Source organism: Bacteroides caecigallinarum (assembly GCF_016902295.1).
Taxonomy (GTDB): domain Bacteria; phylum Bacteroidota; class Bacteroidia; order Bacteroidales; family Bacteroidaceae; genus Phocaeicola; species Phocaeicola caecigallinarum_A.
This window is the reverse complement of the sequence record NZ_JACJLQ010000015.1, coordinates 1-57,671: the sequence shown is the minus strand read 5'-3', so window position 1 is coordinate 57,671 and position 57,671 is coordinate 1. Positions and strand designations below refer to the sequence as shown.

General features: G+C 39.9%; 47 protein-coding genes and 1 rRNA gene (1 of these 48 running past the window's edge). 12 read left to right on the top strand and 36 right to left on the bottom strand.

From position 1 onward, the window contains the following. The 14 genes from H6A27_RS06955 to H6A27_RS06890 all read right to left on the bottom strand — a co-directional run. Positions 1-237, bottom strand: the start of a protein-coding gene (locus tag H6A27_RS06955) for a putative transporter (RefSeq protein WP_204508111.1). The gene continues 1,449 nt to the left of window position 1, outside the view; only the first 237 of its 1,686 coding nucleotides appear in the window; it begins with the start codon at positions 235-237; its stop codon lies beyond the left edge, outside the window. Positions 238-347: 110 nt separating this feature from the next. Further along, positions 348-1,592: an ATP-binding protein gene (locus H6A27_RS06950; protein ID WP_204508110.1), complete on the bottom strand. Its 1,245-nt coding sequence runs from the start codon at positions 1,590-1,592 to the stop codon at positions 348-350. Positions 1,593-1,769: 177 nt separating this feature from the next. Beyond that, positions 1,770-2,303, bottom strand: a complete 534-nt coding sequence (locus H6A27_RS06945; protein ID WP_204508109.1) for a 3'-5' exonuclease — start codon at positions 2,301-2,303, stop codon at positions 1,770-1,772. Positions 2,304-2,473: 170 nt separating this feature from the next. Continuing rightward, positions 2,474-2,959 (bottom strand): ferritin, encoded by a 486-nt coding sequence (locus H6A27_RS06940; protein ID WP_204403635.1) that lies wholly within the window; start codon positions 2,957-2,959, stop codon positions 2,474-2,476. A 32-nt stretch (positions 2,960-2,991) separates the two neighbouring features. Further along, positions 2,992-5,196, bottom strand: coding sequence for a sodium-translocating pyrophosphatase (locus tag H6A27_RS06935; RefSeq protein WP_204403637.1), 2,205 nt, complete (start codon positions 5,194-5,196; stop codon positions 2,992-2,994). A 586-nt stretch (positions 5,197-5,782) separates the two neighbouring features. After that, the gene (locus H6A27_RS06930) at positions 5,783-6,256 is read right to left on the bottom strand and encodes a DUF456 domain-containing protein (RefSeq protein WP_204508108.1); all 474 of its coding nucleotides are present in this window, start codon (positions 6,254-6,256) and stop codon (positions 5,783-5,785) included. Between the two features lie 196 nt (positions 6,257-6,452). After that, entirely contained in the window at positions 6,453-7,487 is a 1,035-nt protein-coding gene (gene galE, locus H6A27_RS06925) for a UDP-glucose 4-epimerase GalE (protein WP_204403642.1), read from the bottom strand. 250 nt (positions 7,488-7,737) lie between these two features. Beyond that, positions 7,738-8,337: an electron transport complex subunit RsxA gene (gene rsxA, locus H6A27_RS06920; protein ID WP_204403644.1), complete on the bottom strand. Its 600-nt coding sequence runs from the start codon at positions 8,335-8,337 to the stop codon at positions 7,738-7,740. A gap of 19 nt (positions 8,338-8,356) precedes the next feature. After that, positions 8,357-8,941, bottom strand: coding sequence for an electron transport complex subunit RsxE (gene rsxE / locus H6A27_RS06915; RefSeq protein WP_204508107.1), 585 nt, complete (start codon positions 8,939-8,941; stop codon positions 8,357-8,359). Between the two features lie 19 nt (positions 8,942-8,960). Beyond that, entirely contained in the window at positions 8,961-9,602 is a 642-nt protein-coding gene (locus H6A27_RS06910; protein ID WP_154044788.1) for an RnfABCDGE type electron transport complex subunit G, read from the bottom strand. After that, positions 9,599-10,588, bottom strand: coding sequence for an RnfABCDGE type electron transport complex subunit D (locus H6A27_RS06905; protein ID WP_154044787.1), 990 nt, complete (start codon positions 10,586-10,588; stop codon positions 9,599-9,601). The genes H6A27_RS06910 and H6A27_RS06905 overlap by 4 nt, the downstream gene beginning before the upstream one ends. Positions 10,589-10,612: 24 nt before the next feature. Then, complete coding sequence (rsxC, locus tag H6A27_RS06900) at positions 10,613-11,950, bottom strand: electron transport complex subunit RsxC (protein WP_204508106.1); 1,338 nt, start codon at positions 11,948-11,950, stop codon at positions 10,613-10,615. Positions 11,951-11,986: 36 nt separating this feature from the next. Continuing rightward, on the bottom strand, positions 11,987-12,922 hold the full coding sequence (locus tag H6A27_RS06895; RefSeq protein WP_204508105.1) for a Fe-S cluster domain-containing protein: 936 nt from the start codon (positions 12,920-12,922) through the stop codon (positions 11,987-11,989). Between the two features lie 17 nt (positions 12,923-12,939). Beyond that, entirely contained in the window at positions 12,940-13,368 is a 429-nt protein-coding gene (locus H6A27_RS06890; protein ID WP_204508104.1) for a SoxR reducing system RseC family protein, read from the bottom strand. A 552-nt stretch (positions 13,369-13,920) separates the two neighbouring features. On the opposite strand from H6A27_RS06890, the gene H6A27_RS06885 reads away from it, so the two are divergent. From H6A27_RS06885 to H6A27_RS06875, 4 genes are read left to right on the top strand one after another with little or no spacing between them, the layout of a single operon-like run. After that, on the top strand, positions 13,921-16,668 hold the full coding sequence (locus tag H6A27_RS06885) for a DEAD/DEAH box helicase family protein (RefSeq protein WP_239469591.1): 2,748 nt from the start codon (positions 13,921-13,923) through the stop codon (positions 16,666-16,668). 10 nt (positions 16,669-16,678) lie between these two features. Beyond that, on the top strand, positions 16,679-16,954 hold the full coding sequence (locus tag H6A27_RS06880; RefSeq protein ID WP_420867846.1) for a KilA-N domain-containing protein: 276 nt from the start codon (positions 16,679-16,681) through the stop codon (positions 16,952-16,954). Then, the gene (locus H6A27_RS15570; protein WP_420867845.1) at positions 16,942-17,079 is read left to right on the top strand and encodes a hypothetical protein; all 138 of its coding nucleotides are present in this window, start codon (positions 16,942-16,944) and stop codon (positions 17,077-17,079) included. Before H6A27_RS06880 ends, H6A27_RS15570 begins: the two co-directional genes overlap by 13 nt. Positions 17,080-17,096: 17 nt before the next feature. Continuing rightward, a complete protein-coding gene (locus tag H6A27_RS06875; protein WP_204508103.1) occupies positions 17,097-19,136 on the top strand; it encodes a site-specific DNA-methyltransferase in 2,040 nt (679 codons plus the stop codon). A gap of 3 nt (positions 19,137-19,139) precedes the next feature. On the opposite strand, the gene H6A27_RS06870 is transcribed toward H6A27_RS06875, so the two are convergent. The 3 genes from H6A27_RS06870 to H6A27_RS06860 form a co-directional block, all read right to left on the bottom strand. After that, positions 19,140-19,313: a hypothetical protein gene (locus H6A27_RS06870; protein ID WP_204508102.1), complete on the bottom strand. Its 174-nt coding sequence runs from the start codon at positions 19,311-19,313 to the stop codon at positions 19,140-19,142. 118 nt (positions 19,314-19,431) lie between these two features. After that, entirely contained in the window at positions 19,432-20,061 is a 630-nt protein-coding gene (locus tag H6A27_RS06865; protein ID WP_204508101.1) for a hypothetical protein, read from the bottom strand. A 192-nt stretch (positions 20,062-20,253) separates the two neighbouring features. After that, positions 20,254-21,333: a phosphotransferase enzyme family protein gene (locus H6A27_RS06860; protein ID WP_204508100.1), complete on the bottom strand. Its 1,080-nt coding sequence runs from the start codon at positions 21,331-21,333 to the stop codon at positions 20,254-20,256. A gap of 211 nt (positions 21,334-21,544) precedes the next feature. Here H6A27_RS06860 and H6A27_RS06855 point away from each other — a divergent pair, with 211 nt between their 5' ends. From H6A27_RS06855 to H6A27_RS06830, 6 genes are all read left to right on the top strand, one after another. After that, positions 21,545-22,153, top strand: coding sequence for a tetratricopeptide repeat protein (locus H6A27_RS06855; RefSeq protein WP_204508099.1), 609 nt, complete (start codon positions 21,545-21,547; stop codon positions 22,151-22,153). A gap of 374 nt (positions 22,154-22,527) precedes the next feature. Further along, entirely contained in the window at positions 22,528-25,725 is a 3,198-nt protein-coding gene (locus tag H6A27_RS06850; protein ID WP_239469593.1) for a SusC/RagA family TonB-linked outer membrane protein, read from the top strand. 13 nt (positions 25,726-25,738) lie between these two features. Beyond that, positions 25,739-27,556, top strand: coding sequence for a RagB/SusD family nutrient uptake outer membrane protein (locus H6A27_RS06845; RefSeq protein ID WP_204508098.1), 1,818 nt, complete (start codon positions 25,739-25,741; stop codon positions 27,554-27,556). Between the two features lie 112 nt (positions 27,557-27,668). After that, positions 27,669-30,011, top strand: a complete 2,343-nt coding sequence (locus tag H6A27_RS06840) for a glycoside hydrolase family 20 protein (protein WP_204508097.1) — start codon at positions 27,669-27,671, stop codon at positions 30,009-30,011. A gap of 308 nt (positions 30,012-30,319) precedes the next feature. After that, on the top strand, positions 30,320-31,981 hold the full coding sequence (locus H6A27_RS06835; RefSeq protein ID WP_204508096.1) for a putative transporter: 1,662 nt from the start codon (positions 30,320-30,322) through the stop codon (positions 31,979-31,981). A 34-nt stretch (positions 31,982-32,015) separates the two neighbouring features. Continuing rightward, on the top strand, positions 32,016-34,007 hold the full coding sequence (locus H6A27_RS06830; protein ID WP_204508095.1) for a fructose-1,6-bisphosphatase: 1,992 nt from the start codon (positions 32,016-32,018) through the stop codon (positions 34,005-34,007). 91 nt (positions 34,008-34,098) lie between these two features. On the opposite strand, the gene panD is transcribed toward H6A27_RS06830, so the two are convergent. After that, complete coding sequence (gene panD, locus H6A27_RS06825; RefSeq protein ID WP_204403676.1) at positions 34,099-34,449, bottom strand: aspartate 1-decarboxylase; 351 nt, start codon at positions 34,447-34,449, stop codon at positions 34,099-34,101. A 14-nt stretch (positions 34,450-34,463) separates the two neighbouring features. Then, positions 34,464-35,309, bottom strand: coding sequence for a pantoate--beta-alanine ligase (gene panC / locus H6A27_RS06820; protein ID WP_204403678.1), 846 nt, complete (start codon positions 35,307-35,309; stop codon positions 34,464-34,466). Positions 35,310-35,591: 282 nt separating this feature from the next. Here panC and H6A27_RS06815 point away from each other — a divergent pair, with 282 nt between their 5' ends. Beyond that, positions 35,592-36,413, top strand: coding sequence for a glycogen/starch synthase (locus H6A27_RS06815; protein ID WP_204403680.1), 822 nt, complete (start codon positions 35,592-35,594; stop codon positions 36,411-36,413). Positions 36,414-36,484: 71 nt separating this feature from the next. Next, entirely contained in the window at positions 36,485-37,888 is a 1,404-nt protein-coding gene (locus H6A27_RS06810) for a DUF4270 domain-containing protein (protein ID WP_204403682.1), read from the top strand. A 131-nt stretch (positions 37,889-38,019) separates the two neighbouring features. Here the strand turns inward: H6A27_RS06810 and H6A27_RS06805 are convergent, their stop codons facing one another. The 17 genes from H6A27_RS06805 to rrf all read right to left on the bottom strand — a co-directional run. Then, complete coding sequence (locus H6A27_RS06805; protein ID WP_204508094.1) at positions 38,020-39,405, bottom strand: glycoside hydrolase family 57 protein; 1,386 nt, start codon at positions 39,403-39,405, stop codon at positions 38,020-38,022. 20 nt (positions 39,406-39,425) lie between these two features. Then, positions 39,426-40,694: a glycosyltransferase family 4 protein gene (locus tag H6A27_RS06800; RefSeq protein ID WP_204508093.1), complete on the bottom strand. Its 1,269-nt coding sequence runs from the start codon at positions 40,692-40,694 to the stop codon at positions 39,426-39,428. A gap of 15 nt (positions 40,695-40,709) precedes the next feature. Continuing rightward, positions 40,710-42,653 carry a glycogen debranching enzyme N-terminal domain-containing protein gene (locus H6A27_RS06795; RefSeq protein WP_204508092.1) on the bottom strand — a complete coding sequence of 648 codons (1,944 nt, stop codon included), beginning with the start codon at positions 42,651-42,653 and terminating at the stop codon, positions 40,710-40,712. 244 nt (positions 42,654-42,897) lie between these two features. Next, a complete protein-coding gene (gene serS, locus H6A27_RS06790; RefSeq protein ID WP_204508091.1) occupies positions 42,898-44,172 on the bottom strand; it encodes a serine--tRNA ligase in 1,275 nt (424 codons plus the stop codon). Positions 44,173-44,260: 88 nt separating this feature from the next. Next, positions 44,261-45,466: an OprO/OprP family phosphate-selective porin gene (locus tag H6A27_RS06785; protein ID WP_204508090.1), complete on the bottom strand. Its 1,206-nt coding sequence runs from the start codon at positions 45,464-45,466 to the stop codon at positions 44,261-44,263. A gap of 65 nt (positions 45,467-45,531) precedes the next feature. Continuing rightward, positions 45,532-46,464, bottom strand: coding sequence for a diacylglycerol/lipid kinase family protein (locus H6A27_RS06780; RefSeq protein WP_204403693.1), 933 nt, complete (start codon positions 46,462-46,464; stop codon positions 45,532-45,534). Between the two features lie 49 nt (positions 46,465-46,513). Further along, positions 46,514-47,437, bottom strand: coding sequence for a tRNA (adenosine(37)-N6)-dimethylallyltransferase MiaA (gene miaA / locus H6A27_RS06775; protein WP_204403695.1), 924 nt, complete (start codon positions 47,435-47,437; stop codon positions 46,514-46,516). A 205-nt stretch (positions 47,438-47,642) separates the two neighbouring features. After that, entirely contained in the window at positions 47,643-48,653 is a 1,011-nt protein-coding gene (gene gap / locus H6A27_RS06770; protein ID WP_204403698.1) for a type I glyceraldehyde-3-phosphate dehydrogenase, read from the bottom strand. A gap of 258 nt (positions 48,654-48,911) precedes the next feature. Continuing rightward, complete coding sequence (locus H6A27_RS06765; RefSeq protein ID WP_204403700.1) at positions 48,912-49,679, bottom strand: DnaJ domain-containing protein; 768 nt, start codon at positions 49,677-49,679, stop codon at positions 48,912-48,914. A 132-nt stretch (positions 49,680-49,811) separates the two neighbouring features. After that, complete coding sequence (locus H6A27_RS06760) at positions 49,812-50,276, bottom strand: V-type ATP synthase subunit K (RefSeq protein ID WP_204403702.1); 465 nt, start codon at positions 50,274-50,276, stop codon at positions 49,812-49,814. 51 nt (positions 50,277-50,327) lie between these two features. After that, on the bottom strand, positions 50,328-52,127 hold the full coding sequence (locus H6A27_RS06755) for a V-type ATP synthase subunit I (protein WP_204508089.1): 1,800 nt from the start codon (positions 52,125-52,127) through the stop codon (positions 50,328-50,330). After that, complete coding sequence (locus tag H6A27_RS06750; RefSeq protein WP_204403705.1) at positions 52,124-52,729, bottom strand: V-type ATP synthase subunit D; 606 nt, start codon at positions 52,727-52,729, stop codon at positions 52,124-52,126. The genes H6A27_RS06755 and H6A27_RS06750 overlap by 4 nt, the downstream gene beginning before the upstream one ends. A gap of 25 nt (positions 52,730-52,754) precedes the next feature. Further along, positions 52,755-54,074 carry a V-type ATP synthase subunit B gene (locus H6A27_RS06745; protein WP_204403707.1) on the bottom strand — a complete coding sequence of 440 codons (1,320 nt, stop codon included), beginning with the start codon at positions 54,072-54,074 and terminating at the stop codon, positions 52,755-52,757. A 24-nt stretch (positions 54,075-54,098) separates the two neighbouring features. Next, a complete protein-coding gene (locus H6A27_RS06740; RefSeq protein ID WP_204403709.1) occupies positions 54,099-55,856 on the bottom strand; it encodes a V-type ATP synthase subunit A in 1,758 nt (585 codons plus the stop codon). A gap of 15 nt (positions 55,857-55,871) precedes the next feature. Continuing rightward, a complete protein-coding gene (locus tag H6A27_RS06735; RefSeq protein ID WP_204403711.1) occupies positions 55,872-56,711 on the bottom strand; it encodes a DUF2764 family protein in 840 nt (279 codons plus the stop codon). 9 nt (positions 56,712-56,720) lie between these two features. After that, complete coding sequence (locus H6A27_RS06730) at positions 56,721-57,311, bottom strand: hypothetical protein (protein ID WP_204508088.1); 591 nt, start codon at positions 57,309-57,311, stop codon at positions 56,721-56,723. Between the two features lie 260 nt (positions 57,312-57,571). After that, positions 57,572-57,671 (bottom strand): 5S ribosomal RNA (rrf, locus tag H6A27_RS06725); the annotation flags it as partial.

Sequence of the window (57,671 nt, the reverse complement as noted above, 5' to 3'; positions counted from 1 at the left end):
TATAAGTCCAAACTCCTTAAGGAAATGAAGCAGATGTTCATCAAGGTTCATATTGAAATGTCCGAAGATAATTCCTACGAAAAGTATCCATGTGATACCCAAAGAAACACCAGCCACCTTTACCTTACCAAGCGCAATACCTATCGTTATCACCAGCGACAAAATAAGTACGGAGTGCGCCACTCCCCCTCCCCATAAATTGGGATAACCCATAAACAGGTTTTCAATCAATTCCATAATTTTAGTTTTTATATTGTATTAAATTTCCATAGATTCTAAATTACGGGGGGCAAAGGTAGTAACAATATCTATATAAAGAGAATATTTGTGGAATAGAATTATTTAATTTAAAACTCTGTTATTGGAACTACATCTATTTTATATCCGTCCTTCTCTATTGTGCGTTTATCACTATAAGTCACTATAACAAGATTATCACACTTCAATTCTCCGGCACACTCAATAATACCATCCACTTCCCGCTTTTCCGTTTTAGGACTGCTCATGTCATAACATACCTGGACAAGACGTAATATGCGAGTACCCTCACGAAGTACAAAATCGACTTCCTTATCATTCCGTGAACGATAATAAAAGATTGTTTTCTCCACATCATAACCTCGACGAACAAGTTCTATGAAAACCTGATTTTCAAGCAATCGTCCCAAATTGTCACTTAAAGAAAAAGCCTTTGATGCCACAAAACCATTGTCAACTACATATACTTTTCTTGGAGCCTTTTTCATCAACCTAAGTTTATTATTATAACGTGACAAATAATAGAAAAGGTATGGTTCATGAAGGTAGTCCATATATTTCTTGGTAGTATTGACACTTGAGAAGTCAAGTTCATAAGTCAATTCATTAGCACTGACAGGATTACAGAAATTAGAGACAAGATACATGGCCAAATTGTTTAAATCTGCCACATTACGGACATTATGACGTTTAGCCACATCTTTCCATATGATGGAATCAAATAACGTGTCAAGATAATTGCGAATCAATTGACGTGAAGCAACTACTTCCGGATAACCTCCATTCCTCAAATAGTCATCTGTCAGAACAAGGGACTCTGTTTTGTGTTCTGATTTCAGATTATGCAAATCAAGATTGTTCCAATTGAAAAACTCTTCAAGACTGAAAGGCAACATCTCTATCTGGAGATACTTACCTGTCAATACTGTAGCCATCTCACTGCTGAGCATTCTGGCATTACTGCCCGTTATTACGAGATTTTTTCCCATTCTATATAGTTCACTGACCCACAAATCCCACCCATCAAGGTTCTGAACTTCATCCAACAAAATATATTCATAGCCGGGATAAACATCATCCAACATCCGCATAACCAAATCCGAATCCCAGGCTTCCAGTAATTGATAACTATCGAAGTTCAAGTATGCAAAATTCTTGTCACGCAGCATTAATAATGCCTGAGTTGATTTTCCCACACGTCTTGGCCCTGTTATCAACTTAATCAGATGACTGCCCAATAACGATTCTGTATCTTGGAGGGTCTTGCGAATCAAATACGGACGAGACATTAGCTCATCACGCTCTTTGCGTTGGTTCAGAATGATTGTTTTCATCTTCCAGATTTTTATTCGAATTCGAATACAATATTAATACTTTTTACTCAAAAATCATTGCTTATTGCACAAAATATATACTATTTTATGCAGTATAAAAATATTATTGAACAAAATCAAATCAGAAAGCCCGAATAATATCAGTTTAGATACAAAATCCGACCTAATAATAAATGATTAGTAACTGAATGTTTCTGTACTCTCCAGCTCCCTTAGAAACAGTCTGGCACACATTTCCGCATCATTACCTGCTCGGTGGTGCATACCCTGCTCAATACCAAGCTGCGCACAAAGATAATCCAGTGAATTACATCCAAAGGAGTAAATCTTACGGGCCATCTGCAAAGAACATATCCATTTCAGTTCGGGCAGATGAATGCGGTAAAGCTCAGCAGAATGCTGCAAACAGCTTCTGTCGAAAGGTACATTATGTGCCACAAAAGTGTCGAACTCATCAAGATAGGTCCGTTCTATCTCTTCCCATACCTGACGGAAATCCGGGGCATTCTCTGTATCCTGCGGACGTATGCCATGTACCTTTATATTCCAATACTGATAATAGTTGTCTTCCGGACGTACCAGCCACGAGCGAGTCTCTGCTATTTCTCCATTTCTTACCACACAGATACCAACCTCGCATATTGAAGCACGTTTGGAAGTAGCGGTCTCAAAGTCTATTGCTATGAAATTTATATCTGACTTGTCGTACATGATTATCCTTGATTAAATAGTCATTATTAAATTGTATCTCAAAAATACATTATAGGCATGAAATTAACAAATATAAAATATGTAGTTCAATATATAAAAAACAAAAAAGTGCTGCAACTTTGTCACTCTGACAAAATTGCAGCACTAAAATTATCTGCGTAGTCTATAGATTACTTGCGCTGTCCCAATTTATCATCCAGATAAAGGATACCTGAGTGGTCGCCGCAACGTTTCAACTTGTCAACGATACCCTGGGCTGTAGCTTCTTCTTCAACCTGTTCGCGGACATATCCCCACAAGAAATCCTGTGAAGCTTTATCTTTAACTTCTGAAGCGATGTTTACGAGTTCGTCAATAAGCTGTGATACATGGCATTCGTGTTTGTAAACATGTTCGAATACTTCAAGCGGGCTGCCCCATCCTTGAGGAACAACATCAATCTTGTCAACCTTAGCCTCACCACCACGTTTCATCAGGTAGTCAGCCAGATTGTATGCATGGTCAAGTTCTTCCTGTGACTGCTTTTTCATCCATGTAGCAAATCCGTCGTAACCTTCTTTCTGAAGATAGAAAGACATTGAAAGATAAAGATTAGCCGACCACATTTCGGCAGTAATCTGCGCATTGATTGCGTTCTGTAGTTTTTCTGAAATCATAGTTTATAAATTTAATATATAAGTTGACTATCTCATAGCAAACTCCATGCCACCGTCAATCCTGCCATTACTATTGCTACCATACTCATAAGCTTGATTAGTATGTTCAGACTCGGACCGGATGTATCCTTGAAAGGATCGCCCACTGTATCGCCAACAACCGTGGCACGGTGTACCTCGCTGCCCTTACCTCCGAAATTACCTTCCTCAACGTATTTCTTGGCATTATCCCATGCTCCTCCGGCATTAGCCATAAATACAGCAAGCACAAAACCTGATGACAATCCTCCGATAAGAAGACCTATCACTCCGGAAACTCCGAAAAGTAATCCGGTAACTACCGGAGCTATTATAGCGAGTACCGACGGAAACACCATCTCGCGCTGTGCTCCCTTAGTGGAAATCTGTACGCAACGCGCATAGTCGGGTTCTGCCTTACCTTCAAGTATTCCTTTTATCTCGCGGAACTGGCGGCGTACTTCTTCTACCATGTGGGCAGCTGCGCGTCCTACCGCATTCATCGTAAGACCGCAGAACAAGAATGCCATCATACTGCCTATGAACATTCCAGAAAGTACTTTAGGATTCATAAGTGTTACATCGTAGTATATCATGAAATCGGTAAATGAAGCTTCATGTATTGCTACGCTGATCCCACTTGGCAGTTCAAGTACGGTATTGCCAAGACGTTCAAGACCTATTCGTATTTCTTCGATATACGACGCAAGAAGGGCCAGTCCTGTAAGAGCAGCAGAACCTATGGCAAACCCCTTACCAGTGGCGGCTGTAGTATTGCCCAGCGAGTCGAGGGCATCTGTACGCTTGCGGACTTCTTCGCCCAAAGCACTCATCTCGGCATTTCCTCCTGCATTGTCGGCTATAGGTCCGTATGCATCAGTTGCAAGTGTTATTCCAAGCGTAGAAAGCATTCCAACCGCTGCTATGCCTATTCCATAGAGTCCCATTCCGATGTTTGACAAATCGAATCCAGAAGCAAGCCAATACGAAAGAATTATTCCGGCCACGACAGCTATCACCGGTATGGTGGTTGAAACCATTCCGAGACCAATACCGGAAATAATAACCGTGGCAGGACCTGTCTTGCCGCTTTCGGAAAGTTTCTGTGTAGGCTTATACGACTGAGAGGTGTAATACTCAGTAGAACGACCTATAATGATACCAACTATCAGACCTACTACCACCGCAAAAGATATGTTTACCCAGTTCTTCATATCAAGAAGCCACAATATGAGAAATGTTGCTATCACTATAAGTATTGAACTGAGATTTGTCCCTACAGAAAGAGACTTAAGAAGCTCCTTCATACCCGCATCCTCGCGAGTACGTACAGCAAATATTCCAATAATTGACAATATGATACCCACTGCGGCAATAAGCATCGGCGCTATCACAGCCTTGAACTGCATCTCTGTATCGCCCGTACCGATGAATGCCGCTGCTCCAAGTGCCGCTGTGGCAAGGATGGAACCGCAATAAGACTCGTAAAGGTCTGCTCCCATACCGGCTACATCACCAACATTGTCGCCCACATTATCGGCTATCGTGGCAGGATTACGCGGATCGTCTTCGGGGATTCCCACTTCAACTTTACCTACAAGATCGGCACCTACATCGGCTGCTTTAGTATATATACCTCCTCCTACTCTGGCAAACAGGGCTTGAGTAGAAGCTCCCATACCAAATGTAAGCATTGTGGTGGTAATCATACATAGTTTTGCTGTAGGATTGGAAGAATCGGCATCTATAACTTTGTCAAGGAGCAGATACCAGAAAGAAATGTCGAACAGACCAAGACCTACCACAACGAGTCCCATAACTGCTCCGCTACGGAAAGCCACACGCAATCCTTTGTTGAGTGACGTACGCGCCGCATTGGCTGTACGAGCAGAAGCGTATGTTGCTGTTTTCATTCCCAAATATCCGGAAAGACCGGAGAAAAATCCACCGGTAAGAAAAGCTACAGGCACCCAATGGTTCTGGAGATTGAATCCGTATGCCATGATAGAAAATAAGATTACCAGCACTATGAATACCATGGTTACTACCTTGTACTGCTGTTTGAGATAAGACATGGCTCCCTGACGCACATGTAATGCTATCTTCTGCATCTGTGGAGTCCCTTCACTTTCCTTCATCATCTGCCGGTAGAAATACCATGCAAGTACCAATGCCAGAATTGAGGCTATGGGCACTATCCAAAATAAACTTGTTTCCATAAGGTTATGATTATAAGATTAATAGCTTTTGCCAATAAATATAAGTATTTATTTTGGAATTTAAGAATATTTGCCGGATTATCGCATAATAATGTAACAAAAAGGCACAAAAAAGGCGTCATCCAGTTACCATGAATGCCGCCGACCATCTAAAGAACCCCCCAATTAAGGGTTCTTTTCATCTTTGGTTTTTCAAGTGTTACGTTATCCCTAACCTTTTTTCTTCTTACCTGGTTTTCCTAAAACCTATTAAAAATCTAATCCCTAAATCCTGAAAACTAATTAATCTCTCTCTTAACCTTAATCCAAAAAACCAATTCCTTGAAAACCTCTTTACCTTTTAAACTAATAACTTTAACCTAATACCTTAAAAAATTACCTTAAGTCTAATCTAATACCTTAATATCTTTTGTGTTATTTACTTCTAATTAAGTCTTATTGGTTTCACAACCACGATGCAAAGGTAAGGGTTTAATTGATAAAAACATTGTTGAAGAACATGTTTTTATCAAAAAATATAGTTTTCTTGATTTATATCAGTTCAAAGTATATAAAACACGCTTTATGATAACAAAAAGTGCATTAATTATATAAATGAACGTACAAGAAGTACAATAAAATACATGCATAAAGCAAGTTTCATTACTGTACCTAATAGAAATCCCAAAAGAGCGCCTGCACCTGAACGCAATGCGGACTTAATGTCTGCATCTCCGAATAGTTCACCGACCATTGCTCCCAAAAACGGCCCAAGAATTAATCCCCACGGAAGAAAAAACAATCCTATAACAGAACCAATGAACGCTCCCCAACTACCCCATTTGGTTCCACCGCTGTATTTACTTCCAAGCACCGGAATAAAATAGTCTATAATCTGAGCTATTATAACCAAAAGGAGTAAAACTATGATTTGGGTAGCAGAAAACTGTATTTTATCAGTGAAATGGAGTAATAGAAAACCTATATATGACAAAGGTGGACCTGGAAGTGCAGGAAGAATACATCCCAACAAGCCGACTAACATAAATAATGAGGCAAGGATTATCAATAATATATCCATATCAGAAAAATTTAAGCATGTTACAAAAAAAGCTGCTCCCCGACTCACGTCGAAGAACAGCCACAACACAAACACAAAATAAAACACGACAAAACTACTATTTGTATCTGTGAAAAACACAGACTTACATACCCATATTCACATACAGTCATGTAATTATATAGTTTTATTACGTTGTCAAATATATATTTCTTAATTACATAATGCCTTTTTCGCGCAAGTGTACCTGCCAGTTCCATGCAGAACGCAGTGTGTCTTCGATAGAAGTTTCAGCTTTCCAGCCCAATTCATTGTTAGCGTATGAAGGATCTGCCCAAACCTTAACGATATCACCTGCACGACGAGGAGCAATCTGATAGTTCAACTTAACACCAGTAGATGACTCAAACGCATTGATAAGTTCAAGTACTGACAAACCGCGACCTGTACCTACGTTGAACACTTCTGCGGATGCTTTCTGCTTACCTTCAAGGATACGGTTCATTGCTATTACATGAGCCTTAGCCAAATCCACTACATAAATGTAGTCGCGGATACATGAGCCGTCAGGAGTATCATAATCATCACCAAATACACTAAGTTTTTCGCGGATACCCATAGCAGTCTGAGTAAGATATGGGATAAGGTTCTGTGGAACTCCATTTGGCAATTCACCGATAAGTGCAGACGGATGTGCGCCTATCGGATTGAAATAACGAAGCTTGATAGCCTTGATAGGAGAACCGGAAGCTATTGTATCGTCAATGATTTCTTCGTTTATCTGTTTAGTATTACCATATGGAGATTCTGCCTTCTTGATTGGAGCTGCTTCTGTTACAGGCAATACGTCAGGCTGACCATATACTGTACATGATGATGAGAAGATGATTCCTTTTACACCATGCTTAGGCATGAGCTCAAGAATATTGATTAATGAAACGATATTGTTGCGATAGTAAAGCAAAGGTTTCTGTACAGATTCGCCAACAGCCTTGCTTGCCGCAAAATGAATAATACCTTCTATACCTGGATATTTAGTGAAAACTGCATCCATACCTTCGTAGTCAAGACAGTCAACTTTCTCGAATGCAGGACGGATACCTGTAATCTGTTCGATGCTGTCAACTACATCTGCTCTTGAGTTTGATAGATTATCAACAATGATTACTTCATAACCGCTGTTTTGCAACTCTACTACTGTATGTGAACCGATATATCCAGTTCCTCCAGTCACAAGAATTCTTTTTTTCATAATTAAATGTTTTATAGCTATTGTATATATGTTTAAGAATTATTTTGAGCAAAAATAATAAATAAAATTCAGAATTGATTCAAATCAAAGGAAAACATACAAAAAAATCCGGTATCAGCAGTGATACCGGATTTTCTGGAATTTATTTATGCTGAAGTTAAAGAAGTTACCAAAGAAGAAGTTAAAGGAATTAGGGACTTAGCTTAACTTCTATAACTTCTATTATAACTTCTATAACTTCAAAAATCAATTAAATTCCAAACAAAGCAGCAAGACCTTTATCAACACCAGAAAATCCCATGAATGCCATAGCCAATAAACCTGCTGTTACAAGGGCGATAGACATTCCCTGCATACCCTTTGGTATGTTTACCATACTAAGCTGTTCGCGGATACCGGCAAACACGATAAGTGCAAGAGCAAATCCCAATGCTGTTGAGAATGCGTAAATGACACCTGTCAAGAGATCGAAATCATTCTGAATGACCAAAATCGTAACACCAAGAATACAGCAGTTGGTTGTGATAAGAGGCAGGAACACTCCCAATGCCTGATAGAGCGATGGAGAAACCTTCTTGAGGATAATCTCAACCATCTGCACCAATGCCGCGATGACAAGGATGAAGGCTATGGTCTGAAGATATCCCAAGCCGAAAGCATCGAGGACGAACTTCTGGATGACATAAGTAACGATAGTCGCAAGAACCAACACGAATGCTACCGCAGCACCCATACCCATAGCTGTTTCAACTTTCTTTGATACTCCCAGGAAAGGGCAGATACCAAGGAACTGTGACAACACGATGTTGTTCACAAATATAGCTGTAATAAATATCAATATATATTCCATATAAAAAGTCTTTTAAGGGTTATGCTTTCTTCAAGCGGTTTACAATAGCAATCAGATAGCCCAATACGATGAAGGCACCCGGTGCAAGAACGAATATCAGCATACCGTATTCTTCCGGCATGATTGCGATATTGAAAATCTTGCCTGTTCCGAGAAACTCACGTACTGCGCCAAGCAATGTCAGCGCGATAGTGAAACCAAGTCCCATACCAAGTCCGTCGAACAGTGAAGCTATAGGATTGTTCTTTGCAGCAAAAGCCTCAGCACGGCCAAGAAGGATACAGTTCACCACGATAAGCGGAATGAACAGACCCAAAGTAGCGTAGAGGGCAGGAACGTATGCCTGCATTACCATCTGCAATACTGTCACGAATGATGCTATGACCACGATGAAGATAGGAATACGAACCATGTCAGGCACAAGTTTCTTGATAGAAGAGATTACAATGTTTGAACAGATAAGCACGAACATTGTAGCGAGTCCCATACCCATACCGTTGATGGCAGAAGATGTTGTACCCAAAGTAGGACACATACCCAAAAGGAGAACGAAAGTAGGATTTTCCTTAACGATTCCGTTCATCAATACTTTAAAATTATTCATAATCTTACTCCTCTCCTGTTTATTTGTTTTCTACATTTTCAGTTTTCTCTTCGGCAGCAGCCTGCTGAGTTGCACCGCTTGTACCGTCAACATGCTGGTTCTTGTATGCGCCGTATGCGCTGTTCACTGCAGCAAGGAATGCTCTTGTAGTGATAGTAGAAGCAGTGATGGCATCTATCTGACCACCGTCCTTCGACACAACCAAAGGAGCTTCGCCAGGATTCTTGCCTGTGATATCGCCTTTGGCACCTTTCTTGAACCAGTCGGCAGCCTTGGAACCCAGTCCCGGAGTTTCTGCGTGGCTCAACAATGAATAGTCGATGATGTTTCCTTCAACATCGAAACCGACAAGGACTTTCAGTTCGCCACCGAATCCCATAGATGAAGATTCTACTGCAGCACCTATAAACTCGCCACCTTTTGTAGCCTTGTAAATCTTGTATGAAACACCGTCAACATCTATTGTTTCTGGTGCTTCGGCAGGGTTATTATCGAACCCAGGAACTACCACTGCTATAGCGTCGCTCAATGTCTTTGCATTGGCCTGTGCTATAGGTTCAGCAGTCACCTTATTCACCCAGCCCAATATTGCTCCTGCCACTACAGAAAAACCTGTAAGCGCGAGAGCCATATTCTTCAATGATGATTCTAGCTTTTTCATTTCTTTACTACCTCCCCGAATCTTTTAGGTTTGCAATAAGTATTGATCAGCGGAGTGAATGCGTTCATGATGAAGATAGCGAACGACATACCTTCCGGATAGGCACCGAAAGTACGGATAAGTACTGTAAGGAAACCTATGGCAATACCGTAAATAATCATGCCTTTGTGGTTCATAGGCGATGTAACATAGTCTGTAGCCATGAAGATGGCACCCAGCATAAGACCACCGGTGAACAGATGAGTCAATCCGTCGGCATATTTGGCAGGGTCAACCAAGTTCAGCAATGTAGCGAATACGAACACTGTAGCGATGATTGATACAGGGATATGCCATGTGATGATTTTCTTCCACAACATATATACCAGACCGAGCAACAATGCCAATGCACTGATTTCACCGATACATCCAGGGTTGTTACCGAGGAACAGGTCCATAGTAGAAGGAAGCTGTTCGAGAGCAGCAGCGTCACCGTTTACAGCCATTTTCATAAGAGCGAGTGGAGTAGCTGCTGTTTCTGCATCTGTATAAGCTGTAAGCTGACCAGCTACCGGCCATGAAGTCATCTGTACAGGGAAAGAGATAAGCAGGAAGATACGTCCAACCAATGCAGGGTTGAAAGGATTGCATCCCAGTCCGCCGAATGTCATCTTACCGATACCGATTGCTACAAGGGCACCGATGATGATAATCCACAGAGGAAGGTTTGACGGAAGGTTGAAGGCAAGCAAAAGACCAGTAAGTGCTGCCGAGCCGTCAAGTATGGTTGTACGTTCGCGTTTCAGAATGAACTTGGTAATCGCCCATTCGAAGAACAAGCACGCTGCAACAGATGTGAGCGTAACGATTACAGCCCCAAGACCGAACATATAGAATGACACGAGCAAGGCAGGTATCAAGGCTATGATTACACCGTACATGTTTTTCTGTACGCTGTCGCCGCTGTGTACATGGGGTGATAAAGATACTATTAATTTATTAGCCATAGTTATTCGATAAATTTCGATTGATTATTTTTTAGCATTGCGTGCACGGATAATCGCACCTACTTTGCCTTTACCTAAACGGATATAGTCAAGCATAGGACGGCGTGAAGGACATGTGAACTGACATGAACCACACTCTATACATGACATAATCATTTCTTTCTCTACGCGTTCCCAGTCACCATGAGCAGATGCTGTCGCAAGAAGGAACGGCTCAAGTCCCATAGGACATGCGCTCACACATTTTGCACAGCGTATACATGGCATAGCCTCTGCACGCGAAGCTTCCTTGTCGTTCATCAGAAGAACGCCTGAGCTACCCTTGCAGATAGGAACTTCAGTGTTGGCAAGTGCCTTACCCATCATAGGACCACCACCGATAACCTTTCCTGTATCCTCAGGCATACCTCCGGCAGCTTCAATAAGCTGGCTCATCGGTGTACCCATACGAGTGAGGAAGTTTGAAGGGTTCTTCAGTGATTTACCTGTCACTGTAACCACACGTTCGAACAAAGGCTTGTTCTTCTGAACAGCTTCGTAAACAGCGTATGCGGTACCCACATTCTGAACTACGGCACCTACATTGATAGGAATTGCAGGAGGAGCAGGAACCTGACGGCCGATAACAGCGTCGATAAGCTGTTTTTCACCTCCCTGAGGGTATTTAACTTTCAGAGGAACTACTTCAATGCCTTTGTACTGGGCAGCCTTTTCTGTCATCAGCTTGATGGCATCAGGCTTGTTGTTCTCAATACCGATGTAAGCTTTATCTACCTTTACGGCTTTCATCAGAATCTGTACACCTACCAGGATTTCATCTGCTTTTTCAAGCATCAGACGGTGGTCGGCTGTAAGATAAGGCTCACACTCTACTGCGTTGATGATAACACATTCAGCCTTGCATCCCGGAGGAGGAGTAAGCTTGACATGAGTTGGGAAACATGCACCACCCATACCTACTACACCTGCGTTCTTGATTTTGGCTACTATTTCTTCCGGAGTAAGGTTACACTCCTTAACCAGTTCTGTACTGCGGTCGATTGATTCTTCCCATTCGTCACCTTCCACGTCAATGAAGATAGCCGGTTTGCGGTAACCGCTGGCATCGATAACGCTGTCCACCTTGTTCACCTTTCCTGATACTGAAGAGAAGATAGCAGCCGAAACGAAACCACCTGCATCGGCAATCTTAGTACCAACCTTCACTACGTCACCTTTCTTAACGATGGCTGTAGCCGGTGCGCCTATATGCTGAGACAAAGGGAAAACAGCCTGTTTGGGGAGGGCAAGCGTTTCTATCGCCTTGCCTGCCGACAACTTGTTTTCTGCCGGATGGACTCCACCTATTCTAAATGTTTTCACGTTTATATCGTTTAATATTGTTACTAATCGGATTAATTATGCTTCTGCCTTTGGAGCTTCCTGTGCAGGAGTTTCTGCTTTAGGAGCTACTGTCTCTGCCTTTGGAGCAGCAGTTTCTGCTTTAGGAGCAGTTTCTTCAGCAGGTTTTGCCTTTCTTGGAGGGAAGTTCACAGCGATGATAGCATTCTGAGGACATTCCATCTCACACTTGCGGCATGACTTACATTTTGCAGGGTCGATGTAAGCAAGATTGTTTTCAAGAGTGATAGCCTCGAACGGACATACCTTGACACATTTGCCGCAACCGATACATGCAGCAGCACAAGCCTTGCGGGCAACAGCACCCTTATCCTTGTTGACGCACTGAACGTAAACACGGCGGCTGTTCTTACCCTTAGGACGGATTTCGATGATTGAGCGAGGACAAGCCTTGGCACAAGCACCGCAGGCAGTACACTTGCTTTCATCTACTTCAGGAAGTCCTGTTTCAGGATTCATCTTTATGGCACCGAATGTACAAGCCGACACACAGTCGCCACAGCCAAGACATCCAAACGTACATCCAGTCTCACCACCGTAGGTAGAATTAGCTACTGCGCATGAGCGCACGCCATCGTACTGAGTAAGTTTAGGACGGTTGGCACATGTACCGTTACATCTCACTACAGCTACCTTAGGTTCCGAAGCGGCAGCTTCAAGACCAAGAATGGCAGCTACTTTCTCCATTGTAGGCTGTCCGCCTACAGGACACAGTTTACCTTCCAGCGAACCGGCTTTGACACATGCGGCAGCAAAACCAGAACAACCGGGATAACCACATCCACCGCAGTTAGCCTGAGGAAGCACTTCGCTTACCTGAGCTATTCGCGGATCTTCGTACACAGCAAATTTCTTAGATGCTGCATACAGAATTACAGCTGCAACCAAGCCAATGGCTCCCAATGAAATTACTGCAATTAAAATTAAATCCATAAATTAAAGTTAGTTTATTAATTATTTAATGTTTCCAATGTAAAAGAGAATGTACGACTGATTTTGTTCCTCATCAGATATATTATTATATAATAAGGTATAAGGGTGCACAAAGAGACTAAAGCAGATGTAGCCTCATCGCCATCTGTAATTCTCATAGTAACAAACAAGGCAGCAAAGAGTACGACGAAAGGCAATACAAAAGCCAGTAAAACAGCCTTCATACCCATCGAAGTTGTGCCACACACCATTACCTGCTGCCCTACCGAACAACAATCCGCACTTTCCTTATCATGTATATCGATTATTTTTTCCTTGGTTTCGGAAACATTACAGTGACTTTTAGCACTGCACGACGAGCACGCCGAACTCTGAAGAATCTTGACTCTAACGTGAGAGCCGTCTATGCTTTCCACAATTCCAAGGTGTTTTATATTATTATTCATTTTGCAAACCACACATTACAAATACGAGGCAAATGTACAACAATTTTTCAATACCCGTTATCGCTAACGAGATTTTTTTTGTAAAAAAAATCCAATTCAGAAGCACGTACAGAGCATTATGATTAAAAAACACAAAAAAGAGCCTTATCCAATGAATAAAACGGCAATGATACCGTACGTTTTGAGGATAAAGCCCTTTTAATATCAAGTATCAAATATCAAGTATCAGATACGATAAACGTTCAAACTTAGCGTAACACGTATGTGTAACTCGTGGAACACGTTCGTGCAACGAGCGTAACACGAACGTGACGCGTGCGTGACACGTACGTGTTACGGTTTATTTCTCAGTTCATTTCATAAAATGAGACAATAAATATTTTCATTATTACATATTATTTTATATTTTTGACAGCTAAAAGAAAAAACAAAACCGATACTCCTATATACACATTATGTTTTACAGACTGATACAGAAAAAGTGCGATGAATGGATGAAGTCGCCGGATTGCACCATCCGCAAACTTATACAATATATATAGAAGGAACAAGATGCGAGATGCGCAAATCGAGGCAATCAAGATATATCTGTTTCTGAAAATAGCCTGCGGCAACCGTCCATTGTGGAAGCTATTCATCGAAGGACGCTTCAACAGTCTTGACTTCAACAGCATGGAACTTACCGTGGAAGCACGTAAGGTCCTTACCACGAACAAGGCAGCCGCAGCACTGATGGAATATTCACTACTTACTGACAAAGACGGCAACCAGCTCGCCCCTGAAATGGAAAAAGTAATCAGGCAGCAGAGTGAAAACATAGATTACGAAGAAACATTCAAACAGATATTCTACGGAGTAAACTATACAGACTATCTTTTCAGTCTGCCAATGGGCGCCGGAAAGACTTACCTGATGGCAGCATTCATATACCTTGACCTCTATTTTGCCATAAACGAGCCTGAAAACCCCGCATTTGCACACAACTTCTTGGTGCTTGCACCCTCCGGGCTGAAATCGTCCATCATACCAAGTCTGAAGAGCATACAGGAATTCGACCCTACATGGATAATACCTGAGCCTACTGCCTCAAACCTCAAGAGGATGATAAAATTTGAAATCCTCGACGAACAGAAATCGGCAAAAAAGAGCAATCTGGTAAGAAACCCGAACGCCCAAAAGATAAACAACCACCAGCCGCTGGATGACCTTATGGGGCTTGTGGCTATAACCAATGCCGAGAAAGTCATTCTCGACCGGATAGGCAAAGACGAAGACCCTGCATTGTTCGACAAAGAGGAGTTGGCCAAAATACGCATTGCCAACGAATTGCGCGAAATCATCGGACGCATACCTCACCTGTCCGTCTTCATAGACGAAGTTCACCACGCTGCCGACGGCGAGATAAAACTGCGTCAGGTGGTGGAAGAATGGACCGTACAGCATTCATTCTGCGGAGTATTAGGCTTTTCGGGCACTCCATATCTCGAAAAGGCTGAGAAGGTGACTTTGGCAGATTCATTTGTGATAAAGAACACCGACCTTTCCAACGTGGTTTACTATTACCCTTTGATACAGGGTGTAGGCAATTTTCTGAAAGTGCCGGAAGTGAAATTTGCGGACAATGATACGGAAACCATAGTAAGAAACGGAGTGAAAGAGTTCCTCGACAGATACCGCGACACAGTGTATGAAAATGGCACGTGTGCCAAACTTGCCATATACTGCGGACAGATAGAAACGCTTGAAGAAACTGTCTTTCCGCTCGTAAGCAGCATTGTTTCAGAATATGGTTTGAACCCTACGGAAACCATACTCAAATATCATGGCGGAAACAAGTCATACCCTCAACCGGAAGACTCGGAAACGGAATTTGCATCGCTCGACACGGATTTCTCCTGCATACGCATAGTACTCCTTGTACAGATAGGCAAGGAAGGATGGGACTGTAAAAGTCTGACAGGTGTCATTCTTCCACAGAAAGGTGTATGCCCCACGAATATGGTTCTGCAGACCAGCTGCCGATGCCTGCGCCAGGTAGTAAAAAATGCTGACGAGACCGCGCTGATATGGCTGAACAAATTCAATGCCGACACACTGAACAAACAGTTGAAACAGCAACAGAACATATCATTGCAGGAACTGAACCAAGGGAAGCATAAGAAGCAGATTATGATAGAACGTTTTGCGAGAATCAAGCTGCTGGATGTCCCGCCAATCGACTTCTATCAGCTAAAGGTATCATATCAGACACTGACGACGGAGGAACATCCGCACACCGATGAAAAGCTGGCAGATGAAAAAATCTTTACAGAAGCTGATGTCACCCTAATCCACCGTCAGGACTTGTCCGGCAATATATTAGGACATTATATGGCGGAAACAGAGGAAGGAGAATACATATCTTTCCGCCGATGGCTGTATCTGATAGCGAAAGAAAGCTTCAGGACACTGACTCCGGAAAATCTGAAAAGACACGAGGAAGCTCTCAGAAAAATTTTCGAACGTATAACCGTCAAAGATGAATCTGGCAATACGCGATATGACAGCAGGTATGACCAAACCGACATCCGTTCGCTCATACGCAAGGCTTTTGTCCCGAAACGTGACTTCACAGTCAGAGAGGAGATAGTTCCGTGCGAGGCGAAACTGCTGCATATTGAAGATCATGTTTCACCATTCCCATTGGAAAAAGGCAAGCCTTTCTATCCATCGCAGGAAGATGTACAGGTCATCATGGACTGGGACAAGGATACTCAAAAGAAGGTTTTGTCGCCCGAAGAGCTGGCACTGATGGAAAAAATCAAACAAAAAGGATTTACAGTCCCGGAACTGTCAGACCCACATCCCGAACGCAAACAGACATACCACTATCTACCCTACCGTTTCGACAGCGGACTGGAACGTGAGTTTTTCAAGGATTCAATCTTGCCGTACCTGAAAGGCAAGCCACTAGAGATATATTTCAACGGCGATAGCTCGCTGACCGAATTCAATATAAACTGCTACAAGCAAGTCGGCAAGGAATGGAGATATATAGGGAAATACACACCCGACTTCCTTCTGCTCAGCCGTAAGGACGACGGCAAAATCCATCGCATCATCATCATCGAAACTAAAGGCGAGGGATTTGCCGCCAAGTTTGCCGACCGCAAGAAGTTCATGGAGACGGAGTTCATACAGAAGAACAACGAGCGTTTCGGCTACGAACGTTTCCACTTCCTTTACCTCGAAGACACACAAAGCAAAGAGGAAAGGGAGAAACTGACAATAAAAACGATAAAAGAATTTTTCAAAATATAGACTTTTTATAATGGCAAAAATAACAGTTCAAAACACAGAGATAACTATTCTTAAACTGGAAGAACAAGATTATATATCTCTAACTGATATGGCTTCTGCCAAAGGGAACGACAGCCGCTCTGCCGATGTCATTAAAAATTGGATAAGAAACCGTTATACCATCGAGTTTCTCGGTACTTGGGAAGTTATCCACAATCCGGATTTTAAAGTGGTCGAATTTGACCACTTTAGAAAAAGTGCAGGTTTACCATCATTCGTACTGAGTGCATCAGAATGGAAAACCTAAACGCTCTATTCATTGAACAAGGTATTCCGCAATGTGAGAGACTTATCAAACTCAACCAAATAGCCATCCACCAGATGTGTATATTGGAAAATGCGGACAGCGAGAACAGACAATTATTGAAATAATACAAACAACTATCCCTATGGCTATAAAATATATACCCTATTTCCCAAATACATTGGAAGGTCAGGCTGTGCTTGACAACTTTATACGCACAAAACGTGTACTGCGCTATAACGGCAATGACGCTGTGACCGAACATATCCGTCGCGGAATGCCTCTCTATGAAACCGAACTTCAGGAGCGTGTCGGTAAAAATGAAAACGGCAATCTTGTGCTTCGCGGAGAATGCCTTTCCGCATGCGCTTATCTGAAAGATAAAGGTATAACAGTCGATTTGGTGTACATCGATCCTCCTTTTGCGAGTGGTGCCGACTATGCCAAAAAGGTGTATCTGCGCCGTAATCCTAAAGTAGCGGAAGCTATCCGCCAGGCTGAAAGCGAACTGGATATAGAGGAACTGCGTTCCTTCGAGGAAAAGATGTATGGCGACATATGGAACAAGGAAAGCTATCTGAACTGGATGTATGAAAACCTGATGGCTATAAAGTCGGTGATGAGTGATACTGCAAGTATTTATGTGCATCTGGACTGGCATATCGGGCATTATGTAAAGATATTGATGGATGAGGTGTTTGGGGAGGATAATTTCAGGAATGAGATTATATGGAAAAGATTTAATTTTCACGCTGATGCCGGTAGATTTGGAGCTGTTCATGAAACTTTATTCTTTTACAGTAAATGTAACGAATATATCTTCAATAAAGTTTATGTTCCGTTTGAAGAGGAATATACATTAAGTCGTTTCACAAGCAAAGATACAGACGGACGCCTATATTTAACAGATAACCCTACAGCTCCGGCACATGGTAAAACTGGTTCACCAATGTATTTTGGTGATAAGTTAATAGCCCCTCCTGCAGGCAGTATGTGGCGTTTTAATCAAGAAAATATAAATAAAATGATGGAGGCAGGGAGAATCGTTTTTACAACAAATGGAATGCCACGTATTAAAAGATACCTAGATGAGCTTGAAGGTAAGGTCGTTCATTCTATATGGACAGATATATTTCCAATAAATTCACAAGCTGACGAGCGCGTTGATTACGCCACTCAAAAACCCGAAGCCCTCCTTGAACGAATCATCAAAGCCAGCAGCGACAAAGGCATGATAGTGGCAGATTTCTTCGGAGGCAGTGGTGTAACAGCAACTGTAGCTAACAAATTAGGCCGTAAGTTTATCCATACCGACATAAACATCAACAGCATTCAGACCACACGCGACCGCCTTTTGGCAGCCAAAGCAGAATTCGACATGTTGGAAATAAAAGACGGTGTATCGCTCTACCGTAATCCCGTTCAGACTATGGAACGCCTGAAATCACTCATCGTCGGACTGAGAAACGAAGATGCCCTGGACGAATTCTGGGAAGGCAGCATTATAGACACCAAATACGGAATGACACCTGTCTATCTGCCAAATCTGATGGACAGCTCTACCCGCATGCTGGACAAAAATCTTATGAACGAAATCATCCACAAGGCCATACCTGACTTGCCGGACGAAACAAAACGTGTAATCATTTATTACATAGACATAGACGACCCGGAAGAAATTCAGCGTTTCATTAAGGAGCATGGAAATCCGCTTATCGAAATAGAACTACGCGACCTGAAACAGGTTTTGGATAATGTAGTGGCAGAGGACTATGCAGAATGGAACATATCGGAAGCCCGTGACGGTCTGTTCAACGCATGGAAAGTGGAAATCATCCAGTTCCAGAGCGACCGCGTAATACGCAAAATAGAAGAGATAAACCAGAAGAACCAACTTCAGGTTCTCCAGCAAAAAGCCAAAGGTAAGGAAAAGACATTCGTTCCTATAATAATCAGCGATGAAGGACTTGAAACAATAGAATGGATAAGCCTTGACTGTACCTCAGCTGAAAAAGACGCACCATGGCAAAGCGACTCTGAAATAAAGATAGACAAGTCTGGCTATGTCATCAGGAACGGAGTAAAGACCACAGAATACTGGGATGCCTGCATCATCAGCGAGCATAAACCGTTGCGTATGAAAATCCGCAACATCTGCGGTGACGAAACAGTTTTTGTGATTTGACAGTCAATAACAAAGTTTTTTTTCGTCTATTGCTAATTTCTCGTTGAAGAATGCCTGACGGTTAAAGTTTGCGTCGAATTCATCGGCTGCTTCAACCTTGATATCCTTCAGTGTCTTGCGGATGTACTGATCTATGCGTTTCTGCAATTCTTTGTTTATATCGGTTGGTGTTGGCATATTATTTATTTAGATATAAGTACAAAAGAACATATTTCTTTGTTTATTAAGGAATTAATCGTATATTTGCAATGGTGCTAAGCCGAAAGGCCGTGCGCCCCCTTCCGGCAGGTCTGATTTATTTCAGGTCTGCCGGTCGTATTTTAAATCCGTCGGTCAGAATTTCTTCACGGTTCAACATAATGTCTTTACCGTCGCGAACAATAGTGACTGACCGGATATTCTCACATCTCCGCACACGTGAACGCAAGGCCGCTGTCACATCTTCCCACGGTATATCAGTATCCAGCCATAGCACAATATTATCAGCTTGTTTCCTTCCGTCACGAATTAGACGGTCAATAGCATTCACTGTAGGAGTGGAAGCCATTTTGTATTCCTGTTCTATCTTCAATGTGCGATTATAACTGTCTGCGCTTTTCCTGTTTTGTGGATTATCAAGCAAATCAATCGAATATCCGTGCTTTTCAGCAAGATATGTTCCTATCCTGATATTTTCCTCACGTTCATGTTTTCCATGACCTTCGTGGATGCGTAAATATCCAGCTTTTGTAGGTACTGTCTTATAACGGCTGTTCATTTCCCTTACGACCTTGCACGCCTGGCACAGTTCGTTATCCGGAACTTTTGCGAGCTTGATGCTGTCTCCTGAATACGGACATTCCTTGCATCTGCTTATGGTATAGGCATTGCAGGCAGGGTTTGATTGGGGTGTCCCATTGCCAAAGTCTGAAAAAAAAACAATCAATCCGCTTTCCTGTCATTAAAACATAAAAGCGGATTGATTGTTTTCTGTCGTCTTTTATCTTAATCGAAGAATATCACTTACCTCTGGTGCAGGTGCATATTAATCCTAAAGGTGGTCTTCAGCATGTAAAGTTCAATCGTTGGTAAATTGATAGTATAAATGAAAAACTTCACACGCACGTGTTACACTATATTATACAAGTGAGTTTATGAATTCTTTCATATCTGCCACAGCGGCTTTTGCTTCCTTATATAATTTATATTGTGCAAGTGTCCTTACATAATTATGTTCAGGATACTTAATCTGATAATACGTATCACCATTGATATAATCAGTAAGGAAGCGCACAGCCTGCATGTAAGGGAACAAAGTCACAGCATACGGGAGAAGCTCAATTTCCAGCGGAGTAAGGAAACACTTTGCCGATTCGATATAACCTTTTGCAAAGGATTTGAATATTTCGAAATTAAACTTCACATTGTCAAGGTTATCATCGTCTTCCTTACCGGTATTTGCCGCCGAGCGGAGGAAGTCACCAAAGTCAGAGAACACGAAACTTGACATCACAGTGTCAAGATCAATAACGCAAAGCACATTTCCTTCTTTATCAAAAAGCATGTTGCTCACCTTCGTATCACAGTGACATATACGTTTAGGAAGCTTGCCTTCGCGATAATATCTCTCAGCGCAACACATATCGTAAGCATCCTTTTCTATTTCGGCTACCAGGTCACGCACCTTATCCATACGTCCTGCCACATCGGCTTCCACTGCTTCATGAAGCTGCTTCATTCTGAACTCCATGTTATGAAAATCAGGAATTGTCTCTTCAAGCTGATAAGGAAGATCGGACAACATAGCTTCGAACTCACCGAATTTCAGTCCTACAAGATATGAAGTTTCAGGTGTAACAGCTTCAAGTGTAAGCGAGCCTTCAATGAACACACACGCACGCCAGTACTTCTCGCCATCGAAATAATATGTTTTACCATTATCAGCTACGGCAAAACGAAGGACTTTCCTATCAATATCTTTTTCACCGGCAGCTTCAAGTTTTTTGCGGATATGCCCCGTCACGCATTCAATATTATGCTGTAACAACTCTACATCCTTGAATATATTATGATTTATGCACTGAAGAATAAAATCAGGAGTTTCCTCCTTAGTCTTGACAAGATAAGTCTGATTAATCAAGCCGGAGTTCAATGGCTTTACTGATTCTACATTCTTTATTTCCGGAAATTTTTCAATGATTTGATTTAATAAATTCATGGTTATAACAAGTTAAAATAAATTTTATCATATATATATAAAAAATGCTATCACAAGATAGCAAAACAAGGTTTATCTTCAGTTTTAGATTTATTTTGATGCGACAAAGATAAAAGTTTTTTATATCTTATCGCATTTTTTATCAGCTTTTCTTTGTCAATATAATAAAACTTTATAGTTTTGCATCCAAACTTTAAAATTTAAGAACAACATGAAAACCACTGGAAAAACTATTATCACATTATTAATTATAATGCTTGCCTGCGTAAACTCATACGCAGAAAATATCAATCGTCCTGAATCTGACAATTATATTAACGGAGTTACTGCCTTGAACGAAGGTGACATTGAAACAGCCTACAAACTTCTAAATGCAGAAATAGAAAGCAACCCATGCAACGGATACGCCCATTGCTACATGTCACTAATATGTAATGCCTGCGATGATATTGTACTTGCAATGAAAGCCATCAACTCAAGCATCGAATTGATACCTGAAAATGACAGTGAATATCGTTCATTCGCATTTTATACACGAAGCGTTCTTTGGGGCAACCTCGGGAAATGGGATAATGCCATAAAAGACATCACGGAATCTATATCAATAAATCCTAATGATGCTGAAAATTTCAAGACAAGAGCAGAAATGTATGTCAATACAAAGCATTATGAAGAAGCTATCAGCGACTTGAATCATGCGCTTAGCCTTGACAGCAACACTGACGTTACTGATCTGATGATGAAACTTATTGAATCGGTTCCTACAGATGAATTGGCCGAGAAGGTTACAAATGTCATTGGACTGATGTCGCTGAAATAAAGACTTCCCTGCTTGGGTGTCTGGATTGTGTCTGTTGGAATTTTGGCGATTGTTTTTCACCTAAAACACGATGCGGACAACAAGAAAATAAAAATTAGTTAAATTGCGGTTAATTATTATAAGGACGAGACAGAATAATAAATTTTATTTTATAAATTTGCATTAATAAAATTCTATACCGTCAGAATATGTAATTAATAAAACAATTAACAATCTAACCTAAATAGCTAATTAAGCTTATAAATTTTTAAATTTGTTAACTTTAATAACCTGTTATGAAGAAATCAGAGTTTAAACTCTTGACAATAAGTATGTTATTGTCAAGCATTACGGGAGGTTACATCCATGCGGAAACTCATGCGGAAGCAGTCAGGATGTACATTTCTCAACAAGAAAATCAATGTAAAGGTATTGTTTTGGACGAATCCGGTGAAACCATTATTGGTGCCTCGGTTTTGGTAAAGGGAACTACTAATGGTACTATTACCGGTATGGATGGTGAGTTCTCTATTCCAAATGTTAAGAAAGGAGATATCATTGTTATATCTTATGTAGGCTACAAGGATGTAGAAACCGTATGGAATGGAACTGACCTCAGGATTGTTCTTAACACCAACACTGAAGTGTTGGATGAAGTTGTCGTTGTTGGTTATGGTGTCCAAAAGAAGGTAAACCTCACCGGTGCAGTATCTTCTGTAAAAGGCGATGCCTTCGAGACACGTCCTATAGTAGATGCTACACAAGGTTTGCAAGGTATGGTGCCTGGATTGACTGTCAGCAATACTAGTTCAGGAAGACCTGGAGCTTCAGGAACATTGACTCTGCGTGGTCAAGGAAACTTGTCAGGAAATGCCAATCCTTATGTCCTTGTAGATGGAGTCGAAATGGAACTGTCTGACGTAAACCCTAATGACATTGAAAATATTTCTGTATTGAAGGATGCAGCAGCATGTTCAATTTATGGTGCTCGTGCCGCATATGGTGTTATTCTTGTTACTACCAAAAAAGGAAAAGAAGGCAAGATGCGCGCAAATTACCAAGGAACTGTTGGATGGAGTACACCTACAGTGTTGCCAGATATGGTAAACTCTCTTGATTTCGTAAAATTCTGGAATGATGGTGTAAATAATGCAGGAGCTCCAAACAGAGCCTACTCAGCAGAAAAGATAGCACAATTGGAACAATACATGAGAGACCCATCAAGCCTTAACCCATGGGCAGACTTGAAACCAGGTCAGTCTCTTAATGCAGCCTTTGAGAATTCCGAGCTTGGATTGGGTAATACCAACTATTTCGATTTGCATTATAAGAATTTCGCTTTCAAGCAAAATCATAATTTAAGCTTCAGTGGCGGCAACAAGAAAGCGCAATATTATATTTCTGCAGGTTATTATAATGAAGATGGCATTTTGAGGTATGCCGATATGGACTATTCACGTTATACAATTAATGCCAACATATCATCAGAACTAACCAAATGGATGAAGGTAAAATTCAATGCAAAATATATGCATTCGGATAACAAAACTCCATTTAACCAAGGTACAGTAGATGGTATATCTCTTGACGGTGCATTATCAGAAGGATTCTATCACAGTTTAGCCCGTTTCCGTCCTACTGTATCCCCTATAGATCCAAACGGCCATTTCACAGAATTATCCATGGTTCCATACTTACAGAGCGGAACATATACTGACACTCAGAGAGACAGATTCAATATAACCACCGGACTGGAATTCCAGCCTGTTAAAAATTGGTTTATCTTCCTCGACTATACATACAAACAGAATAATATGGAGTATGAAGCATTGAATGTAGCTCCATATATTTATGAGCAAGACGGTGTTACAATGACTAAAGTAGCACGTTCAGAGTTAGGTGTTTCAGCCGATGGACAATTTACACGTGCATATGCAACACAAAGATACCAGAGTATAAATCTTTATACCAATTATATATTCTCTCTGGCAGATAAACATAATTTTACTGTAATGGCAGGTTATCAGGAAGAGAACAATGATTATAGTTGGATGAAAAACTCTGTAACGGGATTGTATTCTACTTCAAATCCTAATGTTGGTATGGGTACAGGCGACAAGGTTGTTGTAGACACACGCAACGGATGGGCTACACGCGGTTTCTTCGGACGTATCAATTATGATTACGATGGCAGATATCTGGTAGAATTGAACGGACGATATGACGGCTCTTCACGTTTTGCAAAAGACCACCGTTGGGGATTCTTCCCTTCAGTATCTTTAGGATGGAACATTCATCGTGAAAGTTTCATGCAGAAAACTGAAGATTATCTGTCAAATCTCAAATTAAGACTTTCGTATGGATTGTTGGGTAATCAGGCAAATGCAGCTTTGTATACATTTGCATCGACAATGAGCATCAACAGTTCTCTAGGTCAGTATATATTCAATGACGGTCGTCACATGTATACACTTCCGCCAGCAGTTGTCAACCCTTACACAACATGGGAAAAGGTAGAAAGCAAGAACATCGGTCTTGATTTCGGATTCTTCGGAAACGCGTTGACAGGTAGTGTTGATGTTTATCAAAGAGATACAAAGGACATGCTCGGACCGGGACGTGATTTCCCTGACTTTTTTGGTGCATCCGCTCCTCAGGAAAACAATGCGACTTTGCGTGACAGAGGTTGGGAACTTTCACTGAATTACAGAGGTAAAATAGGTAATGACATAGACTACAGCATAGGCGGTTCTATTTCTGATGCTATAACGAAGGTTACATCATACTCTAATGAATATAAGACTGATCCAAATGGCACCTGGTATACAGGCAAAACATGGGGAGAAATCTGGGGCTACCGTACCGACGGATTGATTCAGACACAGGAAGAAGCTGACGCATATAATAAAGAATATGACCTGACATATATAAGTGGAAAACCTTGGGAGCCAGGAGACGTCAAATACGTAGATCTTGACGGTAAAGTAGGTGAAGACGGCAGAAAGATTATAGACAGAGGTGTTAACCAACTTAAAGATATGGGTGACATGACCGTAATTGGTAACAGAACTCCTAGATACCAATATACAGTAAACGGATCTATCAGCTGGAAAGGTCTGAGCTTGAGCTTGATGTTCCAGGGAGTAGGAAAACGCGACTGGATGCCTAGTGGCGTATATTTCTGGGGATTCAGTTCATTCGCACAGGTTACAGTGTTCAAGGAACACATGGATTATTGGAGACCGGACAATACAGACGCATATTATCCGAAACCATACATCAACAGTGCCGGCGGAGTTGCACCATACCAGAACAAGAACATTCAGCCTACTGACCGTTATATTCAGAACGCAGCATACTGCAGACTTAAAAACCTTACTTTAAGCTATACATTACCTGCTGCATGGGTAAAGAAAGCTTCATTGCAGAAAGTTCAGGTATTCTTCTCTGGAGAAAATTTGTTGACTTTTACAAAGTTGAAAGGAATGTTTGACCCTGAAGCCATATTTACTTCTAACACATACACAGGTGAAGGTGGTAAGAACTATCCTATGAATAAGGTATTATCTGTAGGTTTGATTGTTAACTTATAATATTTTGATATATATGAAAAGAATAAATATACTTTTAGCTATGGCTTTTACCATAGGATTGTCCGGATGTTTCGATTTGGACAAGATGCCGGAAGGGGTACTTTCTACAGCAAACCCATTTCAGAGCGTTGGTGAAATAAGAAACTATGTAGACCGTTATTACGAAAGCGGTCTGATAGGACAAGGATTCATGGCCGGTGGCGGTGGCGGTATAGCAGGCCAGGACTATGACAGTGATAATATGACAGGCCCGGCTGCCAATACAAGATTGATGGGACAATCATCATTAAGTAATGCTGTTTCCATCTCGAACTATACATACGTAAGAGATATAAACTTCTTACTGAATAACATCGACAATTGTCCGGAAAAAGGAAGCAAAGAGTTCAACCAATTAAAAGGTGAAGCTCTTTATTTCCGCGGCTGGTATTATTATAGAATGCTTATCAATTACGGAGAACTTGCATGGGTTGACAAGCCTCTGGAACCAAATTTGGAAATAATGATGCTTCCACGTGAAAGCCGTACATTCATTGTAGACAAGATACTTGAAGATCTGGGTAATGCCAGAGACCTTATGGGAGAACAGAGCAATTCTTCTTCAATGAGACTCCATAAAGACGTGGCCCGTGCCTTGATTAGCGAGGTGGCTTTGTTTGAGGCTACATGGGAACGTTATCATTATGCCAAGGAAAAGGACAAATCGGAGAAGTTCTACGATTATACATTAAGCGAATCTGATTTAAATGCCAAAATAGAAAAGTACCTTGAAATGGCAATTACAGCATGTGAGGAAATTGAAAACCGAGGAGTCTGGAAGATATATAACACAGGTGATGTCAGAAACGACTATCGCAAGTTGTTTGATACTCCAAATCTTTCGACAAATCCGGAAATATTGTGGTTTAAAATGTATGACGGAGACAAGGTTGGAAACAGTGTGACCAGATACCTTAACACAGGTGGTGGTAATATTGGTATATGTGCCTCTTTGGTTGATGATTACCTTTCAAAAGATGGAAGAGCACTATATGGTGAAGAATTGTTGAATTTGAAGAAGAACTATCCAGATGAACTGGATCCGGAAAACCGAGACCCAAGATTGGCTCAGACTGTGGCTTTCCCTGGGCAACGTATGAAACCTGAAAGAGATAGCAATCCATACATATTAGAGTGGCCGGCTTTAGCTGGAGATGGAACAGCTTTCGGAACAAATCTTACCGGATATGTAATGCTGAAACATGTTCAAATAGATTGTGAAGGAGACTATATAAGCGAATTCAAGGGAACTACTCCTGCAATACAATTCAGATATGCCGATGTTCTGTTGAATCATGCAGAGGCGTTGGCGGAACAGAATGGAGCTGCAAATGCCGCAGAAATTATCAGAGTGTTACAACCATTAAGAGAACGCGCCGGAATGCCTAGTGTAGATTTCGATAGAGAATACAATGATGACCCAAATTATCCTTTCTCTGGTTTGGATAAATATATACAGGCTGTCCGACGTGAGAGAAGAGTTGAGACTGCTTTAGAAGGAAAGCGTTTCAAGGATATTCTCCGTTGGGCTGCAGCTGAAGAACTCATCATAGGGAAACGCCCTATGGGTGCATTGTTTACGGGAAGTAATTTACCTGAACAATATGGTAATAATTTGAAAATTAACCTCTCAGGAAATGATGGAGACGCTCTCCGTTATATATTACCTGTACAACCGTCTTCAATGCCTCAGGGATGGCAGTTCAAACCTAATAGAGATTATCTGCAACCTATAAATGAAACAATGTTGGGAATAATGGATGGATTGTGGAAACAGAATCCAGGATGGTAATCGGTTTATAATATATCTCAACAAGGTTTTCCATATCAAATCTGGTATGGAAAACCTTCAATTATATATATTTTTCTTAAAAACCAAATCAGAAACTCCAATCGGAAATTATATGAGTAAAAGTAAAATCAAATCAATTGCATTATGCTCTATGCTAATGCTGGGGTTCTCTTCATGCTCGCAGAAAGAAACCATAACGGGTAATCTTAATGTTATCCCTTTGCCACAGGAAGTTATTGAAGCTCAGAACGGCTCATCATTCATCATCAATTCGTCAACCTCTATCTCATATCCTGAGGATAATGAGAAAATGAAAAGAAATGCCGAATTTCTTGCATCATACATAAAAAAACTGACAGGAGTAAAAGTAAAGCTAACTACTTCGGAAACCAAGAATTCTATTATCCTCAAAATAGACTCTTCTGTAGAACAAAATGAAGGGTATGAACTGACTGTAGATACAGACAATATTGTATTGAAAGGAAGTACCGAGGCCGGAGTTTTCTATGGCATACAGACTCTTCACAAAGCTATGCCAATAACAGACGGAAATGCTTTGGCCGCAATTCCGTGTGGAAAGGTTAAGGACTATCCAAGATTTGGATTCAGGGGATTCATGATTGATGTGGGAAGACATTATTTCACTACAGACTATCTGAAAGAGATAATCGATATGCTTGTTCTTCACAATATCAATTATTTCCATTGGCATCTCACTGAAGACCAGGGTTGGAGAATAGAGATAAAGAAATATCCTAAACTTACTGAGATAGGTTCAAAAAGAAAAGAGACAATAACAGCTCCTGGAAGTAAGGAATTCGACGGCAAACCTGTAAGCGGTTTCTATACTCAGGAAGAGGCAAAGGAAATTGTAGAATATGCTGCAGAAAGATACATTACTGTGATTCCTGAAATAGATATGCCAGGACACATGCTTGCTGCGCTGGCATCATATCCGGAATTGGGATGTACAGGAGGCCCATACGAAGTGGCAACGAAGTTTGGCGTATTCGATGAAGTACTGTGTGGTGGCAATGAAAAGACACTGCAGTTTGCCAAAGATGTGGTGAACGAAATAATGGACATATTCCCTTCTCCTTATATCCATATAGGTGGAGATGAATGTCCGAAGAAATTTTGGAAAACTTGTCCAAAATGCCAGAGTAAGATAAAAGAACTTCGTTTGAAGGATACCAAACAACATACAAAGGAAAATCAGTTGCAGGCATGGTTTATGGGCGAAGTTGAGAAAGAAATTCAGGCAAGAGGAAGGAAAATGCTTGCATGGGATGAAATACTGGAAGGAAATCCGGCAAAAAGCACTACTGTAATGGCATGGACAGGCCCTAAAGCAAGAATTAAATCTGTCGAGCAGGGACATAATACCATTGCATGTCCTATATCTCATCTGTATTTCAGCAATCCAGGGTATAATCGTCTGAAAGGTGTAAGCAGCGTAGCAAGAGTATATAACTTCGAACCTGTTCCTGAAGAAGTAACCGAAGAGCAGAAAGGGAAATTGATTGGAGCACAAGGTTGTATATGGACAGAATGGACAAAAGACAGTGTTAAAATGGAATGGCAGATGATGCCTCGTATAGCAGCACTTTCGGAAATCCAGTGGACATTGCCAGAAAAGAAGAACCTGGACAGTTTCCTGAAACGTCTTGGTCATCAGATCGACATTTATGGTGCATACGGCTATAATTACAAGAAAGATATTGACGATGTAAACATAGATATTGAATCAAAAGAAGACGGGACAGCAGAAGTAAGTTTCTCTACATTCGATAATGCAGATGTATATTATACAACAGACAATTCTGAGCCATCAAAAACTTCTTTAAAATACAATGAACCGTTCTATATAGATAAGGATTGTTCTATTAAAGCGATTGCCGTAAGAAAGAGTTTTACAGATACTGATGAAACAAACGACAGGATAAGTGATGTGTCTGAAGAAAATATCAAATATAATTCAGTAACAATGCGTCCTATCACCCTAAATACTTCACCAGCACAGAACTATACATATAAAGGTAAATCCATTCTTAATGACGGTTTGTATGGTGACGGTAATTACAGATCCGGACGTTATCTTGGATTTTACGGAGAGGATGTAGACGTGACAATAGACCTTCAGGCTGAAAAAGAAATTTCTTCGGCATTCATAAGTACTTATCTCGTTCCCGGCGACTATATTTTCGGACTCAAAGGAATAGATATTTATACTTCGATGGATGGAAATAATTTCAACAAAGTCGTTTCTAAGGATTTTCCAGTTTTGGAAAAAGGAAGCAAGAACAATGTAGCCAAAGAATATTCGGTAGATTTCGATAAGGTTAAAACAAGATTTGTACGTATCGTTGGAAAATCTACAGCAGTTCTCCCAAAATGGCACGGAGGTGCAGGAAAAACTTGTTTCTTGTTTGTAGATGAATTGGGTATAAGGTAATTTCTTTTTGAAAAGCAATAGTAAAAATCGAGTTGTCTGGAAATTCCGGACAACTCGATTTTTATATATCGGAGAATGTCTGCCTTTCCTATGTATTAAGCAACTCAATAGGCTAAATAATCTATCATGATTTAAACAGTATTTAAATAGTATTCAAACACTGTTTAAATTTCATTTAGGCGAATAAAATTTTAATCACCATAAAAGCCAACTGACCAGCTGCCGAGGCAAGCAAGTCGAAATAGATTTCATAAAAATAAAACAACATAAAATAAACAATCCTCAAAAAAAGTGTGTAAATTTGCGGCATGGAATGGTTTACAGATTTATTTTTTGAGCATTCAGCCTTACAGGCTGTCATTATATTGTCACTTATTACAGCTATAGGATTAGGATTCGGGAAGCTTCATCTGTTCGGAGTTTCGCTCGGAGTGACATTCGTTTTCTTTATCGGCATCCTTGCAGGACATCTGGGTTTTTCCATTGACCCGCAAATGCTTATCTATGCCGAAAGTTTCGGACTCGTTTTATTTGTATATTCACTGGGACTACAGGTAGGTCCGGGTTTCTTCAGTTCCTTCCATAAAGGTGGCTACAAGCTGAACATGCTGGGACTAGGCGTAATACTTATAGGTACAGCTATGGCTGTGATAATAAGCAAGACAGCCTCAATACCACTGTCGGACATGGCAGGTATCCTGTGTGGAGCAACAACAAACACTCCTGCACTTGGTGCTGCACAGCAGACCCTGAAGCAACTGGGAGAGCCTACAAGTGGAGCTGCACTGAGCTGTGCCATTACTTATCCCTTGGGAGTAGTAGGTGTAATTCTGGCAATAGTCGTACTGAAGAAAATCATAGTCAGACCTAAGGACATGGAATGTCACGACCATGACGATACCAATCATACGTACATTGCAACATTTCAGGTTCACAATCCTGCCATTTTCAACAAAAGTATTCAAGATATAGCTAAACTGAGCTATCCTAAGTTTGTAATATCAAGACTCTGGAGAGACGGTAAAGTCAGCATCCCGACATCTGATAAAATTGTAAAAGAGAACGACAGAATACTGGTCATCACAACCGAAAAGGACGCTCCTACCCTTACAATATTGTTCGGTGAACAGGAAAACAGAGACTGGAATAAAGAAGATATAGACTGGAATGCCATTGACAGCCAGCTTATATCCAAACATGTGATTATATCACGTCCGGAAATAAACGGGAAAAAACTCGGCAGCCTAAGGCTTAGAAACTCGTATGGCATAAATATAAGCCGAGTGACACGAAGCGGAGTACAACTGCTTGCGACACCCGGACTCGTTCTTCAACTTGGCGACCGTCTTACTGTGGTTGGTGAAGCAGCTGCGATACAGAATGTAGAAAAAGTATTGGGTAACACAGTGAAAACACTGAAAGATCCTAATATGGCTTCAATATTTATAGGTATAGTGTTAGGACTGATTATTGGAGCTATCCCTATAAGCATACCTGGAATTAGCTCTCCTGTCAAACTTGGTCTTGCCGGCGGGCCTATTATAATAGGAATACTTATCGGAGCATACGGACCAAGACTTCATCTTGTAACATATACTACACGAAGCGCAAATCTTATGCTTAGAGGCATAGGTCTGTCACTTTATCTGGCATGTTTGGGTCTTGACGCAGGAGCTCACTTCTTCGAAACAGTGATGCGTCCTGAAGGAGCGTTATGGATAGGTATCGGATTCTTAATAACATTTATACCTGTAATTATAATGGCGATAATAGCTATGAGAATGTGCAATCTTGACTTTGGAAGCACATGCGGAATGCTATGCGGAAGTATGGCAAACCCAATGGCCCTGAACTATGCCAACGATATCATTCCGAACGATAATCCTGCTGTAAGTTATGCCACGGTATATCCGTTAGGAATGTTTACAAGGGTAATAATGATACAGATTATACTAATGCTCTTTTTATGAAAATAAAACCAATTATAATATAAATCTAAAAGCCATGACAGTTACTAACAAGGCGAAATTAGAGGAAATCAAAAATGATTTAAGGTACTTGGAACTGCTATCACAAAGTTTCCCCACAATAGCAGCAGCAAGCACAGAAATAATAAACCTCGAAGCCATACTTAACCTACCAAAAGGGACAGAACATTTTCTTGCGGACCTACATGGGGAATATGAAGCATTCAATCATGTACTTAGAAATGCATCAGGTGCAATAAAAAGAAAGGTTAACGAGATTTTTGGCAACACACTTAGAGAAGCTGAAAAGAAAGAGCTGTGTACACTTATATATTATCCGGAACAGAAACTCATAAGGGTAAAAGAAACGGAAGAAGACATGAACGACTGGTACGTGATAACACTCAACCAGCTGGTTTGTGTATGTCAGAACGTTTCATCAAAATACACACGTTCTAAAGTCAGAAAAGCCTTGCCGGAAGAATTCTCGTATATAATACAAGAACTCCTGCACGAAAGCAGTACCACACAAAATAAACAGGCATACATAAATGTCATCATTAGTACAATAATAGAAACAGACAGAGCTGACGATTTCATAATAGCCCTATGCAATCTGATACAACGCCTCACAATAGACAGACTGCATATTCTTGGTGATATTTTTGACCGTGGTCCCGGTCCTCACATTATAATGGACACATTATGTAACTACCATAAATTTGATATACAATGGGGAAACCATGACATTCTATGGATGGGAGCAGCTGCAGGCAACAGATGCAATATAGCAAATGTTCTGCGTTTAGCTATGAGATACGGCAATTTGCCTGCACTTGAAGACGGATATGGAATAAACCTGCTACCGCTTGCCACATTCGCAATGGAAACATACGCAGACGATCCTTGCACACAGTTCTATCCCAAAGAATATGATACACAATATACCGACAAGACTTTGCGCATGATAGCGAAAATGCACAAAGCTATATGTATCATACAATTCAAGCTGGAAGCGGAAATCATAAAACGCAGACCGGAATTTGATATGGATGACAGAATGCTTCTACATCATATAGACTTCGAAAAGAAGATTTGTAAAATTGGAGACAAGGAATATGAGATGAGAGACTGCCTGATGCCTACAGTAAATCCGGCAGATCCATATAAGCTGACTGCAGAAGAAGCTGACGTGGTAAACAAGCTTTATGACTCATTTACAAGAAGCGAAAAATTGCGCAAACACATGAAATACTTGTTCAGATATGGGTGCATGTATAATGTATGCAATTCTAATCTTCTTTTCCACGCATCTATGCCATTAAATGAAGACGGAAGCCTGAAAGAAATAGCAATAGGAGACAGAACATACAAGGGTAAAGAACTCCTTAATAAAGTAGGACAACTGATCCGTACAGCATATTTCGCCGACAACGACAATGATGAAAAAGATTTTGCAATAGACTATGTATGGTATTTGTGGTGTGGTAAAGATTCTCCTGCTTTCGACAAGAGTAAAATGGCTACTTTTGAAAGATACTTTCTAACAGATAAAGAGACACACAAAGAAATAAAAGGCCATTATTATACAAAAAGGAATGACGAAGCCGTATGTGACATGATTCTTGATGAGTTCAATGTAAAAGGCGAACATCGCCACATAATAAACGGACACGTGCCAGTAAAGGCCGTACAAGGCGAAAAACCTATCAAGGCAAACGGTAAGTTAATGGTAATTGACGGAGGATTCTCGAAAGCATACCAACCAGAAACAGGTATTGCCGGATATACATTGGTATATCATTCACGAGGATTCCAGCTCGTACAACATGAGCCTTTCACTTCAACCCAGGCCGCAATTGAAGAAGGAAAAGATATTAAATCTACAACTCAAATTGTAGAACTAAGCACCAAACGTATGATGGTGAAAGACACTGATAAAGGCGAGGAACTGAAAATACAGATTGAAGATCTGAAAAAACTGCTTATAGCTTATAGGACAGGTATCCTTAAAGAAAGAGCAATATAACAAACTTTTTTAAATGGAATGCGCTTTGTCAATTCATAATGAACGACAAAGCGCATTTGTTATTATCTCTCTCTTAATATAATTATACTGATTAAACCAATTTATTAGTAAATGTATCAGGGAATACCACTGAAGGTTTAAATGTCTTAGCCTCTTCGAAATCCATCATTGCATAAGAGATAATTATTATCACATCTCCCACTTGTACTTTACGAGCCGCAGCTCCGTTCAGACATATACATCCCGAACCGCGCTCTCCCTTTATAACATAAGTCTCAAACCTTTCACCGTTGTTGTTGTCAACAATATGTACCTTCTCGCCTGCTATTATATTTGCGGCATCAAGCAAATCCTCATCTATAGTTATACTTCCTACGTAATTCAGATTAGACTGAGTGACAGTCACACGGTGTATCTTCGATTTCAAAACTTCAATCATCATAACTTTTACCCGGTTTATTCTTTATATTTAATGTTATCAATCAACCTTACATCACCACAGAACACAGTTATACATCCTACGATATAATTACTGTCTTCCCATCCAGATACAGTCTGTAAAGTATTTCCATCTACAATCTCAAAATATTCCAGACGTAGCCCCTCAGATTCGGCAATCCTGTTTTCAACATACTGTTTGGTAGCTTCCAGATTATTTTCCTTGGCAAAATCCAGACTGCTGAAAAGTGTTTTTGATATCTGTAAGGCCTGAACTCTCTGTTCAGCAGAGAGACGGGCATTTCTACTGCTTAAAGCCAAACCATCAGCCTCACGTACTATGGGACAACCCACAATTTCAATATTAAAAGGATATTTACGAACCATCTCGCGGATTATGGCAAGCTGCTGGAAATCTTTTTCTCCGAAATAGGCCCTGTCCGGCTCAACTATAAGAAAAAGTTTACTAACAATTTGGCATACACCATTAAAGTGGCCCGGACGGTACTTACCTTCCATCACCGTGTCAAGCGGGGCATAACTGAACTGGCGAGTATCCGGTTCAGGATAGATTTCTTCTACTGAAGGGGCAAAAACAAATGCTGCTCCATGCTTTTCAAGCAAAGTACAGTCAGCTTCCAATGTTCTTGGATATTTCAACAAATCGTTTTTGTCATTAAACTGGGTAGGATTGACAAAATCGCTGACCACTACCACATCGTTCTCTTTCACAGCACGCTTAACCAAAGAAGCATGTCCTTCATGCAAAGCGCCCATAGTAGGGACCAGACCTATTGACTTTCCTTGTTTACGAACCGCTTCCAATTCATCGCGCAGTTCACTGATTGTCTGAATTAACTTCATTTCTTTTATAGTTTATACTATTCTGTATTAAGTCTATATGCAGAGCTATTACATAGTTTCTGAAATCAGCTGCAAAGTAACCAATTATTTATCAGATAATGAAAGATAAACAAAAAAAAGTGTACTATTTATCTCATAATGATGCAGAAAAGCCTTAAAAGTGAGATTATTTATGGTAAATCCTACACCTATTAACATACTATAAGGATTTATTTGAAACAGCATTTTTAAATCTGTCTATTTTTTTGTACCTTTGCAAAACATTTGAGCATTAATAAAATCATGAGCGCTAAGAAAGTTTTATTCATCACACAAGAAATTACTCCCTATGTACCTGAAAGCGAATTGTCGCTTATCGGGCAAAATCTTCCACAGGCAATACAAGATAAAGGACGCGAGATACGCACATTTATGCCTAAGTGGGGAATTATAAACGAACGTAGAAATCAGTTGCACGAAGTAATCCGCCTGTCTGGAATGAACTTGATAATTGATGATACAGACCATCCGCTTATCATAAAAGTTGCTTCTGTACAAGCTGCCCGCAGACAGATATACTTCATTGACAATGATGATTATTTCCAGCACAGACTTATGACAACTGATGAAAACGGAAATGAATATGAAGACAATGGAGAAAGAGCAATATTCTATGCAAGAGGTGTACTGGAAACTGTAAAAAAACTGCGCTGGTGTCCAGATGTAATACACTGTCACGGATGGATGAGTGCCATCGTTCCTTTATACATAAAGAAGGCATATTATGATGAGCCATCTTTCCGCGATTCTAAAGTTGTATTCTCTATATACGACAACGGATTCAAATCTAACCTTGTTGATAATTTCAATGAACAACTGAAATACAAAGACGTCACAGATGAAGATTTGAAAATGATAAACACCCCCGTAAACTACAATGAATTATGCAAACTTGCAATAACATACTCTGACGGCGTTATCCAGAATAGTGAAAATGTAGATAAAGAGTTGTTGGATTATGCAAAAAGCCTCAACATCCCTGTAGTAGAAAACCAAACTGGATTTGAAGCCTATGCTGATGCATGCAATTCATTATACGACAAGGTTTTGGGAGAAAATGAATAATTAATTCGATAAATCAATGTAGAAACTCTCTGCATTGATTTATTTTATAACCAAATATATTAAAGTATAATATGAAATTCAAGTTAATGGCTGTATTAGTAATTACAGCTGCACTCTATAGTTGCGATGACTCCACTACAGGAGTTGGAGATTTTGTTTCCAATATAGACAAGATTGAAGCTTTTTCTGATACATACAAAGTAACCTCAAGAACTGAGAAACTTGACAAAATTTACTCACGTACAAACAGAGCTTATCTTGGAAAATATACTGATGCTGATTTTGGACAATTCTCTGCAGATTTTATTACCCAAATAAACTGCCCGGAAAATTTCGAACTGCCAGAACATCTTATAGGAATCACAGGAGCATCACTTGAACTATATTATACAAATTATTACGGCGACTCGCTCGCTACATTAACTGTGCAAGTCGATGAGCTGGATAAGGTTATTGAGGATGCTGATACAGATTTGTACTATACTACTTACGATCCGAAAAAATACTACGATGAAACAGCAAAACCTTTAGCAAGGAAATCTTATGCAGCTGTAGATTTTTCTGTGAGTGATTCACTCAGAAACACTTCTACATATTATCCGAATATAAAAATTGATTTAGGCGATGATTTCAGCAAACGCATACAACAAAAATATACAGATAATCCTGAATATTTCAAAGACGCATATTCCTTTATCAATAATGTATTAAAGGGTTTTTATGTTCATACTGTACAGGGAGACGGTTCTGTTATATATATACAAGATATCTGGTTAAGATTAAGCATCGATTATTATACAGAAAGAGAATCAACTGGTAAGATAGACTCATTGGCTCATGGCAGCAGTATTCTTGCAGCCAGCAAGGAAGTACTGATGTCAACAAAAATGGAAAATGACGAAAAGCTCAAAGAAATGGCCGATAGCGAGAATGACAACTATAATAAGTTTACATATCTCAAGACTCCTGCAGGTTTGTGTACTGAAGTAAATATTCCAATAGAAGACATCTACAGCAAACACAGTAACGATACAATAAACTCTGTAACACTATCCATAAAGAAATACAGGTATTCCGGTAGCGAAGAAAACAGTGAATATGAAATGGGAATACCACAGAATGTATTATTGGTCAGAAAAGGAGATTATGAAAACTTCTTTGAAAACAACAAAACGTATGATAACAAGACCTCGTTCCTTGGAACATACAGCAGCAATACCAACTCATATACATTCTCAAAGCTTAACAGATTAATCAGTCAAGTTTTTTCTGAAATCAGAACAGGTGAGAATAACAACGAGGACAGAGACAAAGTACTGCTAATTCCTGTTACCACTGAAACAGACACTGAAGGGAATATTATCGGAGTTTCACATGATATGGAGGTTAATGCCGCAAGACTATTCGGTGGAGAAAAAGGTGAAGAATTAAGTATTGATATTGTTTACACGAGACCAAACGGAACAACAAAATAATCTCTTTATATAAAAGGCTGTTGCATCTTGAATGTGACAGCCTTAATTGTATAAAAACAAGCGGGACAGCCTCTATGATTCAAGACTGTCCCGCATTATTTTCATTATATAAATCTACTCTATACTATTTTTCATTTCTTTTCAGCAGTTTTCTTCGCAGTAGTAGCCTTCTTTGCAGCAGGTTTCTTAGCGGCAGGCTTTTCCTCTTTTGCCAATTTCTTTTCTGCTTCTGCCAACTTCTTCTGAAGTTTTGCAACCTCGTCATTCAATTGAACCAACTCTTCTCCCTGATTCTTGATAGTAGTCAACAAAGAGCCCAATTCTTCATTTTCCATATCAACCGGATACAGTGAATTTACACGTTTAATAAAGTCACCAAGAATGTTCATATAATTAGTGAATGCATCAAATGGAGAATCATAAATACCTCTATTTAACGATACACCTGTTTCCTTGGTTGTCATAAAGAGGAAATTGTTACTTGCCTGTAAATAATCCCAGTCTTGTTTTATTCTCTTATCATTGCACAGATATACACGTTCAGCGACACTATAAAGCTTATTGAACGCCTCACGTTGCATAACATTACCTAACCATGGACTGATATCTCTTTCCTCGTCAGTCCATGACATAGGATATGGAACATCCATACCATCAACAGATTTCAATTTGGTTACAATTTCTGTAGGAGTAGAGAAAGTTATACCTTTCTGTTTAGCACATACAGGAAGAGCTTTAATGAAATCAAGAATATTTGAAGATAATGGCTGGAAATATCCAAGAGCAGAAAGTTCCATGAATATATTTATCACCTGTTCGCTCTCAGGCATAGAATCAATCCATCCGATATATTTGTCGGCAAACAATGGGTATTCGCTCCAGTCGCTATTAGAGAAACGTAAACTTATATCGTCAGAAAGTTTAAAGTCTCTCATAAGAAGCTTCAAATTAGGATTTTCAACACAATGATACAAATAATGAGGGCTCTTCCATCCAAGTACATGTTTGGCACCTTCAATAAGCATTCCCTTGAAGCCCATATCAGCTACTTGAGCGCCAATTTCATTATTATAAATCAAACTTGAGTTACGGAATACCTTTGGTTCCTGGCCAAAATAATCCTTGATTTTTTTGCGCATGCGTCCAACCTCTTCCTTAAAACAGTCCTCATTAGCAAGTGAGGAAAGTCCATGTGAATAAGGTTCGCAAAGGAACTCACAGCATCCTGTATTATTTAATTCATGCAGTAGTTCTATAACAGCCGGCGCATATATTTCCAATTGTTCGAGTGCTACACCGGAAATGGAAAGAGCTACCTTAAAAGCACCTTCATTCTCTTTTGCCATCTGGATAAGAGTATTCAATGCAGGAATGTAAGAACGTTCAGCAATTTCATTAATACCCTGTTCATTGGCAAAATCATCATAATAATAATGGTCTGAACCTATCTCGAAGAAACGATAACGCTTCAAATGTATTATTTGATGTATCTCAAAATATAAACAGATTGTTTTCATATCAACTTAAGACTAATATTTTACTTATTATAATTTCTCAGAACATCTTCGTACAAAGAACGAACTTTCAGACCTACTTTTTCCCAAGTTATTCCGTCAACTTCGGTCTTTCCTTCTTTCTGAAGATACTCAAACAGCGATTGATTTGTACAAATTGAATATATGGCATCTGCCATGGCATGAATATCCCAATAGTCTGTCTTAATAACTTTACTCAGGATTTCACCACAACCAGACTGTTTGGAAATAATAGAAGGTGTTCCGCACTGCATAGCTTCCAATGGAGCAATACCGAAAGGTTCGGAAACAGAAGGCATGACAAAGACATCACTGTTCTTATAAACCTCATATACCTGTTTACCTTTCATAAATCCAGGGAAATGGAAACGGTCAGCAATACCTCGTTCAGCAACCAGATTAATCATAGCATTCAGCATATCACCAGAACCAGCCATTACGAAACGGATGTTACGTGTACGTTTCAACACCATAGCTGCTGCTTCAACAAAATATTCCGGTCCCTTCTGCATTGTGATACGTCCAAGGAAGGTAACTATCTTTTCTTTTGAATGATCCGGACGTGGTATATTCTCATATTCCTGCGACAATGGATAAACAGCATTATGTACGGCAAATACCTTTCTCGGATCCTGATGATACTCGTTAATAACAGTACGACGTGTCAGTTCGGATACACACATGATACAGTCAGCATAATCCATACCGTTCTTTTCAATAGAATAAACAGTAGGATTAACTTTTCCGCGGGAACGGTCGAAATCTGTAGCATGCACATGAATACAGAGAGGCTTTCCACTAACCATTTTCGCATGAACACCAGCAGGATAAGTCAACCAGTCGTGAGCATGAATAATATCGAACTGCTGCTGTCTAGCAACAACACCCGCAATAATTGAGAAATTATTGATTTCATCATGCAGATTTCCAGGATATCCGCCCGCGAACTCCATACATCCCAAATCGTTGACATTCATATATGAAAAGTCAGCATATATCTTGTCACGATAAGCATAATATTCTTCAGGAGACATTTGTGGATTCAGACGAGATTTAAGGTAATCATAATTCACATCACGCCATACAATAGGCACCTGATTCATACCGACAATTTTCAGGAATCCTTCCTCGTCGCCAGTTGGTTTAGGCATACAAAACACTGTTTCTACATCGCCTTGTAAACTTAGCCCCTTGGTTATACCATAGGAAGCAACTGCAAGACCGCCGTATATTTTTGGAGGAAATTCCCAACCAAACATTAAAACTTTCATAAGACTCCTCCTTCTTTATTGATTTTCAAATTTATCCAACAAATACAAGCCACGAAGAATTTCCGCAACATTCATTGCAAATGATACTGCTCCCCTACCTTTGAAAGGTGGATTACCGTCAAACAACTCCGGAAGTGTTCCCAGACAGTGACATGTCATTTCATCCTCATAGCTAACAAACTGTCTCCACAAGAAAGAGATAGCGCTTCTCTTATAAATCTTCAGATAAGCTTCCATGTAGAAACCTTCAAGCCATGGCCATGCTGTACCCTGATGGTATGCATAGTCTCTCTGCATCTGAGGTCCAACATAGTTAGGATTGTAGCCTCCACTTTTCGGGCTCAAAGAACGAAGACCTTTAGGAGTAAGAAGCTCTTTAGTTACTATATCAACTACACCTTTCTTTTGTTTGGTATCAAGAGGTGAATAATCAAAAGCCGCGGCAAAAATCATGTTAGGACGAACACTCCAATCCATCATGTCGCCATCAACATAATCCAACAAATATCCGTATTCATTCAAGAATGTACTTATAAATGATTGTCCGGCTTTTTCAGCGATACTTCTTAACTTGTTTGCAAAATCATTGTCGCCAACCTCTGACATGATATCTGTAGTAAAGCATAATGCGTTATACCATAATGAGTTGAATTCAACAATATATCCTGTTCTTCCAACTACAGGGTGACCATCTACTGTGGAATTCATCCATGTAACAGCTTTGTCCCGACCATAAGAATATACCAAGCCATTATCTTTTAACTGCAAGTTAGGATGCTTGCCATCCAGTAAATAAGACATAATATCCTTCAGCAAGCCAAGATATTTCTCTTTAGCAGCATCTCTTGATATCATTTTAGCGTATTGCTGAATAGTCCATACGGCCCACAACAGCACATCAGGATGATACATTTCATATACTTTCAACGCTGATTTTTCACCATTCATGAATGCATATATAGCTTTAACAGCTGTATTCATTATCATCTCGAACTTTTCAGATTCACCGATTGAAAGCGTTAGTCCTGGCAAAGAAACGAACATATCTCTCGCACGGCATTTAAACCAAGGATACCCCGCAAGAATATACGATTCATCACCCTGTTTGTTCAAGAATTGGTGTGCTGCATTGATAAGACAGTTTTTAAAGTCCTTACGTGGTGTTCTTTGTTCTGCTTCATTGGCAAACAAATCATTCAACTGTGACGTATCAACAGCTGACACGCCACCAGAGAATGTAACACTTTCCCCTTTGTGAATCTTGAACTCGAAATAGCCAGGCACATAAAGATCCTCATTGAAATCATACCCTCTCTCCTGCTCTTTTGGATATTCTATACCTCTATACCAGTCTGGCATGAAATGGAATTCATTTTCCTTGCTGAACTGCATATAAAGCTCAGGATATCCAGGATACATACAAGTCTTGATACCATTATCTATTACGTCATATTTCTTATTGGCCTGGGAATTTTCATGAGTATATTCTCTTACACTTCTGAATGCCAGATAAGGGCGTAAACGCAAGATTGTTTCAGAATGGGCATCAACCAATGTGTATCTTATCAGGATACGGTTTTCATGATGTACGAATACTTTTTCTTTTTTCAGTACCACACCACCAACTCGATACCAAGTAGTAGGAACTTTTTCACATTCATATTCACGGATATACTTGTGACCGCGTGGACTAAAATTATCTCCATGATATTTATGAAGTCCCAAATTAAATTCAGCTCCATGCTGTATTACAGTCTCATCCATTGAAGAAAGCAGTACATGATTCTCATCATCCAGTTCAGGTACAGGAATAACTAACAATCCATGATACTTTCGAGTATTACAATCTACTATTGTAGAACAATGGTAAGCTCCGGAGCGGTTTGTACGAAGAATCTCACGCGGCAAAGATTCTTCCAAATTCGTCATAAGAGTTTTATCAAAACGTAAATAACTCATAGATGTTATATTAAGGTTATTAAATTGTTCAATAAATATGTTATTATATCACCCCCAAAATTAGTAATTAAAAAATCAAATCAAAACGTAAAAGTCGTTTTTTTTCGAAAAAAATCATTTTTTTACTACAATATATATTTCAAACTCATAGCTTTGATATAAATATTTAAAATGACATATTAATATCAAGTAAAATGATAAAAAAAAATCCCGGACAAAGCCGGGATTTTCATTATTTTTTTAATTAATCTATCATATCGAAACCACAGTACGGTATCAATGCTTTTGGTATTTTGATACCTTCAGGAGTCTGATTGTTTTCCAACAAAGCTGCCACGATTCTTGGCAATGCAAGTGCTGAACCATTTAACGTATGACAAAGTTCTGTCTTCTTCTCCGCATTTCTAAATCTACATTTCAAACGGTTAGCCTGATAAGTGTCAAAGTTAGAAACTGAGCTCACTTCAAGCCATCTCTGCTGAGCTTCTGAATAGACTTCAAAGTCATAGCATATTGCGGCTGTAAAACTCATGTCACCGCCACAAAGACGAAGAATGCGGTACGGCAACTCAAGTTTCTTCAATAATCCTTCCACATGATCCAACATTTCCTGATGAGACTGTTTTGAATGCTCTGGTTTATCAATTCTTACCAACTCAACTTTTGAAAATTCATGCAGACGATTAAGTCCACGTACATCTTTACCGTATGAACCAGCCTCGCGACGGAAACACTGAGTATATGCACAATTCTTAATAGGCAATTGTTTTTCGTCGAGAATAACGTCACGGTAAATATTGGTAACAGGAACTTCTGCTGTCGGTATAAGATACAAGTCATCAAGATTACAATGATACATCTGTCCTTCTTTATCAGGGAGCTGTCCTGTACCATAACCGGAAGCGACATTTACTACTGTAGGGGGCATTATTTCTTCATAACCAGCAGCACGTGCTTCGTCAAGGAAGAAATTGATTAATGCTCTCTGTAATCTTGCACCCTTACCTTTATATACAGGGAAACCGGCACCGGTAATCTTAACACCCAGGTCAAAATCAATAAGGTCATATTTTTTTGCAAGCTCCCAGTGAGGCAATGCATTTTTTGGCAATTCAGTTTCCATTCCGCCATGTTTTACTACTACGTTGTCTTCAGCACCTGTACCTTCAGGAACCTCATCGTATGGAACATTAGGAATAGTATATAAAATTTCCTGCATTTCCTCAGAAGCCTTATCCATATCTGCCTGAAGAGATTTGCTTGCTTCCTTAAATTCAGCTACTTTTTGCTTGGCCGCTTCAGCTTCATCTTTCTTTCCTTCTTTCATGAGCATACCAATACTCTTAGAAAGGGAATTTACCTCAGCAAGATTTTTATCTAATTGATTCTGAGCATTGCGTCTTCTGTCATTGCATTCCAACACTTTGGCGATAGTTTCTTTTGCATTTGCAAAGTGTTTCTTTTCAAGTCCACGAATTACCTTATCGGTATCTTCTGTAATTTGTTTAATAGTGAGCATATTTTCTACTTTTATAAACGTTCCTAATAAAAAGTCATGCAAAGATATATTTTTTTTATCAATTAAACAGATACACAAAACTTTTTAATCAGAAAACAGGTAAAGTATATACCAATCCCAATGAAATACGTTGCTGATTATAGCTGTTTGAACCAAAAATTCTTGCTTTCTCGGTCAAATGAACATTTTTATGCGAAAGATGCAAGTAAACAATAAGTTCACTGTCTTCCATAGGATAATATTCTGCACACAACTGTACATTCCATGTTCGCCTATAATTGCCGGCGTCAAAATGTTCGGACGATTTGTAAATATTACCAATCTCATAAGCACCTTTTACATACATATTCAGATGAGGTGATATTCTATAATCAAGATTAGCAATTGTAGTGAAATATTCCACATTCTTTGCAGTTACCACTTCATTACCTTCTACATCATAGGAAGACGTTATAAGCCCTTTTGAATCAAGTCCCTCGCGAGAATACATAAAATCAATATATCCTAAAAATGGTTTCTTATCCCAAACATTGCCACATGTAAAATAGAATATATTCTCACTTTTAGCCAGCTGACCGTACGACAGTGAGTATCTCAGTTGCATGGCACGGTCTATAAAATAGCCATCCCAATTTACAGTACCCAACACAGGAATCTTTGAATCTTCGACGTCATCAGGTAGAGAATACATAAACTGGTCATTAAGTGTAGAATTTCTATTATTGGTAATCTGGAAATTAAATGTCTGATTACTATTGAGACTATATGCCATGTTCAATCCCACCTGATAAGCAGGGATAGTATTGTTGAAATCCGAATATTGCCTTACTTTAATGGCATTAACCCAACATTCATATCCACTGAACTGAACAGGCTGTTTACCAGCTGTAAGATGCCAATTGTCATTCAGTTGCCAACCTACCATTGCCAGTTCCACCGAACCGGCAAGATTATCCAAAGGGATATTCGGATTAGTATATTTATTGAAAGATTGTCTGAAATGATATGAAAATTTTTCTCTGAAAGCCCCCAATACTTCCAGACGTACCCTATGAACTTTGAATGCCATATTTTCGAATGAGCCATTATTGAATTCAGCATCTGCCGCAGTCGAAAACTGAATGTTCATATTGGCCCAATCAATATCACGCTTACCATCTGTCACACGTTGAAGCAAAGTCTTCTCATCTGCAGGAACCAATGCTATATCCTGGGCATTAACTTTCACTAATGAAATGCATGTCAATACAGCCGCCGCAATAATAAAATTACAATTTGATAATACCTTAAACATAAAAAATCAATTATAATAAATCAACAATGCGACCAATGGAAAAGTTCAATCCATTTAAAGATAAATCATCTTGGGATAATCAGGGTAAGAGCTTCCGACTCTATTGTCACTTCAAACGGATAATATTTCTCCATCCACAGACGTCCGTCAATACTTACTTCAGCGTTTCTTGCACGCAACACCTTTACAGACTTTGTTCTATATGGTTTTACTATCTTATGATTCAGCAATCTTCCCTGCTGTAGCATCCATAGACCTGATATCAATTCCCTTAGCTGTGGTCTGTATATAATAGACACATCAAGCCATCCATTATATGGTACAGCACTTGGAGTAAGCCCATAACCTCGACAACTGCCTATTCCAACTGCCATTATTCTACCTTTGACATGTTCATTGTTGAGTTTCAGATGCATTCTATGGAGTTTCCGTTCAAAAGCTACCAAGACCAATGACGACAAATATGATATAAATGGAATTCCCCAAAATCTCTTTGTTTCATTAGTAATCATCACTATTTTCGCGCCCAGGCCCATATATACAGCATTCAGGAAATATCTGCACTTATGCTCATCACCATTATAGAAGCTGAAAACGCCTACATCAACTTTTCTCAGACGTCGGTTAATCAGTACGTCAACAGCACCTTTATAATCGTCCGAATCAAGTCCCCAATATTTGGCAAAATCATTTCCTATGCCATTGGGAATAATACCAAATGCTATTTCATGTTTGTCCTCTACATCTGAACGCATTATTCCATTTACCGCATCATTAATTGCTCCGTCTCCACCAACCACAACAATCGTTTTATAGCCATTGTTTGCCAAAGTTTTGGCAAGTCTCTCAACTGAGCCGAATCCCTCAGACTGGACATAATCGTACTTAACATCCTGACTATCCATATACTCGCGAATCTTAGCCCATCTTTTTTGTGCTTTCCTGCTCCCTGCTTTAGGATTGTATATTATGCCCCACCTGTTAAGTTCTACCGCCATAATATTATTAGTTTAGATTATTCAACAATAAAATATCATTTTAAAACTCTCAACCAACATGATTATCAAGAAGCCCCAATACTACATCAATTTTGTGCTGCAAGCCCCATTCCGCATTAATCCACGATATGGAAATTCCTCTCCGCTCCATGCCCCTGAACCACGTCATTTGGCGTTTTGCAAACTGATGAATAGCAATTTCCAACTGCGAACACATATCATCATAACTCAACTCACCGGTAACATATAATGTAAGATATTTATATTCCAATCCATAATAGATTAGGTCTTCCGCGGAAATTCCTGAATCAAGCAAACGTCTCACCTCGTCCACCATCCCTTCATCAAGTCTTTGACGAAGACGCCTTGATATTTTCTCACGTCTGAGTTCCCTGCTTATGTCAACTCCAATTATCAGGCTGTTATAGTTAGGGAAAGGACGCTCATCCACATCATTTGAAAGATAATATTCCTCTATTTCTATAGCACGTATTGCACGCTTTACTGTATCCACGTCAGTAGAGTTATGTAATTTCTTGTATCTGGAAAGTATGTCAGTCAATTCATCAAGCGATTTTGACGACAAACTTTCTCTCAACTCTTTATTCTCAGGAACAGGTATAAGCCTATATCCTTTCAATACAGATTCAATATACATTCCCGTACCACCACATAAGATAACCTTTTTATCTCTGTTTCTTATATCTTCGAATGCATTGAGAAAGTCGCGTTGAAACTCAAACACATTATACTTATAACCGGGGTCCACAATATCAATAAGATGGTAAGGCACATGATAACCATCAACCACATAATCATCCAAGTCCTTTCCTGTCCCCAAATCCATACCACGATACACCTGCCTGCTGTCCCCACTGATAATTTCAGCGTCAATAGCTTTTGCTAAAGATGCCGCCAAAACGGTTTTGCCAGAAGCGGTAGGCCCCAAAATGGTTATAAAATCGTATGCCATAAAAATATTATAATCAAATGTATAACAATTATATTTACAAATATAGTGTAAACCGAGTGAAGTTCAAAGTGAAAATAAAGTTTTCAGCTTTTAATTCCAATATGAACTAATCATAGAACAAAGATTTACCACATGCAAAGAAACCCATACAAAAAAAGCCGCCTTGTAATCAAGACGGCTTTTACTATATGGTCAATGTTACTGATTAGCAGTTTACAGAAGCCATGTGAGCGATCAAATCCAATACTTTGTTAGAGTAACCGATTTCGTTGTCATACCAAGAAACAACTTTAACGAAAGTATCAGTCAAAGCGATACCAGCTTTAGCATCGAAGATAGAAGTGTGAGTGTCACCCAAGAAGTCAGAAGAAACAACTGCATCTTCAGTATAACCAAGGATACCCTTCAATTCGCCTTCAGAAGCTTCCTTCATAGCAGCGCAGATTTCGTCATATTTAGCTGGTTTAGCCAAGTTAACTGTCAAGTCAACTACAGATACGTCCAAAGTAGGAACACGCATTGACATACCAGTCAATTTACCGTTCAACTGAGGGATAACTTTACCTACAGCTTTAGCAGCACCTGTAGAAGAAGGGATGATGTTACCAGAAGCAGCACGACCACCTCTCCAGTCTTTCATAGAAGGACCGTCAACAGTTTTCTGAGTAGCTGTTGTAGAGTGAACTGTTGTCATCAAACCGTCAGTGATTCCCCATTTGTCGTTCAAAACCTTAGCGATAGGAGCCAAGCAGTTAGTAGTACAAGAAGCGTTAGAAACGAACTGAGTACCTTTAACGTATGTTTTTTCGTTTACACCACAAACGAACATTGGAGTATCATCTTTAGAAGGAGCTGACATTACAACATATTTTGCACCAGCTTCGATGTGAGCCTGAGCTTTTTCTTTAGTAAGGAACAAACCTGTAGATTCAACTACATATTCTGCACCTACTTCGTTCCATGCCAATTCTTTAGGATCTTTGCAAGCTGTTACACGGATTTCATTACCATTTACAATCAATTTGCTGTTTTCAACGTCAGCAACGATTGTACCGTCAAACTGTCCGTGCATTGTGTCATATTTCAACATGTAAGCCAAGTAATCTACTGGGCACAAGTCGTTAATACCTACGATCTGAATATCGTTTCTCTTCTGAGCTGCACGGAATACGAAACGGCCGATACGACCGAAACCGTTAATACCTACTTTAATCATTTTGTTTAAATTTTTAATGGTTTTATAATAAAGTTTGAAAACTATTTCGATTAAATCAATCTTCTACTTGATACAATCAATCTCAAGTTTTACGATGCAAAAGTAATGATTTCTTTTAAAAATCAATACTTGCACCATTCTTTTTTGTGAAAAAAAAACTCATTTTTTAGACTTACAAGTACTTTATGTAATCAATATCACATAATATACTGTTTTTGCTATCTGTACTATACAAAATCACATTTTAATATCTTCAGTTTATCTCATTCCTCTTGCTTTGTATATACGTTCCTTGGCATTATTTATATCCTGGAACTTCTCTTCTGCGGCCTTTCGGATGTCTTCACCCAAAGTTGCGACCCTATCAGGATGATGCTTAAGAGCCATTTTCCTATATGCGGCACGCACTTCATCGTCAGTGGCGTCAGGCGAAACTTCAAGTACCTTGTATGCCTCTTCAAGAGAATTTCCTCTCATGTTAAGCATAGATTCCACATCTTCTGTTGACAGCCCCATGTAATATGCCACCTCTTTTAGCGCTTCCACCTCTTCTCTGCTTACATTACCATCGCTTTGCGCTATCTGTATAAGGAATCTCAATAGCTGAAGACGTTCCTCATAAGTCATATTTGCAGCAATCTGCGCTCCACATTCACGGATAGTATTTCTGAAGGCCGACGGATTAGATTTATCCATCTGTTTCCTCTGTTCAAAAAGATTCAATAAAATCTGTTCACCTTCAGCAACAGCAGCCTCTCCAAAACTGTTTCTAAGGAAATTTCTCACAAATTCCATCTCGCTGTGCATAATCCTTCCGTCCGCGCGTATTATATACGATGCCATAACCAACATCGAAAAAAGGAAACTGTTTCTTTGTCCCATATACTCATTCTGGCTACCAGAAGTCTCCATTTCGTTTTCATTGGCATTATCAAACAAAGAGCCAATGGCAAAACCAGCCAAAGCGCCTAAAGGTCCCATAGTGACAAAACCCATAAGACCACCTATCCATTTTCCGTATCCCATATTTTTTTCATTAAGTTATTATCAGGAACAAAGTTACAAAAAAACTCATATCACACATAATAATAATACAAGATAACAAAAAAGCTGTTCCACAAGAAGCGGAACAGCTTTATGACTATTAAAAAAATTAAATTAAGCGACAATAGCAGAACCCATCAAGAATGTTGCGGCAAGAGCAACGATTGCATACAATTCAGGGAATACGGCAAGAATCAAAGTATTACCGAATACATTGTGTCCTTGACCAATTGCAGCGATACCGTTAGCACAAACCTGACCCTGACGGATAGCAGAGAACAATGCTACAAGACCCAGACCGACACCTGAACCAAGTACTGCACAAGCCTGCAGACCAGTGATTTCAGGAGTAAGCACGCCAAAAATATTCTGGAACATAAAATAACCGGCAAAACCATAAAGTCCCTGTGTACCAGGCAAAGCTGTTAATACAAGGAAGTTACCGAATGCGCTGTCATTTTTCTTAAGAGCTCCAATTGATGCGTTACCTGCAATAGTAACTCCGTATGCACTACCGATACCAGACAAACCAACCATGATAGCAATGCCAATATAGGCAATCAAAAAATTCATTTCCATAATTCAAAAGTTTTTATTATTATTTCTTATTTATATACATTGAATACATTTTTATTTCTTAAAAGGAGCGTATTCCTTTCCTCCTCCTTCATAACCTGAATTCTTGAAGAATTCTACAAATGTCAGACGCATTGGATGAACCATCGCACCAAGAACATTCATAAAGATATTGATTGAATGTCCTATCACGAATATCAGAACCATTACTATAGGACCTGCAATGATATTGTCAGGACTCATTCCCGCCGCAAGACTATTGAATACGCTTGCCAATATACCACCGGACAATCCAAGGGCAAACAAACGTACATACGACAATATATCTCCCAACAATCCTGTTGCCATATTATAGCTGTCCCACAATCCTAACCCGATATTTACGAATACATTCTTGTCAGGACTGTTATACAGATAAGCCATAAGAAAACCTATAGCAAGGAATATAAGATGAACAGTTCCTCCCATTTCCATTGCACCTGCAAATGCTATGGCAGTACTGAGTATCACAAATATCCATCCTATAGTACCAATGGCATACTTGAAGCCAAGCTGTATAGTCTGGTTTACCGCCTTCAGAATCATACCGAATATAATCTGAACGCCTCCCAATATAAGCGACAGATTAAACATCTGCTGATTATCAAGAGCGATAGTTTCCTTCATAGACTGAAGGAATGGAACCTGAATATCATAGATATTAAATCCGAAACATGTTCCTGTAAGTAATCCGCATACCATAGTGGATGCTCCTAAAATCTGTACAAGAGTAAGTATAGGTTTGATACCCGAACTAAGATTCTTTGAAACCATCCTGTATATGGAAGTCGCAATTACCATGAATGCTCCATAACCGATATCACCTAAACACAATCCGAAAAATATCATAAAGAACGGAGCAAAGAACGGTGTCAGGTCCAGTTCATTATACTTAGGCAACATATACAGTCTTATAATAGGCTCAAACAGACGTGAGAATTTGTCATTATTGAACATTATAGGCACATTGTCATCCGGTTGAGGATCTGAAATCTCATAATATGCGCCCTGATTGTCCATAAATGACTTTACATCGTCACATTTCACGGCTGGCACCCATCCCTCAAGAAGTACAAGCTTATTATCTGCCAGGGAATCTCCTGTCAGAACGACTTTGGAAAATTCTATTTCAGAATAAACTTTTCTTTGGGCAGCCTCAAGATTACCGACAGACAGTGCAGCCAGTTTCTTGATGCTATCCATCACATTATCACATTCCTGTGAAATCTGTTCTACAGATGCCTTAAGCACATTCAATGATGTTTCAGGCAGTTTTGCATACTCTATCTCCAATTCAGGAGCAAGACATCCCGAAGTGATTGTAACAAAATAGATTTTCGAACCTATCCTGTTTACGATTGTGGCATTATATAAATCCACCCACTCATCCTTGAACTGCTTTTCCGAACAGATATAGAAATTCACATAATATCCGGCATCTTTCAGACGTTGAATATTTGAATATTCAAAATCGCCCCATGGTTCCAATGTCGCTATTTCCTTTTCCACAGCCTGTTTTCTGTGAAGCAACTGCTGCTGTCTGTTCTGCAAGTCAGTCAATAAGTTCAACGTTTCTTCACCTTTCGAAGCATCTGCGTCATGATTCTCAGCCACGACACCCATTCCATTTAGGAATTTTATTGCAGCCGCATACTTTCCCGCCAATCGGATACTATCCTGCAGTTCCATGTTTTCTGCCATCCCTTGGGATTTGGTAAAAATATGTACTACCCCCAGTTCGCGCAGATTTTCAAGGAACTGTTCGTACTCCTTATAATATATAAGGAATGTCAGCTTTTTCATTTTAGCGATCATTGTTCAGCCTCCTTTCTCTTTTCCTGAATGGATTTCAAGATTTTCTGTGATGATTTCGACAGGTTCTCTTCATCCTCCATGAAACGTTTAATTTTTCTCAATGCGTCCTGATAACCAGGTATCTGAACTTTCTCAAAAAGGTTTACCTTCTGAGTAGTTTTTTTACGCGCATGTTCCAGCAAGCCCAATTTAGCGAGCGTAAATTCTCTTTCAATAGCTGTTTCTGCCAGAGTTTTTAATATATGGATACCGTCGGCATACCATTTCGGACATGAAAACATACTGAAGTGACGAATATCAAAGTCCACTCTTTCAAGTAACGGAACCCTGACACCGGCAATCTTACGAACGCCCAAATGAACATCCTTCACTTTTATTAATGAAGCATCAAATTCATTCCAGAGTGCGAACATGGCTTCGTACGCCTGAATCTGTTGTTCCAGACGTTCTTCCAGTTCCACAGCTTCAGTCTTGCAGCGTTTCACTTCAAGTCGCAACGCACTTTCCTTATTTTTTATAATAGGGAGCGTACGCACACGGACCTTCAGTTGCTTTTCCAGTTGCTGAAGCGAGGTCTTGTTATATTGAAATTTTATAGCCATTTCACTGTGTTTTTAATGAATTCGATTATTTCTTCCAGTACTGATCTACGAACTCTTTCTTGATGTTTACTTCCTCAGGTTTGAAATACTTGCTGAACAGTCCCCAAGTTACATCAAGCATTTCTGTTGTATTGAGGTTGACGTCAATAGCAAGCAACTGATTGGCATAATCCTTAGCAAAGGCCAATGTACGTTCGTCGTAATTAGTAAGGTCGAAACCGTTTTCCATCTTTGTCTTGGCATTTGCGGCATCCGCATACAGACGTACAGCGGCATTCATAACCTGAGGATGATCCTTACGTGTTTTCTTACCGCTAACCAACTGTTTCAGACGTGAAAGTGAACGGAACGGATCGACAATAACCTTACCTATATCACTATCGCGGCGCAGGAACAACTGTCCTTCTGTGATGTAACCTGTATTATCTGGAACGGCATGTGTAATATCACCACCTGAAAGTGTAGTCACCGCGATAATTGTTATTGAACCGCCACTTGGGAACTGTACAGCCTTTTCGTAAATCTTTGCAAGGTCTGAATATAAGGAACCAGGCATAGAGTCCTTCGACGGGATCTGATCCATACGGTTTGATACAATAGCCAAAGCATCGGCATACGATGTCATATCGGTAAGCAATACAAGCACTTTCTGGTTATGTTCCACAGCAAAATATTCTGCGGCTGTCAATGCCATATCAGGAATTAGCAGACGTTCTACCGGAGGATTCTCTGTTGTATTTACGAAACTGATAATACGGTCCAATGCACCGGCATTCGAGAATACATTCTTGAAATACAGGTAGTCATCGTTAGTCATACCCATACCTCCAAGAATAATCTTGTCTGTTTCGGCACGCAATGCCACATTTGCCATAACCTGGTTGAAAGGCTGGTCAGGGTCCGCAAAGAACGGAATCTTCTGTCCTGACACCAATGTATTGTTAAGGTCAATACCGGCAATACCTGTAGCAATAAGTTCAGAAGGTTGTTTACGGCGTACAGGGTTCACTGACGGACCACCGATTTCCACTTCTACGCCCTCAATTTCAGGTCCACCATCAATAGGGTCACCGAATGCATTGAAGAAACGTCCTGCCAACTGTTCACTTACCTTCAGTGTTGGCGATTTGCCAAGAAATACAACCTCTGCATTAGTAGGAATACCCTCGGTACCCTCAAACACCTGCAAAGTAACATCATCACCGGCAATCTTCACAACCTGTGCAAGCTTGCCATTTACCATAGCCAGTTCGTCATATCCTACCCCAGTTGCCTTTAGCGAACAGGTAGCCTTGGTAATCTGGCTGATTTTGGTATATATCTTTTGAAATGCTTTTGTTGCCATTTTTATATTAGTTAATGAAATAAATTATTTGGCACGTCTTTCAGCCAAAAGTTCCTGCAACTGCTTTCCAAACTCTTCATACTCCTGTGATTTGTATTTGGAATAGTTCATCTGCTTACAAATATTGATCATCTTCTTGAAGTATTCCATTACCTCAACGAAATTATCAAATTTGAACTCAGTATGGCAAACATCAATTACCATATTAACTATATCTTCCTGACGTTCCATCGGAGTTACAGAGTCCACCTCGTCAAAGGCGTCCTGCTGTAGGATTACGAAATCTATAAGTTCGGATTTCCAGAATATTACGTGGTATTCTACCGGAACGCCATCATCACCAAGAATGTTTATCTGTTCGGCGATTTCCTTACCACGAAGCAATCTTGTCTTCAGTTCGTTCACCTTACCTATCCATTCGGCATTGATACGTTCAGTAATATACTGTTCAAATTCAGGATATTCAAGGTACTTTGAGTATGAGTCTATCGGATTAACAGCCGGATAGCGCTTACGGTCGGCACGTTCCTGCTCCAATGCATAGAAACAGCGGGCAACCTTCTTGGTATTCTCTGTTACAGGTTCCTTCAGGTTACCTCCGGCTGGTGATACAGTACCGATAAATGTAATTGAGCCTGTAGCACCGTTATTCAGATAAACATATCCTGCACGTCCGTAGAAGTTTGAGATTATTGCGGAAATATCCATAGGGAAAGCGTCAGGACCAGGCAATTCCTCCATACGGTTAGACATTTCACGAAGTGCCTGAGCCCAACGTGATGTAGAGTCGGCCATAAGCAGAACCTTAAGTCCCTGAGCTCTATAGAATTCAGCCATTGTCATAGCTGTATATACAGAAGCTTCACGGGCAGCGACCGGCATGTTTGATGTATTGGCCACGATAATGGTACGTTCCATCAATTTTCTGCCTGTATGCGGGTCCACAAGTTCAGGGAATTCAGTAAAGATTTCCACAACCTCATTCGCACGTTCACCGCAGGCCGCTATAATAACGATATCAGCTTCAGCCTGTTTTGAGATTGCGTGCTGCAACACCGTCTTACCTGTACCGAACGGACCAGGAATAAATCCCGTACCACCTTCAACGATAGGGTTCACTGTGTCAATGACGCGTACACCTGTTTCCAACAGACGGAAAGGACGTGGTTTTTCCTTATAGTTAGTCATAGCCTTCTTTACCGGCCATTTCTGAATCATGTTTACAGGTATATCGTTACCATCCTTGTCAGTAAGTACAGCTACAGTATCCTCTATTGTATATTCACCTTCAGGTACTATAGATTTCACTTTATAAGTACCTGTCAGTTGGAAAGGAACCATGATTTTCAGTGGCTGATGATTTTCTTCCACCTCACCGAGCCAGGCAGAAGGTCCAACCTCATCACCTGCTTTTACTATAGGTTTGAATCCCCATTTGGCCTCTTTGTCAAGAGGATAAGTATATTGTCCGCGTTTCAGGAAAACGCCATCCATTTTGTCCAAGTCATTCTGCAAGCCATCATAGTTTTTCGACAGCATTCCAGGACCAAGAGTAACTTCCAGCATGTGACCGGTAAATTCAGCTTCGGCACCTACCTTCAGTCCACGTGTACTTTCGAACACCTGGACATAAACATTTTTGCCTACCACCTTAATAACCTCGGCCATCAGTCGGTCGCCTCCTGTAGAGATATAGCAGATTTCATTCTGTGCTACCGGACCATCTACAGTCAAAGTCACCATATTGGCAATAACGCCAATAACACTACCTTTTGTTGCCATTTTATTATGTTTAAACTATTTTCTAAATTCCTCGGGTATCTGAACATCATTTTTCAGGTCTTGAATCATTGCCCTGAACAGTTCGCTACCTTTTTCTTTATCCAATGATATCCACCTTTCTATCATCTCCAGTTGGAGAAGAAATACGAACAGTCGTTCTATAGTAAAGTAATTAAAGAAAGATTCAGTCTCCAGCCATTCCCATTTCAACTGGTCAATCTTCTTTTCCCTTTCCACCAACTCATCTATTTCTGCAATTCTCTGTACATTTTCCAGATATGTCAAAGTATCCCCCAATCCGAAATCTCTTGCATTCGAAGTACGCAGACTCTCGCACACATCTGTATTTCCTACAATAGCTGATGCAATATCCAGTTTATACTTACGTGCAGAAAGTGCAGCCTGTATATTGTTTAGGTTAAGATTAAATTCAAACCATGCAGACACGAACTTGTTTTTACAGTTCATTGCATAAGCATAATACTGCGCGGCCAACATATCACCGGCCTTATACAAGTCTTCCGGATTAAGCTTAAAATATTCAGAAATGAAATTACAGAAATAAGACGGGTACTTTTTATCAGGAATATCACCATCCTTCACAGTATCAATAACAGATAACAGCTCTTCAGCGCTATACATGCCCTGGCTCACCACGGCATAATCCTTGTCTTTCAATAGATGTAAAAGGTTATCATTGTCTAATTTCAGATAAAACAAGTCTATTACTTTTTTATCCTTATCAGACAAATCAGGGTATATTTCCGACTTAAAACTATCGACTGTATAACTCAGTTTACCGTCATCAAGCGAAATATCAGGCAAACCGGCTACCAGATAATAATAAGTATCCATAATCCTACATTAAAACAACATTTGAACTAATTGTGGACGCAGGAAATCCTTAAAATAGTTTTCAAATTCTTCCTCGCCAAAATTTACTTTATAAGATCCGTCAGCAGGTGAAATAGAGAAAAGAACCTTTGAGCCTTTAACTCCTTCTATCTTAACACCCTTATCAAGCAAATCCTTTGCATTTTTCATGAAATATTTCTTAAGACTATCAGCATCAGGCACAGAAATCACAACCGGTTCATTAGCCGACCACTGCTTTGCCAGTGCCACAACAAACTTGTTGAAATAATCCTTATCACTTACAAATCCCTTGACCGCATCTGCCACAGTCTGGTTTGTAAGCAAGTTTGTCACTTCGGTTTTCAAGGCATTCAGAGCCTGTCCCGCAAACAATTTTAATTCCGATTTGGTATTTTCCTTCAGTTCTTCTGAAGCTTTCTTGGCTGCTGCAACGATATCATCAGCCTGTTTTTGGGCTTCTTCAATCATTTTCTGAGCCTTTTCCTGAGCCTCACTGATAAGTCTCTGCGCCTCAGTGTTACCTTTTTCAACACCTTCACGGTAAATCTTGTCAGTAAGTTCTTGAATTTTATTTTCCATAACTGTATTAGTTAATAATATGTTTATACAGCAACTCAACATCAGCTATTTCCAACTTTAATAAAAAGCACTATAGCTTTTGTTATTGCGGCTCAAATATAAGAAATAAGGATGAAGAAAACGAAATTAAAATCAAAGATTTTATACTACATTATCAATATTAAACATAAGATTAACATCAAGCCATAAATACATTACATTATAGCGTATAAAAAAGCAAAAACTCCCCGAAGTATCTCTACCTCGGGGAGTCCTCTATAAAACGGCGACTACCTACTCTCCCACTTGTACGCAGTACCATCGGCGTGACGAAGCTTAACTTCTCTGTTCGGAATGGGAAGAGGTGGAACCTTCGTGCTA

Bases quoted from the DNA above. Each gene is read 5' to 3' on its own strand.
- H6A27_RS06950 (WP_204508110.1), bottom strand. From the start codon at position 1,592: ATGAAAACAATCATTCTGAACCAACGCAAAGAGCGTGATGAGCTAATG.
- H6A27_RS06945 (WP_204508109.1), bottom strand. From the start codon at position 2,303: ATGTACGACAAGTCAGATATAAATTTCATAGCAATAGACTTTGAGACC.
- H6A27_RS06940 (WP_204403635.1), bottom strand. From the start codon at position 2,959: ATGATTTCAGAAAAACTACAGAACGCAATCAATGCGCAGATTACTGCC.
- H6A27_RS06935 (WP_204403637.1), bottom strand. From the start codon at position 5,196: ATGGAAACAAGTTTATTTTGGATAGTGCCCATAGCCTCAATTCTGGCA.
- H6A27_RS06930 (WP_204508108.1), bottom strand. From the start codon at position 6,256: ATGGATATATTATTGATAATCCTTGCCTCATTATTTATGTTAGTCGGC.
- galE (WP_204403642.1), bottom strand. From the start codon at position 7,487: ATGAAAAAAAGAATTCTTGTGACTGGAGGAACTGGATATATCGGTTCA.
- rsxA (WP_204403644.1), bottom strand. From the start codon at position 8,337: ATGGAATATATATTGATATTTATTACAGCTATATTTGTGAACAACATC.
- rsxE (WP_204508107.1), bottom strand. From the start codon at position 8,941: ATGAATAATTTTAAAGTATTGATGAACGGAATCGTTAAGGAAAATCCT.
- H6A27_RS06910 (WP_154044788.1), bottom strand. From the start codon at position 9,602: ATGAAAAAGCTAGAATCATCATTGAAGAATATGGCTCTCGCGCTTACA.
- H6A27_RS06905 (WP_154044787.1), bottom strand. From the start codon at position 10,588: ATGGCTAATAAATTAATAGTATCTTTATCACCCCATGTACACAGCGGC.
- H6A27_RS06895 (WP_204508105.1), bottom strand. From the start codon at position 12,922: ATGGATTTAATTTTAATTGCAGTAATTTCATTGGGAGCCATTGGCTTG.
- H6A27_RS06890 (WP_204508104.1), bottom strand. From the start codon at position 13,368: ATGAATAATAATATAAAACACCTTGGAATTGTGGAAAGCATAGACGGC.
- H6A27_RS06885 (WP_239469591.1), top strand. From the start codon at position 13,921: ATGCGAGATGCGCAAATCGAGGCAATCAAGATATATCTGTTTCTGAAA.
- H6A27_RS06880 (WP_420867846.1), top strand. From the start codon at position 16,679: ATGGCAAAAATAACAGTTCAAAACACAGAGATAACTATTCTTAAACTG.
- H6A27_RS15570 (WP_420867845.1), top strand. From the start codon at position 16,942: ATGGAAAACCTAAACGCTCTATTCATTGAACAAGGTATTCCGCAATGT.
- H6A27_RS06875 (WP_204508103.1), top strand. From the start codon at position 17,097: ATGGCTATAAAATATATACCCTATTTCCCAAATACATTGGAAGGTCAG.
- H6A27_RS06870 (WP_204508102.1), bottom strand. From the start codon at position 19,313: ATGCCAACACCAACCGATATAAACAAAGAATTGCAGAAACGCATAGAT.
- H6A27_RS06860 (WP_204508100.1), bottom strand. From the start codon at position 21,333: ATGAATTTATTAAATCAAATCATTGAAAAATTTCCGGAAATAAAGAAT.
- H6A27_RS06855 (WP_204508099.1), top strand. From the start codon at position 21,545: ATGAAAACCACTGGAAAAACTATTATCACATTATTAATTATAATGCTT.
- H6A27_RS06850 (WP_239469593.1), top strand. From the start codon at position 22,528: ATGTACATTTCTCAACAAGAAAATCAATGTAAAGGTATTGTTTTGGAC.
- H6A27_RS06845 (WP_204508098.1), top strand. From the start codon at position 25,739: ATGAAAAGAATAAATATACTTTTAGCTATGGCTTTTACCATAGGATTG.
- H6A27_RS06840 (WP_204508097.1), top strand. From the start codon at position 27,669: ATGAGTAAAAGTAAAATCAAATCAATTGCATTATGCTCTATGCTAATG.
- H6A27_RS06835 (WP_204508096.1), top strand. From the start codon at position 30,320: ATGGAATGGTTTACAGATTTATTTTTTGAGCATTCAGCCTTACAGGCT.
- H6A27_RS06830 (WP_204508095.1), top strand. From the start codon at position 32,016: ATGACAGTTACTAACAAGGCGAAATTAGAGGAAATCAAAAATGATTTA.
- panD (WP_204403676.1), bottom strand. From the start codon at position 34,449: ATGATGATTGAAGTTTTGAAATCGAAGATACACCGTGTGACTGTCACT.
- panC (WP_204403678.1), bottom strand. From the start codon at position 35,309: ATGAAGTTAATTCAGACAATCAGTGAACTGCGCGATGAATTGGAAGCG.
- H6A27_RS06815 (WP_204403680.1), top strand. From the start codon at position 35,592: ATGAGCGCTAAGAAAGTTTTATTCATCACACAAGAAATTACTCCCTAT.
- H6A27_RS06810 (WP_204403682.1), top strand. From the start codon at position 36,485: ATGAAATTCAAGTTAATGGCTGTATTAGTAATTACAGCTGCACTCTAT.
- H6A27_RS06805 (WP_204508094.1), bottom strand. From the start codon at position 39,405: ATGAAAACAATCTGTTTATATTTTGAGATACATCAAATAATACATTTG.
- H6A27_RS06800 (WP_204508093.1), bottom strand. From the start codon at position 40,694: ATGAAAGTTTTAATGTTTGGTTGGGAATTTCCTCCAAAAATATACGGC.
- H6A27_RS06795 (WP_204508092.1), bottom strand. From the start codon at position 42,653: ATGAGTTATTTACGTTTTGATAAAACTCTTATGACGAATTTGGAAGAA.
- serS (WP_204508091.1), bottom strand. From the start codon at position 44,172: ATGCTCACTATTAAACAAATTACAGAAGATACCGATAAGGTAATTCGT.
- H6A27_RS06785 (WP_204508090.1), bottom strand. From the start codon at position 45,466: ATGTTTAAGGTATTATCAAATTGTAATTTTATTATTGCGGCGGCTGTA.
- H6A27_RS06780 (WP_204403693.1), bottom strand. From the start codon at position 46,464: ATGGCGGTAGAACTTAACAGGTGGGGCATAATATACAATCCTAAAGCA.
- miaA (WP_204403695.1), bottom strand. From the start codon at position 47,437: ATGGCATACGATTTTATAACCATTTTGGGGCCTACCGCTTCTGGCAAA.
- gap (WP_204403698.1), bottom strand. From the start codon at position 48,653: ATGATTAAAGTAGGTATTAACGGTTTCGGTCGTATCGGCCGTTTCGTA.
- H6A27_RS06765 (WP_204403700.1), bottom strand. From the start codon at position 49,679: ATGGGATACGGAAAATGGATAGGTGGTCTTATGGGTTTTGTCACTATG.
- H6A27_RS06760 (WP_204403702.1), bottom strand. From the start codon at position 50,276: ATGGAAATGAATTTTTTGATTGCCTATATTGGCATTGCTATCATGGTT.
- H6A27_RS06755 (WP_204508089.1), bottom strand. From the start codon at position 52,127: ATGATCGCTAAAATGAAAAAGCTGACATTCCTTATATATTATAAGGAG.
- H6A27_RS06750 (WP_204403705.1), bottom strand. From the start codon at position 52,729: ATGGCTATAAAATTTCAATATAACAAGACCTCGCTTCAGCAACTGGAA.
- H6A27_RS06745 (WP_204403707.1), bottom strand. From the start codon at position 54,074: ATGGCAACAAAAGCATTTCAAAAGATATATACCAAAATCAGCCAGATT.
- H6A27_RS06740 (WP_204403709.1), bottom strand. From the start codon at position 55,856: ATGGCAACAAAAGGTAGTGTTATTGGCGTTATTGCCAATATGGTGACT.
- H6A27_RS06735 (WP_204403711.1), bottom strand. From the start codon at position 56,711: ATGGATACTTATTATTATCTGGTAGCCGGTTTGCCTGATATTTCGCTT.
- H6A27_RS06730 (WP_204508088.1), bottom strand. From the start codon at position 57,311: ATGGAAAATAAAATTCAAGAACTTACTGACAAGATTTACCGTGAAGGT.